The organism is Paenibacillus sp. 79R4, assembly GCF_013393165.1.
Lineage (GTDB): Bacteria > Bacillota > Bacilli > Paenibacillales > Paenibacillaceae > Fontibacillus.
Genome location: NZ_QJOT01000005.1, coordinates 230687 through 288357, shown reverse-complemented (window position 1 = coordinate 288357; position 57671 = coordinate 230687). Strand labels below are relative to the sequence as shown.

General features: G+C 48.1%; 42 protein-coding genes, 1 pseudogene and 1 other annotated feature (1 of these 44 cut by a window edge). Of the genes and pseudogenes, 36 read left to right on the top strand and 7 right to left on the bottom strand.

What is annotated here, in order from left to right:
• Nucleotides 1-73: 73 nt before the first annotated feature.
• Nucleotides 74-1054 (top strand): NAD-dependent epimerase/dehydratase family protein, encoded by a 981-nt coding sequence (locus DMN77_RS09175; protein WP_179014528.1) that lies wholly within the window; start codon nt 74-76, stop codon nt 1052-1054.
• Nucleotides 1055-1200: 146 nt separating this feature from the next.
• On the opposite strand, the gene DMN77_RS09170 is transcribed toward DMN77_RS09175, so the two are convergent.
• Nucleotides 1201-1335, bottom strand: coding sequence for a helix-turn-helix domain-containing protein (locus DMN77_RS09170; RefSeq protein WP_082790009.1), 135 nt, complete (start codon nt 1333-1335; stop codon nt 1201-1203).
• Between the two features lie 138 nt (nt 1336-1473).
• Here DMN77_RS09170 and DMN77_RS09165 point away from each other — a divergent pair, with 138 nt between their 5' ends.
• The 14 genes and pseudogenes from DMN77_RS09165 to DMN77_RS24135 form a co-directional block, all read left to right on the top strand.
• Nucleotides 1474-2520 carry a LacI family DNA-binding transcriptional regulator gene (locus DMN77_RS09165; protein WP_068779751.1) on the top strand — a complete coding sequence of 349 codons (1047 nt, stop codon included), beginning with the start codon at nt 1474-1476 and terminating at the stop codon, nt 2518-2520.
• A gap of 137 nt (nt 2521-2657) precedes the next feature.
• Nucleotides 2658-5819, top strand: coding sequence for an alpha-mannosidase (locus DMN77_RS09160; protein ID WP_179014527.1), 3162 nt, complete (start codon nt 2658-2660; stop codon nt 5817-5819).
• Nucleotides 5820-5878: 59 nt separating this feature from the next.
• Complete coding sequence (locus DMN77_RS09155) at nt 5879-6673, top strand: alpha/beta hydrolase (RefSeq protein ID WP_179014526.1); 795 nt, start codon at nt 5879-5881, stop codon at nt 6671-6673.
• 26 nt (nt 6674-6699) lie between these two features.
• Nucleotides 6700-7362 (top strand): SGNH/GDSL hydrolase family protein, encoded by a 663-nt coding sequence (locus tag DMN77_RS09150; protein WP_068779754.1) that lies wholly within the window; start codon nt 6700-6702, stop codon nt 7360-7362.
• 470 nt (nt 7363-7832) lie between these two features.
• Nucleotides 7833-9596, top strand: a complete 1764-nt coding sequence (locus DMN77_RS09145) for a glycoside hydrolase family 36 protein (RefSeq protein ID WP_068779755.1) — start codon at nt 7833-7835, stop codon at nt 9594-9596.
• Nucleotides 9597-9744: 148 nt separating this feature from the next.
• Complete coding sequence (locus DMN77_RS09140) at nt 9745-11370, top strand: extracellular solute-binding protein (protein WP_082790010.1); 1626 nt, start codon at nt 9745-9747, stop codon at nt 11368-11370.
• A 233-nt stretch (nt 11371-11603) separates the two neighbouring features.
• Nucleotides 11604-12566 carry an ABC transporter permease gene (locus tag DMN77_RS09135; protein WP_229520966.1) on the top strand — a complete coding sequence of 321 codons (963 nt, stop codon included), beginning with the start codon at nt 11604-11606 and terminating at the stop codon, nt 12564-12566.
• Nucleotides 12567-12581: 15 nt separating this feature from the next.
• Nucleotides 12582-13457 carry a carbohydrate ABC transporter permease gene (locus DMN77_RS09130; RefSeq protein WP_068779757.1) on the top strand — a complete coding sequence of 292 codons (876 nt, stop codon included), beginning with the start codon at nt 12582-12584 and terminating at the stop codon, nt 13455-13457.
• A gap of 25 nt (nt 13458-13482) precedes the next feature.
• Nucleotides 13483-15375 carry a sensor histidine kinase gene (locus tag DMN77_RS09125; RefSeq protein WP_179014525.1) on the top strand — a complete coding sequence of 631 codons (1893 nt, stop codon included), beginning with the start codon at nt 13483-13485 and terminating at the stop codon, nt 15373-15375.
• Nucleotides 15375-16181, top strand: a complete 807-nt coding sequence (locus DMN77_RS09120) for a response regulator transcription factor (RefSeq protein ID WP_068779759.1) — start codon at nt 15375-15377, stop codon at nt 16179-16181. Before DMN77_RS09125 ends, DMN77_RS09120 begins: the two co-directional genes overlap by 1 nt.
• Before the next feature lie 55 nt (nt 16182-16236).
• Nucleotides 16237-19284, top strand: a complete 3048-nt coding sequence (locus DMN77_RS09115; protein WP_306294244.1) for a glycoside hydrolase family 2 TIM barrel-domain containing protein — start codon at nt 16237-16239, stop codon at nt 19282-19284.
• A 215-nt stretch (nt 19285-19499) separates the two neighbouring features.
• Entirely contained in the window at nt 19500-20591 is a 1092-nt protein-coding gene (locus DMN77_RS24215; RefSeq protein ID WP_372775674.1) for an AraC family transcriptional regulator, read from the top strand.
• Nucleotides 20592-20649: 58 nt separating this feature from the next.
• The gene (locus tag DMN77_RS09105; protein ID WP_179014523.1) at nt 20650-21723 is read left to right on the top strand and encodes a cache domain-containing protein; all 1074 of its coding nucleotides are present in this window, start codon (nt 20650-20652) and stop codon (nt 21721-21723) included.
• A pseudogene (locus tag DMN77_RS24135) lies at nt 21620-21850 on the top strand (MFS transporter); the annotation flags it as partial. The gene DMN77_RS09105 and the pseudogene DMN77_RS24135, both read left to right, overlap by 104 nt.
• A 154-nt stretch (nt 21851-22004) precedes the next feature.
• Here DMN77_RS24135 and DMN77_RS09100 read toward each other — a convergent pair.
• From DMN77_RS09100 to DMN77_RS09085, 4 genes are all read right to left on the bottom strand, one after another.
• The gene (locus tag DMN77_RS09100; RefSeq protein WP_068779765.1) at nt 22005-23195 is read right to left on the bottom strand and encodes an MFS transporter; all 1191 of its coding nucleotides are present in this window, start codon (nt 23193-23195) and stop codon (nt 22005-22007) included.
• 76 nt (nt 23196-23271) lie between these two features.
• Nucleotides 23272-23721, bottom strand: coding sequence for a MarR family winged helix-turn-helix transcriptional regulator (locus DMN77_RS09095; protein WP_068779766.1), 450 nt, complete (start codon nt 23719-23721; stop codon nt 23272-23274).
• A 306-nt stretch (nt 23722-24027) separates the two neighbouring features.
• Nucleotides 24028-26187: an alpha-amylase family glycosyl hydrolase gene (locus DMN77_RS09090; RefSeq protein ID WP_179014522.1), complete on the bottom strand. Its 2160-nt coding sequence runs from the start codon at nt 26185-26187 to the stop codon at nt 24028-24030.
• 317 nt (nt 26188-26504) lie between these two features.
• On the bottom strand, nt 26505-28301 hold the full coding sequence (locus DMN77_RS09085; RefSeq protein ID WP_179014675.1) for a glycoside hydrolase family 13 protein: 1797 nt from the start codon (nt 28299-28301) through the stop codon (nt 26505-26507).
• Nucleotides 28302-28826: 525 nt separating this feature from the next.
• Here DMN77_RS09085 and DMN77_RS09080 point away from each other — a divergent pair.
• From DMN77_RS09080 to asd, 4 genes are all read left to right on the top strand, one after another.
• The gene (locus tag DMN77_RS09080; RefSeq protein WP_229520968.1) at nt 28827-30152 is read left to right on the top strand and encodes a sugar ABC transporter substrate-binding protein; all 1326 of its coding nucleotides are present in this window, start codon (nt 28827-28829) and stop codon (nt 30150-30152) included.
• Nucleotides 30153-30237: 85 nt separating this feature from the next.
• Nucleotides 30238-31548, top strand: coding sequence for a carbohydrate ABC transporter permease (locus DMN77_RS09075; protein WP_068779768.1), 1311 nt, complete (start codon nt 30238-30240; stop codon nt 31546-31548).
• Nucleotides 31545-32378 (top strand): sugar ABC transporter permease, encoded by an 834-nt coding sequence (locus DMN77_RS09070; RefSeq protein WP_068779769.1) that lies wholly within the window; start codon nt 31545-31547, stop codon nt 32376-32378. The genes DMN77_RS09075 and DMN77_RS09070 overlap by 4 nt, the downstream gene beginning before the upstream one ends.
• Before the next feature lie 93 nt (nt 32379-32471).
• Nucleotides 32472-32735: a binding site (T-box leader), on the top strand.
• Between the two features lie 206 nt (nt 32736-32941).
• Entirely contained in the window at nt 32942-34027 is a 1086-nt protein-coding gene (asd, locus tag DMN77_RS09065; RefSeq protein WP_082790012.1) for an aspartate-semialdehyde dehydrogenase, read from the top strand.
• 279 nt (nt 34028-34306) lie between these two features.
• Here asd and DMN77_RS09060 read toward each other — a convergent pair whose 3' ends face one another.
• The gene (locus tag DMN77_RS09060; RefSeq protein WP_179014521.1) at nt 34307-35176 is read right to left on the bottom strand and encodes a helix-turn-helix domain-containing protein; all 870 of its coding nucleotides are present in this window, start codon (nt 35174-35176) and stop codon (nt 34307-34309) included.
• A gap of 223 nt (nt 35177-35399) precedes the next feature.
• On the opposite strand from DMN77_RS09060, the gene DMN77_RS09055 reads away from it, so the two are divergent.
• The 6 genes from DMN77_RS09055 (at nt 35400) to DMN77_RS09030 (ending at nt 45283) form a co-directional block, all read left to right on the top strand.
• On the top strand, nt 35400-36356 hold the full coding sequence (locus DMN77_RS09055) for a DUF1861 family protein (RefSeq protein WP_179014520.1): 957 nt from the start codon (nt 35400-35402) through the stop codon (nt 36354-36356).
• A gap of 160 nt (nt 36357-36516) precedes the next feature.
• Nucleotides 36517-38805 carry a helix-turn-helix domain-containing protein gene (locus DMN77_RS09050; RefSeq protein WP_179014518.1) on the top strand — a complete coding sequence of 763 codons (2289 nt, stop codon included), beginning with the start codon at nt 36517-36519 and terminating at the stop codon, nt 38803-38805.
• A gap of 244 nt (nt 38806-39049) precedes the next feature.
• Nucleotides 39050-39979, top strand: coding sequence for an ABC transporter permease (locus DMN77_RS09045; protein WP_179014517.1), 930 nt, complete (start codon nt 39050-39052; stop codon nt 39977-39979).
• Nucleotides 39980-40008: 29 nt separating this feature from the next.
• Nucleotides 40009-40893 (top strand): carbohydrate ABC transporter permease, encoded by an 885-nt coding sequence (locus DMN77_RS09040; protein WP_068779774.1) that lies wholly within the window; start codon nt 40009-40011, stop codon nt 40891-40893.
• Between the two features lie 87 nt (nt 40894-40980).
• Nucleotides 40981-42504, top strand: coding sequence for an extracellular solute-binding protein (locus DMN77_RS09035; protein WP_179014515.1), 1524 nt, complete (start codon nt 40981-40983; stop codon nt 42502-42504).
• A 67-nt stretch (nt 42505-42571) separates the two neighbouring features.
• Complete coding sequence (locus DMN77_RS09030; RefSeq protein ID WP_179014514.1) at nt 42572-45283, top strand: hypothetical protein; 2712 nt, start codon at nt 42572-42574, stop codon at nt 45281-45283.
• Nucleotides 45284-45427: 144 nt separating this feature from the next.
• On the opposite strand, the gene DMN77_RS09025 is transcribed toward DMN77_RS09030, so the two are convergent.
• Nucleotides 45428-46219 carry a helix-turn-helix domain-containing protein gene (locus DMN77_RS09025; protein WP_179014512.1) on the bottom strand — a complete coding sequence of 264 codons (792 nt, stop codon included), beginning with the start codon at nt 46217-46219 and terminating at the stop codon, nt 45428-45430.
• Nucleotides 46220-46344: 125 nt separating this feature from the next.
• On the opposite strand from DMN77_RS09025, the gene DMN77_RS09020 reads away from it, so the two are divergent.
• From DMN77_RS09020 to DMN77_RS08970, 11 genes are all read left to right on the top strand, one after another.
• A complete protein-coding gene (locus DMN77_RS09020; RefSeq protein ID WP_179014510.1) occupies nt 46345-48594 on the top strand; it encodes an FAD-dependent oxidoreductase in 2250 nt (749 codons plus the stop codon).
• A 301-nt stretch (nt 48595-48895) separates the two neighbouring features.
• Entirely contained in the window at nt 48896-49762 is an 867-nt protein-coding gene (gene erm / locus DMN77_RS09015) for a 23S ribosomal RNA methyltransferase Erm (protein ID WP_372775629.1), read from the top strand.
• Nucleotides 49763-49875: 113 nt separating this feature from the next.
• Nucleotides 49876-50247 carry a MerR family DNA-binding transcriptional regulator gene (locus DMN77_RS09010; RefSeq protein WP_068779780.1) on the top strand — a complete coding sequence of 124 codons (372 nt, stop codon included), beginning with the start codon at nt 49876-49878 and terminating at the stop codon, nt 50245-50247.
• A gap of 2 nt (nt 50248-50249) precedes the next feature.
• On the top strand, nt 50250-50570 hold the full coding sequence (locus DMN77_RS09005; RefSeq protein ID WP_179014507.1) for a thioredoxin family protein: 321 nt from the start codon (nt 50250-50252) through the stop codon (nt 50568-50570).
• Nucleotides 50571-50711: 141 nt separating this feature from the next.
• The gene (locus DMN77_RS09000; RefSeq protein ID WP_179014506.1) at nt 50712-51389 is read left to right on the top strand and encodes a CPBP family intramembrane glutamic endopeptidase; all 678 of its coding nucleotides are present in this window, start codon (nt 50712-50714) and stop codon (nt 51387-51389) included.
• 255 nt (nt 51390-51644) lie between these two features.
• Entirely contained in the window at nt 51645-53444 is a 1800-nt protein-coding gene (locus tag DMN77_RS08995) for a sensor histidine kinase (RefSeq protein ID WP_068779783.1), read from the top strand.
• Complete coding sequence (locus tag DMN77_RS08990; RefSeq protein WP_068779784.1) at nt 53416-54852, top strand: helix-turn-helix domain-containing protein; 1437 nt, start codon at nt 53416-53418, stop codon at nt 54850-54852. The genes DMN77_RS08995 and DMN77_RS08990 overlap by 29 nt, the downstream gene beginning before the upstream one ends.
• Nucleotides 54853-54956: 104 nt before the next feature.
• The gene (locus DMN77_RS08985) at nt 54957-55859 is read left to right on the top strand and encodes an ABC transporter substrate-binding protein (RefSeq protein ID WP_179014504.1); all 903 of its coding nucleotides are present in this window, start codon (nt 54957-54959) and stop codon (nt 55857-55859) included.
• A 68-nt stretch (nt 55860-55927) separates the two neighbouring features.
• Nucleotides 55928-56290: a type 2 periplasmic-binding domain-containing protein gene (locus DMN77_RS08980; RefSeq protein WP_372775625.1), complete on the top strand. Its 363-nt coding sequence runs from the start codon at nt 55928-55930 to the stop codon at nt 56288-56290.
• Nucleotides 56291-56397: 107 nt separating this feature from the next.
• On the top strand, nt 56398-57267 hold the full coding sequence (locus DMN77_RS08975; RefSeq protein WP_306294246.1) for a carbohydrate ABC transporter permease: 870 nt from the start codon (nt 56398-56400) through the stop codon (nt 57265-57267).
• Between the two features lie 18 nt (nt 57268-57285).
• Nucleotides 57286-57671: the start of a carbohydrate ABC transporter permease gene (locus DMN77_RS08970; protein ID WP_229520970.1), read on the top strand. It continues 463 nt past the right edge of the window; 386 of the gene's 849 nt are visible here — the first part of the coding sequence; it begins with the start codon at nt 57286-57288; the stop codon falls past the right edge of the window.

Genomic DNA, 57671 nt, shown 5'->3' with positions numbered 1-57671 from the left:
CAGAAATCCTGGTGCAAATCCGTGAGGGTGCCATACGGTCCATCCTAAATCCTGAACAGAAAGGACGAACACAATGAAAATTCTTGTCACGGGAGGTACTGGTCTGGTAGGTGGTCGCCTAATCCCGAAGCTCATAGAGGACGGTCACGAGATTTTCGCACTTACGCGCTCCATATCATCTCACGCCAAACTCAAGTCCATGGGTGCTACGCCAGTCGATGCCGATCTCGAAAGCAGCACGCCACTCATATTACCGGTGATTGATGCGGTTGTACACGCGGCCGCCCTGTTCCGCTTTTCGGGATCTCGCGAACCCTTCTTCCGCACCAACGTTGATGGAACCATAGCCTTGTTGAAGGCAGCCGAGTCCGCCGGTGCGAAGACATTCGTCTACATCAGCGCAGCGGGAATTCTCATGGATAATGGCGGTACGCCAATCTGCAACGTTGATGAAAGCACGCCGATTTTCCCGAACCACTTCTCCGCCTACCTGGCGAGCAAGGCACGGGCCGAATCAATGGTTCTGGCAGCTAACAAACCGGGCTTTCGCACCATCGCGCTTCGCCCTCCGGCTATTTGGGGACCTGGTGATCCGTTTAGTCAAGGGCTTCCCGAAGCAGTCAGATCTGGACAGTTCGCCTTCATCAACCGCGGTGACTACGCTTTTTCAACCTGCCACGTGGACAATGTGGTAGAAGCCATACAATGCACTCTCAAACGCGGAGAAGGCGGTCATGCCTTCTTCATCAAAGACCAGGAAGGGCAGACTTTCCGTGAGTTCGTCACCTCGCTCGCAAACTTACAGGGCCTGTCCATCGATAAGCTGCGTTCGATGCCCTACTGGCTTGCCTCTGCCATTGGCCGGCTGCTCGACACGATCTGGGCCGTCACGCGGAAAGACGGAGATCCGCCGATCTCACGCTCGATGATACGCATGATCGGGCGTGAGTTCACAGTCAACGATGCCGCTGCACGTCGAGAGTTGGGCTATGTCGGAAGAACTTTGCGCGACGCGGGCTTGCAAAGCTATGAGGAACCATCTACTCGACGATAGTGCTTTGGAGGGCGAACGCCGGCAAGCGCCGGTTATTCGTTCTCTGGACTTCCCCCTCGAATATTTCTCTAAAAATAATTTGGAATACAGTATGTAAAAACAAAGACAAGCCATGTGAAGCAAACTCCACATGGCTTGTCTTTGTATTATCTGTAACGACTAAGATCAAAACGACGAATTGCCAGGATAAAGGCAATTGCCAACTGTTGTTTGCAATCTGTATCAATGGTTCCATTTCGTTTAGCGTATTTATTAATAACTCGTTTTGTAGCTTCAAACATTTGCGCATAGTATGGACGGGAGACGTTTTTGCTTAGCGAAAGCTAGTTAACTTGAGCAAGCTAACGAAGGGAAGGCTATCATAAAAAACGTCTATACATCTTTTATAACACGTGTTATACTCTTGCCGAGGTGCTAATATGGGAAGAAAAAGAATTACCAGCCACGATGTGGCCCGGCTGGCCGGCGTATCTCGCAGCGTAGTATCCGCGGTGTTGAATGCGACGCCCGGGATCGGGGTCAGTGCGGAGACACGGGAGAAAGTGCTGGCTGCAATCCGCGAGCTGGACTATCATGTGGACGCCCAGGCGCGCAGCATGAAGACGGGACGCAGCATGACGCTGGCAGCCTTTGGCGACACCCGGCATCCGCTGTTCATCCGCCTGTTGGAGGGCATGCAGCGGGAATCCGAGGCCAGGGGATACCATATTCTGCTGTGTTCTCCAGGATACAGACAATCAGGAGAAGCGAGGAATGAGCTGCTGGATCTCTATCATCAGCGGAAGATCGACGGAATCGTTACGCTGGACAGCACAAGCTATCGGAGCAAGGAATGGGCTGCGAAAGTCCAAGCTGCAGGTGTACCCTACGTATCGGTTGAAGGTTATGCGGAGACATCCGGCGTATCTTCGGTGCTGGCTGATTACAAAGGCAGTGTAACGATGGCGCTGGACTATCTGTTGAAGCGCAACCCTGATATGAAAGGGGCTCCGTTATATGCAGAGGTCTATGGAGCACCTGCAGGTCGGGTAATCTGGGCGGAGAAGATGCGCAAAGCTGCTTATATGGAATGGTGCCGCAAGTATAACCTGAGTCCGAAGGTCTCCCGTCATGAAGAGAAGGAGGGCCAGGTCAATTGGTTGGAATGGCTGGAGGGTGTAGCCCAAGCGGGAGCCGGAGAAACGCTGCCTCCTGTGCTTGTCAATTGGTCCAATGCGGTTCCCGATCTTTACCGGGCGGCACACAGCCTGGGTTTGCCCATCGGGGAAGAACTGAAGATCATGGCTGCGGACAATATGATTCAGGGCCATCGTCTAAGCCTTCCTGCACTAAGCTGCGTAGAGATTCCCTATGTGAGCATGGGGGAGGAAGCAGTGCGCTGTGTACTGGGACAGATAGAGCTGGAGCGGGAGCTGCCGGAAAAGGTATGGCTGCCGGCCATTCTGAGACCGGGTGAAAGCGCGTAACAGGTAGTGCTGGTAAAGAAGAGGTCGAATGCCCACTAGTTCTTTTTTCACCAGGTGTAAAATGCGGTCCCACTTTGTGGGTAACCGCTTATTTCATAGCATATAACACGTGTTATAAACTAAAGGAGGAGAAGTGTATGTTTTGGACGGAAGAGAAGCTGGAAGCGCGTATTAAGGAGTTGGAGACCTATCGTTACCGAGAAGCTATGCAGTTGGTGGAGTGGAAGATACAGGAGGATGAGGAGGGAGCCAATGGAAAATATCCTTCACAGCCTGCCGGACAATCCGTTATCCGTTTGGGGGAGCACTGGACCGGCCGAGACCGTTATTTGTGGATGTACAAGCGGGTGGACGTGCCGACGGACTGGAAAGGCCGGCGTATTGTAGGCCGCTTTGATTTTGGACGGACAGGCGGAGGCAACAATAGCGGATTTGAAGCTCTGCTGTTTCTGAACGGGAAGCCGTATCAGGGCGTAGATTCCAATCACCAGGAGGTGTTTCTCGAGGAAGATGCTGCGGGGAGTACGCTCGATTTTGCCTTTCGTCTGTGGTCTGGTCTTGAAGGCGGCGGGAAGCCAACGCCACAGGAGCATCGCATTAAGCTGGCAGAGCTGGCTTGCTTGGATGAAGCGGCGGATAACCTATACTTCACCGGTCGGGCTGTACTTGCCGTCAGCAGGCAGCTGGCGGATAGCCAGCCGGAGAAGCAGGAGCTGATCACGGCGCTGAATCGTGCGTTTGCAGAACTGGATTGGTCGCGGCCCGGCAGCGAGGCTTTCTATGCCTCCGTCGCTGCGGGCAATGCCCTGCTGCAGACGAAGCTGGCGGCGATGCAGCGAGAGCATCCGGTTACGGTTACGGCAGTGGGCCATACCCATATCGATGTCGCCTGGCTGTGGCGGCTGACTCATACGCGGGAGAAAGCGGCGCGTTCCTTCTCCACCGTTCTGAGGTTGATGAAGCAGTATCCCGAGTATATCTTCCTGCAGACCCAGCCGCAGCTGTACGACTATATCAAGCAGGACTACCCGGAGATTTACGCCGAAATTGCCGATCGTATCAAGGAAGGACGTTGGGAGGCTGGCGGGGCGATGTGGCTGGAGGCGGACTGTAACCTGACGAGCGGAGAATCGCTGGTTCGTCAGATTCTGTACGGTACGAAGTTCTTCCGCGAGGAATTCGGCGCGGAATGCAAATATCTCTGGCTGCCAGATGTTTTTGGCTACAGCTGGGCGCTGCCGCAGATTTTACGCAAATCAGGCATCGACACCTTTATGACGACCAAAATCAGTTGGAGTCAATACAATCGTATGCCGCATGATACGTTCCGTTGGAGAGGCATGGACGGTACCGAGGTGCTGGCCCATTTCATTACGACACCGGAAGGGCCCGAGTCCAGCGCTTGGTATTATACATACAACGGGTTGATCGAGCCGTTCTCCGTGCAGGGCATCTGGGACCAGTACAGGGACAAGAATCTGAACAGGGAGCTGTTATTGTCTTACGGGTATGGCGATGGCGGCGGCGGAGTTAACCGTGAGATGCTGGAAATGCGCCGCAGACTGGATGAGATTCCAGGGGTTCCAAATGTGAAGACGGGGCGGGCTGATACGTATTTTGAACGGTTGCAGACAACGATTGAGAGCACGGATGAGTATGTCCACACATGGGATGGAGAGCTGTATCTGGAATTCCATAGAGGCACATATACGAGCCAGGCCTATAACAAACGGATGAACCGGAAGCTGGAGCTGCTGTATCGGGAATCCGAATGGCTGCAAGCGATACTGGCTGCGGAGACAGGGGATTTCTCCAGGTATCCGGCTCAGCAGCTATATGAGGGCTGGAAAATCATTTTGCGCAATCAGTTCCATGATATCATTCCTGGCTCTTCCATCCGCGAGGTATATGAGGATTCCCGGGCGGAGTATGCGGAAGCGCTTCGGATTGGTGAGGAAGCCGCCGCATCGGCCAAAGAGGGTCTAATGGCCTTAAACAGCGGAAGAGATGAAATAGAATATACAGTGTTTAATGGTGCCTTCTATAAGCGCAGCGATCTTGTCATTTTAACGGATGCGGAGGGCCAAGACAGGGAATGGAGAGACGGAAGCGGGCGCGTGCTGCGTTCACAAAGACAGGGGGACAAATGGCTGATCGAGGTTCCTGATCTTCCTATGATGGGAACTGCAATCCTTAAAGCCCGCCCGGCTGAACCAATCCAGCAGGATGTGCCATTCCACTGGGAAGCTTCCCGGCTGACCACTCCATTTTATGTTCTTGAGTGGAACGAGGCGGGGCAATTAACCCGCATTTACGATCGGGAAGCGGAGCGGGAAGTCCTCGCTGCGGGAGAGTGCGGCAATGTACTGCAGGTGTTCGAGGATAAGCCAAAAATGTATGAGGCATGGGATATTGATCTGTTCTATCAGGAGAAAATGCGGGAGATTACGGATTTGCAGTCCATGTCCTTGATTGAGAGCGGACCGTTAGCCGCTGTACTGGAATTGAAATGGAATTATATGGACTCAACCCTTACCCAGAAAGTTAAGGTGTACTCGGGAAGTCGGCGGATCGACTTTGAGACGCTGGTCGATTGGCACGAACGGCAGCAGTTATTGAAGGTTGCGTTCCCGGTTGCGGTAAGATCGACAGAAGCCACTTACGACATTCAATTTGGCAATGTGAAGCGGCCGACCCACTGGAATACGAGCTGGGATTATGCGCGTTTCGAAAGTGTGGGGCATCAATGGGCTGATTTGTCGGAGCGAGGGTATGGCGTGAGCTTGCTCAATGATTGCAAATATGGGTACGACATCAAGGATCATGTGATGAGGCTGTCATTGATTAAGTCGGCCACCGAGCCGGATTGGCAGGCAGACCAAGGCGAGCATCTCTTCACTTACGCTTTGCTGCCGCATCTGGGAGATTGGGCTGTCGGAAGAACGGTGGAGGAGGCATGGTCGCTGAATAACCTGCTGCAGGCGGTACAGGGAGGATATGCCGCCGGAGCCGGCAGGTCGCTGATCCGAACGGATGCCGACGGCATCGCGATTGATGCGGTGAAGCTGTCAGAGCAAGGCGACGGTCTGATCGTCCGACTACATGAATATCTGGGGGGACGTAGCGAGGTCACATTATCCAGCGATTACCCGGTTTACTCCTGGCAGGTGTGCGATCTGATGGAACGCCCTCTATCGGAAGCAGTGAACGGTCTCGAGATCCGCCATAGCTTCAAGCCTTATGAGATTAATACTTTTCTAGTGAAATTCTCTGGCCTATCCGGAGAAGGCCGCAAGTAGAACGATAGGCAATTGGAGCCTTGAAGCAGCAAAACTGTATTTTGGGAGAGAACTCAAATATGAAAATGGAACTATGGCCGGAAGGGGCCCCTTTGGCGTTCGGCAGTCAAGTAGAAGATCGTCCTGCCATAACCGCTTATCTCGCAGAGAATAAGGGGAATTTGCAATCGGCTGTTATTGTGCTCCCGGGAGGAGGCTACGAATCATTAGCTCATCATGAAGGTGAACCTATAGCCAGATGGCTAAATGGAATAGGGATTACTGCTTTTGTGCTTGAATACAGGGTAGCGCCATATAAGCATCCGGCTCAACTGCTGGATATTCAACGGGCGATCCGCTATGTCAGAGCGCACGCTGAATCATGGCAAATCGATCCGGCCAGATTAGGGCTGATAGGGTTCTCGGCAGGAGGCCATTTGGCCGCTACTGCGGGAACCCACTATGACGAAGGTGACCCTGCATCTCTCGATCCAATCGAACATTTTAGTTGCCGTCCTGACTTTTTAATGCTATGTTATCCGGTTATAAGCATGGGCGAATTTGGCCATGGGGGATCTCGCATTCACCTGCTGGGTGAACATCCATCGGCCGGAGAGCTTGAATATTTGTCAAATGAACTTAGAGTAACGGCTGATACGCCACCGACTTTCCTGTGGCATACTGCTGATGATCCAGTAGTTCCGGTTGAAAACACTTTGCTGTTCGCTCGGGCGCTAAGTCGCTGTAAAGTGCCGTTCGAGATACATTTGTATCAAAGCGGCAAACATGGCTTAGGTTTGGCAGAGGATCATCCGGAAGCCCGAACTTGGCCTGATCTGTGCGCACGCTGGTTGAGGCGTATCGGAATTTTGTAATAGATTTGACGAAAGGAGAGACAGCGATGTTAGTAGGCTATAACGAGAAGCTGATCATGATTGGCGACTCTGTGACAGATTGTGAGAGGGCTCGTCCTTATGGAGAAGGTCTATTTGGAGGAATTGGAAAAGGGTATGTCATGATGGCAGACGCTCTGATCCAGTCGGTATATCCTGAGCGGGGTATTCGTATCACGAATATGGGCGCGAGCGGCAATACGATTCGGGATTTGCAGCAGCGGTGGACAACAGACGTAATGGACTTGAAGCCAGATTGGCTGTCTATTATGATTGGGATCAATGATGTATGGAGACAATTTGATACTCCGCACATCACAGAGGGGCATGTATATCTTGGGGAATATGAGCTGACGCTTAGAAATTTGGTAGAATCGACGCTTCCCTCTTTGAAAGGACTTATCCTTATGACTCCCTATTATCTGGAGCCTAACCCTCATGATCTGATGAGAGCAGACATGGATCGGTATGGATCTGTCGTGAAGCGCGTTGCCGATGATTACGGCTGCTTGTTCGTTGATACCCAGCAAGCATTTGCCTCTGTGCTTGAGTCTATTTACCCGGCGACGATAGCATGGGATCGGGTTCATCCGAATGCTGCCGGTCATATGGTATTGGCCAAAGCCTTTCTAAATGTCATTGGCTTCGATTGGAGCAAAGCCTCGCATTAAGCGGGGCTTTTTTTTATTTGTGCGACATAGAATGAGGATTTCCCCCGGTAAAATCATTCTTCTCCCCGGTTTTCGCTTATATGGGATTGCGATATGTTTAGGGGGCAGTATGCTTCAAGTGCGTGTTCAAAAAGGCCGGTTTTCAGCAGCGAGAAGGTCGGATGAAGCCAGGAAAGAAAGGGGCGGAGCGTAGACAAAACCAACGTGAGCACCTGAGATGTTTTTGTAAGCATTGGCTTAGACCCGGCTGAACTCAAGGATTCGATGTCGAGTTACTTCTTGATTCACTTCGTGCTAGATATCGATTTTAATCCTTTATCAGCCAGGCTGATGAAATTCTATATTGCCAGAAAACCTTCATTCGGATCATGGTCGCGCATTCTGAATAACCTTGATCGGTTTTCTGATCGAAAGCGGACTTTTTGAACAACATCTTTGAAAGTATGTAAGCGAGTACAGGAGGGTTATACATGTCGATGAGGCAACACCACTTTCATTGGACTGACGGAGGCGATGGCGTTCAGTGGGAGATTACAACGGAGACTCCTGAAGCAGGAATAGAGCTGGTTCATATTCGAATCAGTCTGGAAAACCCAGACATACCACCGTGCATCCAATTGACTTGGGAGCATCCGGCAGCTGATATTCAAGGGGTCTGGCATCCGAACTGCGGAAGGAACCGGGGATTTGTGCCGGATTGGGGGGCTGGTTATACCAGCCGACTGACCAACTCTTCTCCCGTGGTATGTCTCTTTAGCGGAACTGGCCGAAACAAGCTGACATTTGCTTTCTCGGATGCGTTGAACCCGATTGTGATGAAGGCCGGTGTTCATGAGGAGACCGCGGAGTATCATTGTGCGGTGACTCTGTTTGACGAGCCGGTGGCACCGCTAAGCCATTATGAGGCGACGCTTAGGGTGGATTGCCGGGACTTATTTTATTACGAGGCATTGAATGAAGTTCAGAACTGGTGGAGCGGGTTGCCTGGTCTGACTCCTGCCCCGGTTCCGGACTCTGCCCGCGAGCCGATGTACTCAACCTGGTACAGCTATCACCAGCAACTGGTGCCGGAAGAGATTGAGGAACAATGCCGCCTGGCCAAGAAACTGGGTTGTGAATCCGTGATTGTGGACGACGGGTGGCAAACAGCGGACAATCTGCGCGGATATGCATACTGCGGCGATTGGAACGTGTGCCCGGACAAAATACCTAATATGAAAGAGCATGTAGAGCGGGTTCATCGCTTGGGAATGAAATATTTGCTCTGGTATTCCGTTCCTTTTGTTGGCATGCATAGCCGGGCCTGGAACCAATTTCAGGATAAAATGCTGTATACGATTGAAGAGCGAGGCTGGGGAATCGTAGATCCAAGGTATCCCGAGGTACGCGAATATTTAATCTTGATCTATGAAAAGGCGCTGATAGAATGGGACCTGGACGGTTTCAAGCTGGATTTTATGGATAGCTTCCTACCTCCAGGGGGAAGGAAGCCGGAGTACGGCAACGGGCGCGATTATGTGTCGGTATCGGAGGCAGTGGACCGGCTGATGACCGACATTATGCAGCGTCTGCGCAGGATTAAACCGAAGGTGATGATTGAGTTCCGTCAATCTTATATTGGGCCGCATATGCGCAAGTACGGCAATATGTTCCGAGCCTCGGATTGCCCCAATGATTCTATCGAGAATCGGGTGCGCACTTTGGATATTCGGCTTCTATGCGGCAATACGGCTGCACATGCTGATCCGATCATGTGGAGCATGGAAGAACCGGCAGAATCGGCAGCACTTCAGCTCATCAATGCATTGTTTGCCGTGCCGCAAATTTCGGTTAGATTGGATCAGCTCCCTGAACGACATCAAGATATGGCAGCGTTTTGGCTGAGCTTCTGGAGGGAACATCGGCAGGTTTTGCTGGATGGACCGCTTGAGCCTTATCATCCGGAGCTGCTGTATCCTGTAGTCATCGCTGCAGCAAAAGATATCCTAATCGCCGCTGCTTATGAGCGGACGGTAGTGCCCCTTAATCGCGAGCTGCCAAAGACCGTCGTGCTGATTAATGGCACGCGAGAAAATGGAATGATTGTGGAGTGGGCAGCCAACGCTGGTTCCAGAGCAGTTACGGTACAAGATACTACCGGGCGCGTAATGCAGGAGTACAACCTGGGTATAGAAGGGGTACAGCAAATTTCTGTTCCGCCCGCAGGTCTTGTTACACTTATAGCAGGCAAATAAGACTTTTATCCGGTATTATCGTCCTTTTCCCCGGTTTTCAGGGAAGGTATTTTTTATTAATTTTGACATGTGAACGCTTTCTTTTTAGTTTTAGGTCAGGTCGTTTTTAAGGGGAAACAGAGTACAAATTGAGGAGGTCTTTTCGTACATGGCAAAACTAAGAAACAGGTTGACTAGTAGTATGCTGGCTGTTGTTCTGGCAGGTACAGTAGCATTAACGGGATGTGGCAGCTCCGGAGAACCGTCCGCCTCGCCGTCTTCTTCACCGTCTGAAGGAAAGGAGACGAACGCTGCGGATCAGCCTTATAAGCTGAATTGGTTGAAAGGTCAGGATATATCGAAGCCGTATGATTATTCCAAGGATGTCGTGAAGCAGGCGATTGAGAAAAAGCTGAACATTGAGATTATTCCGGAAATGGTGGATGTCCAGCAGTACAAGACGAAGCTGAATCTGAAGATGACCAGCGGGGATATTCCCGATGTGGTTCGAATTGATTTCGCCGATGACTTTCAAAAGTATGCGCAGCAGGGCGCTTTTGTCGACCTGACCGATCTGATCAATGAGACAGACACACCAAACATTGTTAAGGAAGTGCCTGCGGATGTGTTCGAACAGGCTATGGTTAACGGTAAACTGTATGGAATCCCTTATCAGGGCGGTCCGGGAGCCGGCTACCGTTGGGATTTGGTAATGCGTACAGATCTTCTGGGCAGCACGCCGGCGCCAACGACGCTTGATGACTATTATAATCTGCTCAAGAAGATCAAGGCAGAGCATCCCGATGTCATTCCCCTCGGAGGTTATAACGCAGAGGTCGGTCAACAAAAATATGCCAACAATTCCTTTGATCATATTTTTGGCGCATTTGGGGTGACGCCAGGCTTCTTCACGGAAGCGGATGGCAAATTCAGCAATTATGATATCGATCCGAAAATGAGAGAGGCGCTTCTTTACCTGCAAAAGATGTATTCAGAAGGACTTATTGATAAGGAATTCGCCACGATCAAGGAAGAGCAGCTGCGGACCAAGCTGTATAGCGGCAAGCTGTTCTCCTGGATGGGCTGGTGGTCTACGGCTAACGATTATGATACACAAATCGAGACAAACCTGTTGAAGCAAAGCGGAGAGCTGGCATCGGATGGCAGTTTGCCTGACCAATCCAATTTGCCTTTCAAATATTTAACGTTGACGGGTTCCCTTGTCGGAGCCGATGGTACGGCAGTGGCTCCGGCAGGTGCCCCATTCAATCAAATGACGGCGATTAGCGTCAAGACGAAAGATCCTGCACGGGTATTGCAAATTATCGAGGATTCCTTGTCGCCTGAAAATCAAATGCTTACGGTGTGGGGAATCGAAGGCGAAGACTACAAGATTGAGAACGGTAAAATGTCGGTAGTAACGGATTTGGTAGATCCTAAAACGATGCAAGACAAGGACGGTAATTTCCGCAGTATCCAAAGCTATTTGTTTGCTCCCGGGCTGAAAGGCTGGCCGCGATATCTAGAATCGTTACCGCTTCGGCATTCCCAGGCGCTTGATGTAGCTATTACGAATAAATATCAAATCACAGATGCCTCCAACTTCTTGGATTCTCCAACCAAAATTGCCAAGCTGGTAGAGCTTAATACGATGCGCGACTCTGTATTTACTCAGATTATCATGGGCGGGGATATTAAGAAATTTGATGAATTCGTGGAAAAATGGAAGTCCCAAGGCGGATCGCAAATTTTAAGCGAGTTGGAAGCATCGTTCAAGAAAAAACAAGGCAAATAATCCCCTTTTAGGGTAAGGGAACTCATGAATGATTGAATGTACAATCAAGAACGGGAAAGGGGTCGCTCCATGGAGCAGCCTCTTCCCGTCTTTTTTTCTTCCTAACTTAAAACTCGACTTTTCCCCTGTAATACTTCGCTTCTGTCCGGTTTTCGGTTCAGGAGGGATTAGATATATTATTTATGAAAGCCCTTTCGAAACGGTTGTATATGGAACAAGGAGGCATAAAAAGAATGGGGAGCGAGTTGAAATCGGCGCAAATGATCGTAGGAACTGTGCCTGAATCAGGATGGAAGAAAGCGCTGGATCGGATCTGGAAGTATAAACTGTTGTATCTTCTTTTACTTCCGGGATTTTTGTGGGTATTCATTTTTGATTATCTCCCGGTTTTCGGGATCAGCGTAGCCTTTATGGATTACAATTTTATTCGCGGAATCAGTGGTAGTGAATGGGCAGGACTAAAATACTTTCATGCATTGTTTGAGTCTGACATGTTCTGGACGGCCTTTAAGAATACGCTGATCATTAATTTGTACAAGATGATAAGCGGCTTTATCTGTCCAATTCTATTAGCCCTTGCCTTAAATGAAATTCGCATCAAATGGTTCAAAAAGACGCTGCAAACGGCCGTGTACCTGCCAAGATTCGTCTCCTGGGTCGTATACGGGGGAATTATTACTCTACTGCTGTCTCCGGAAACCGGGATTGTTAATAAGGTGGTTGAGCTGCTGGGCGGAAGTCCTGCTTATTTGCTTGCCGATCATCATTACTTCCGCACGATCTTGGTGGTGACCGACGCGATGAAGGAGATGGGATGGGCAGCGATAATATATATCGCAGCCATCGCCGGCCTGAACCCGGAGGTTAATGAAGCGGCTGTTGTGGATGGAGCCACCCGCTTCCAGCGCATCATTTATATGACGCTGCCGGGGATATCGGGTACGATCGTAGTCATGTTTATTTTACGGGTCGGCTTCATAATGAGCGCGGGCCTTGATCAGGTGATCAATCTGTACAACCCTATGGTTCTGCAGGTTGGCGATATTTTGGATACGTATATTTACCGCGTTGGGGTGGAGCAATTCAATATTAGCGTGGCTGCTGCGGCAGATGTGATCAAAGGGATTATCGGATTAGCGATGGTGCTGACAGCCAATCATTTTGCCAAACGAATCAATGATTCGGGCATTTTCTAGAGAGGAGACCGAATCATGAAGCTTACCGCTACAGAAAAGTTATTTGTCGTCTCTAACTATATTCTTTTGTCACTTATGACAGTTGTTATTATTTTGCCCTTCTGGTATGTCATTACTGTATCCGTTACTCCTTATCATATATTCAGTGCCAAAAATGGCATGGTCTTGTTTCCAACTTCGTTTAGCCTGGAGTATTACAAGTATTTGCTGGAGAAGGGTTCACTGATCTATCAATCCTATGGGAATACGCTGAAGAACACAGCCGGGGGTGTAATCCTTGCTCTGATTCTGACCTCTGGCGCCGCTTATGCATTAGCTGAGAAAAAGCTGCCCGGACGTAGAATTCTGATTTTGTTTTTTGTATTTACGATGTTATTTAGGGGGGGAATGATCCCTACCTATATTACGATCAAGCAACTAGGGTTGCTGAACACTTCGTATGTTTTGATCCTGGTTATGGCGTTCAGCGCGTTCTATATGATCATTATGAAAACCTTCTTTGAGGGCATCCCGGAAAGCTTGAAGGAATCCGCTGCTATCGATGGAGCCTCGGAATTCCGCATCTTATGGCAAATTGTCTTGCCGCTGTCCATGCCGGTTTTAGCTTCTATCGGTTTAATGTATTTAGTAGTCTACTGGAATGATTTCTTTAATGCTATGCTATATGTGACGGATTGGAGTAAGGCGCCGGTGCAATTAGTGCTTCGAACCATTATAGCCAGTTCCAGCTTGCCTCCTGAGCTGTTAGAGGCGGCCGGAACTACACCTCCGCCAACGATCGGCATCCAAATGTCAGCCATCGTGATCGTGGCTTTGCCGATGCTGATTATCTATCCTTTCGTTCAAAAATATTTTGATCAGGGGATGATGGTAGGCTCAGTCAAGGGGTGATATTCCATGTGCAGGGGATGAGAAGATGGGACAGAATGCATCGCGTAAAACCTCACGCTTGTTCAACAAATTGAGCTTGCCGCTCTTGGGTTTGATTGTGGTATTTATCGTCCTGTCCACGACGGCCTCCAGCTATATTCTGATTCAGGTTCAGAACAACCATACGCTGAAAATGGCGGAGCAGTCGATGGAGTTCGTACATCGGAATGTCTGGTATCAGTTTGATACTATGAAAAATGTAAGTGCGTTCGTGCGATCCAATCAGTTTATTGATAACCTCATTGATCGTCAATATAAGCAGGATTATGAGTCGATCGGTGACTTTTTTGAGCTGGAGAAAAATTTGCAAAATCTATCTCTCTTGTCTCTGCTCCATAATGTCGCTTCAAATAATGCAGTTCAGACAACGTATAGCGTATCTATGTTATTGGAGCCCACCAGCAGTCTTTATAGCGTTTCACCCGCCCATTTTTTCGGGGGAACCGGAATCTATCAGGCTAATGACCTGATCGATGCGGAATGGTATCAACGCTTGAATCGTAATGAGAGCGAAGGCGTGTGGTGGGCTCAGCCTTTTGGAACGGGCAATGTCGTGTATTTGGCGAGTCGCAAGCTCAGCTATAAGGATGGACGGAATATAGGCACGGTGATGGTTGGTGCCGATACCCGAAGCATCCAGGGTGTGATTGGCAACGCACCTATTGATAAAGGTTACTATCTGCTGCTGGATGAGAAGAACCAGGTAATATATAGCGCCCGGCATTCATTTATGGATAATTTGAGCGGAACGCCCTATGTTCAATCGCTTCATGGCGCCAAAGGGACAGTTAAAGCCACTGTAGATAACGAATCATACAGAATTATGTACGATTCGTTCGATAATGGCTGGAAGCTGGTGGCCCTGGTTCCAGAGAGTCATTTTAGCCGCTATACCTTTATGATCTCGATGATCTGCGCAGTGATTGGCATTGTTGCGCTACTGGTATCCGGATTCTGGATGCATTCGATTGTTACCCGGGTGACAGTTCCCATATCCCGGTTAGTCTCGGCCATGCAGCGAAAGGATGTGCTGCAGCTGGAGCAGCCCCTGCCAAGCGATATTTCGGAAATTTATGAGATTAACGAGTTGAACCAACAGTTCTCAGCCATGCTGGTTATGATTCGGCAGCTGATTGAGAAGAGCTTCACTGAAGAAATCGAGCGGCGCCAACTGCAGTTGGAATTGTTACAGGCTCAAATCAATCCTCATTTTTTGTATAATACCTTGGATTTGATCAACTGTCGGGCATTGATATCCGGGGATATGGAGACCAGCATGATCGTTCGTTCGCTTGCCAATGTGTTCCGTTATGGGTTAAATAAAGGCAAGACCTGGATTCCTCTGAAGGATGAGGCTTGTCAGGTAGAAGCTTATTTAGACATTCAGAAGCAAATGCTGGATGACTTGACGATTGGCATAGATATTCCGGAGGAGTTGGCCGCGGTACAGGTGATCCACTTAATCTTGCAGCCGCTCGCGGAAAATTGCATTGTACATGGATTTGCCAATCAGACGAGCAATTGTCGAATCGCGATTTCAGCCAGAAGAGAACCTGAAAGCGTTATCCTTCGGGTGGAAGACAATGGAAGCGGAGTGGATTCGAACATGATGAACCAGCGTTTGGCCCGAGAGAGCAGCAAGGAGAAGAGCTCGGAAGGGGGCTATGGAACTTTAAATGTACATCGCCGAATTGTGCTGAACTGTAAGGAACGGAAGGGAGAATATGGGCTGCGGTATATCAGGGTTCCCAACGGAACCTGTGTCGAAGCGGTTATGCCATTTATCGCTGAGGCGGATGAAGCAATTAAGAATGAAGGCGGACTTAGTCCCAGCTTGTTCGGAAATCCTGCATCGGAAGAAAGAATGGAGGATGAATAATGTATAAGCTGCTGGTAGCTGAAGATGTAAGGACGGTTCGGGAAGCCATTGTTCGCTCCATAGATTGGCGTGCCCTAGATGTAGAGATCGTCGGAGCACTAAGTAACGGTGAGGAGGTTCTGGAACAGCTGGATGTCCTTGCTCCCCAAATTCTATTAACGGATATTAGTATGCCAAAGGTGAATGGCATCGAGTTGATCACAGGTGTGCTGCAGCGGTATCCGGACATGAAATGCATTATTCTCTCAGGTTTGAATGAATTTGAGTATGCCCGCAAGGCGATCTCATTACAAGTGCTGGATTACGTTCTGAAGCCGGTAGATCCGGAGCAGATTCAACGAGTGGTGGGACTTGCCGTTGCCCAGCTTCGCAAGGAAGAAGAGGAACGCAATGGGCTGGCCATGGCGGAGCAGTTGGTGAGAGAGCAGCTTCCCAATCTATCGGGTCAAATGCCGCTAAACAGCATAGGCGGAAATGTGAAAAAGAAAAAGCTGGTGGAGCAAGCTCTTGAATATGTTTTGGCTCATTACATGAAGCGAAGCTTGACCTTAAACGATATTGCTTCCCATGTTGGATTAAGTGAAAAATATTTGAACCAGGTGTTCAAAGAGGTAACCGGGACGACCTTAAACCATGCTATTATCCAGGTGCGGATGGAAGCGGCGGTTCAGCTCCTTAAGGACCCGACGATCAAAATTTATGAGATTTGCGATCAGATTGGCTATACGGATCAGGATCATTTCCGGGACAGCTTCAAAAGACATTATGGATTAACTCCAACCGATTATCGAAACAAGTTTCTTTAGTTCATTTCGTCAAAGGGCTTGCTGTTGTTATCTTAAGATTCGGAGGAAAGGATGAATGTTCATGAAGAACCTGCCTAAATTGTGGGAAAATCCAGGGAAACTGCACGAAAATCGAGAGCCGGCACGCGCTCATTATATTCCTTATGCGACGATGGAGCAGGCCAAGTCTCGGAAGCGGGGGCGTTCGCCATTTTATCAAACCTTGAATGGGAAATGGAAATTTCAATATTTCGCAAGTGTTGTTAATGCGCCTGATGGATTCTATACCGAAGAAAATGATGTGAGCAGTTGGGATGATCTCATCGTTCCATCTTGCTGGCAGGTCAACGGATTTGATCAGCTTCATTACACGAATGTAAGATATCCGTTTCCCGTAGATCCGCCTTATGTGCCTGATGATAATCCTGCAGGATTATATGTGCGCGATTTTCAGGTGCCGGTTGATTGGGCTGCAAAGGAGAAATATGTCATATTTGAAGGGGTGAACTCCTGCTTCTATCTTTGGGTTAATGGACAATACGTCGGCTACAGTCAAGGCAGCCGCAATCCGGCAGAATTTATGATAACCCCTTATCTCAAGGCGGGAGTCAACCGGATAGCTGTGCTGGTGCTCAAGTGGTGCGATGGTACCTATTTGGAGGATCAGGATTGCTGGCGGTATTCGGGGATTTTCCGCGATGTCTATCTTTTGGCCCGCGACAAGGAGCATATTCGCGACGTGTTTGCCCATCAGGAATTTGAGGCTGATTACGAAAAAGCCACATTGCAGGTTGAGGTGGATACAACGGGGCCGCTGCAGGTGCAGGTTGAGCTCCGGGATGCACAAGCATTGCTCGCAGGTTCGGCTGAAGGGTTCATCGACCATTCCTCCACGCTGGCTATTCAGGTGGAGCGTCCTGTGCTCTGGAATGCGGAGCAGCCGTATTTATATGATCTGTATGTACGAGCTGGGGAAGAGAGCTTAGCTATTCAAGTGGGATTCCGCCATGTGGAAGTAGTGGACGGTGTATTTAAGCTGAATGGTCAGGCCTTGAAGTTGAAGGGCGTTAATCGGCATGATTCACATCCACTGCTGGGACAGACGGTGCCGTTGAATCATATGAAGCATGATCTGCTGCTGATGAAGCAGCATAATATCAACACGGTGCGGACTTCCCATTACCCGAACGATCCTCGCTTCCTGGAGCTTTGCAACGAGCTGGGCTTCTATCTGGTCGATGAAGCGGATCTGGAATGCCATGGAATGAGCGTGGGGACCCCATGGACCTCTGCTCAGACGGATGTTCTTAGTGAGGACCCGGACTGGCGGGATGCTTATCTTGATCGTGCCAAGCGTTTGGTAGAACGGGATAAGAACCACCCTTCTGTACTGATCTGGTCGCTTGGCAATGAGTCAGGCTTTGGGGATAATCATATCGCTATGGCTGAATGGATCAAGCAGCGGGACCCCTCCCGTCTGGTCCATTACGAAGGGGCGCCTGGCTCCCAGTCTGAGCCTGAGCGTACCCGCAGCCTCGACGTTGATAGCTGGATGTATGGCTCTGTAGAGAGCTGCGCCGAATACGGACGCGACGAACAGAACAGGAAGCCGCTCTTTTTATGTGAATACAGTCATGCCATGGGCAATGGTCCGGGCGATCTGCGGGATTATTGGGAAGTGTTCGAGGCCTACCCCAAGCTGATGGGGGGATGTGTGTGGGAATGGGTGGATCATGGGATTCTGACCCATACAGAGGAGGGAACCCCTTATTATGCATATGGCGGAGACTTTGGAGATCAGCCGAATGACGGCAATTTCTGCATAGACGGACTGGTCTCCCCAGATCGTGTGCCTCATGCCGGACTGTTGGAGCTAAAGCAAGTGCTTGCACCGGTCCGGGTGGAGACGGTAGATCTTGCTGCCGGCCGGGTGCGAATCGGCAACCGCTATGATTTTACGGATCTTTCCCATATCGCCGCCTATTGGAGACTCCTGGAGGATAACGTGCTTATTGATCAAGGCAAATTACAGGAATTAAATGCGACCCCGCAGGAATGGGAGACCGTGATTCTGCCCTATACACTCCCTCCTAATCCCGGACGCCTGGTGCTCCAGCTCTCCTTCCGGCTTGATCGGGATATGGAGTGGGCGGAGCCGGGTTATGAATTGACATTTGCCGAATTGGAATTTCCTATCGAACAGGCGGGAGCCGCAAGGGAAGTCAGCGCAAGCCGGACATCGCCAGTTAAAGGGAGGCTTAGCGCTTTAGAAGCTGACGGCAAGCTGTTGCTGAACGGATTTGATTTCCGATATGAGTTTGATCTGCATCGAGGGGCTCTCACCAAGCTGGAACGGGATGGACTTGAGCGGCTGGCAGCCCCTGCAACGCTGAGCATCTGGCGTGCGCCTACAGATAATGATCGTAATATCCGGCAGGCATGGGAGCAGTTAGGCTATGACAAGGCGAAAATGAAGGTATATCGGTCTGAGTGGGAGGTAGACTCGAACGGGGGGATCCGCATAGGAATTGAATACTCGCTTGGAGCTTATATTCATGCGCCGTTTCTACGCGGACGGATGGAGTGGAAGGTGGCTCCGTCCGGAGAATTGACCTTGAAGACGACCGCGGCAGTGGGGGAGAAGCTGCCTTGGCTGCCGCGCTTTGGACTTGAGCTTGTATTAGCGCCTGGCAATGAGGAAGTGGAATACTCCGGGCTTGGGCCACACGAGAGCTATATCGACAAGCGCCTGAGCGTACGGCAAGGGGTCTATTTGACCAGCGTAGATCAAATGTTTGTCCCTTACATTGTGCCGCAGGAATTTGGCTCGCGATATGATACGAACTGGGCTATTGTTTCGAATGAGCAGGGAATGGGACTGCGTATTGATGCGCCACAGCCGTTCTCATTCCAGGCTGCCCATTATAAGGCGCAGGATCTCACCGAGGCCACTCATCTTCACCAGCTGAAGAGACGGCCCGAGGCCTATGTGCATCTGGATTATCGGATGAGCGGGGTCGGTTCGAATTCTTGCGGGCCGGAATTGGCCGAAAGGTATCGGATTGAAGAGAAACAGATTAACTTTGAGTTGACCCTGAAGCCGGTTAATAAGGAAGATGAATAATCATGACAGGCCGCTGCTTATCAGTTTAGGGGAATGTTGCCAAACATTCCCCTTTACGGGAGGGAGGCGAAAGATTACTGTTGGACTGCCCGCGCAAGCCCATTCAAATGATTTGCCCCCAAAGCTCTATTTTTCCTCGTAAGACTTCGGATGACTCCTGGCGGAAGAAGAGGCCCGTTTCTTTTGACGGGATCATTACGTGAGAATTAAGTCACATATACGGTTTTGCTTTATCTGTTATACATGAGTTATTCATTCTAAAAACAGATGCGCAAAGGGGAGAAGCTAAAATTTATCACGTTGTTGTAGCAGAGGACGAAATGTGGATTCGCAGCGCATTAGTCAAAATGATTGAAGGCTTGGGCAGCGGATTCAAGGTCGTAGGCGAGGCGTCAAGCGGGGAGGAAGCCTGGTATATGATACAGGAGCTCTGGCCGTCCATTCTGGTAACAGATATTATGATGCCGACCATGAACGGGCTGGATTTGGCCAAACATATTCATGCCTACAAGCTGCCGATCGTAACCGTTGTTATAAGCGGTTATGATGAATTTGAATATGCCCGTCAGGCTATACGCTATGATGTGTCCGATTATTTGTTGAAGCCCGTCAGCGGGGAGCAGGTGCAACAAGCGCTGCTGAACAGCAAGGAGCGCTTGTATTCGTTGCAGGATGAGCAAGCTTATATGTTTAAGGTTCGGGAATTTTTGGATCAGCTCTTCCTTGGCGATGGTGTTCAGCTGCTTAAGATGGTTACAGTACTCATCTCCTCGATTCTCAGGATGAAAGGGGCCCGGCCAGGTGTACGTCTCGGTTTTTTGCGTATTATAGCCGGACGATTGAACGAACTTATCGCAAGTCTGGATGAACGGTTTAGTGCTCCCCCCATGCCGGAGAATACAGAAGACAAAGTGATTATTCGGTATTTTGAAATGCTAGTTATTGCTTGGCTCGAACGCCGTCCGCTTTATGCCGGCGGGGAAGCGTCACATACGATTAAACAAGTGTATGCCTATCTGGAGAAGAACTATATGAATCATCTGACCTTATCAGCAGCAGCAGATCATGTTCATTTAAGCCCCAGTTATTTCAGTACCTTGTTTAAACAATATACCGGGGAAACATTCGTCAACTATTTAAATGGAATAAGGATTGCAAAAGCGAAGATATTGCTGGTGGATTTTGATATAAAAATTTATGAGGTTGCCGAGCTGGTAGGCTTTGCTTCTCTGCCTTATTTTAACCGGGTTTTTAAACAAGTTACTCAAATGACGCCAAAAGAATTCAGAAATCGGTTGATGTCATGATTGATTTTTTTACTTGGAAGAGACGGTTATCTGCTCAGAACCTGTCCATTAAATAAAAATGATCGCCGTTTTTTTGTCTATTAATATAGTAATAGTATCGGTTGTCATTATCACTGTTATATCCCAGTTATATTATACAAAGGAAGTAGAAAAAAACTTTTTTGCATTATCTTACGATGCGGTTTTCAGCAAAAAGCATCAGCTTGATTTATATTTTAAACAGGTCATTCAGTCTACTTCTTCCCTGCTTAATGATGATCTGGTACAGCGTTATTTGACTAATCCGGACAAGGTGAGCGCGGACGATATTAACGATCTTAGAAGAGCATTGAGCAGGTATGTAGCGCTTAATTACTCCGAGATAATTGACATGTTTTTAGTTCCCCGTCAAATGGAAAGTGTTGTTTCACTGAACGGCCCGGATTTAACAACAGAGCCATATAAGAACGAGCCCTGGTTTAACTGCCCTCCTCTATTAAAGCCGGCCATTCTGGCTACCCATCGTATCTCTTACGCTAACGGCGCAGGAACTTATGCGGTCTCCCTCGTCATGCCTATATTTAGTACAGATACAACGGAACATATTGGATATCTCGTTGTGGATCTATCCTTATCGCAAATTCAGGAAATGTTCGAAATGGACTCGGCGGAAGGAGAAGCTCCTGGTGTCTTCCTTGTAGTTGCAGCGGATGATACGGTTGTCTATCATCCAGAACGAAAATGGATGGGAGCGGCAAGAAAAAACACGGACTTGGTACAATTAAATATTAATTATGACAAGGCTTCATTGCGGCAATGGCAGGGAGAAAAGTGGCTGATCGCCTTAGAGCATTCAGAGCTTACTCAATGGACCATTGTTCTTGCATTGCCCTTTAGAGAAATGGCAGGGGGGCTCCAGGCTATACAGAGGGCGATTTTCATATCTTTTATTATTGTGACCTTATTGATTATGATCGTAATTCCCCTGCTTGCAAACAGCTTTATGAACCCCTTGTTGAAGCTTGCTAAGCTGATGAGGATTGTAGCAAAAAAGGGAAGGCATCTATACAGCTGTCAGCAGCTTTATTGTTCGGTCAAGTGGTTTGATTTCTTCAGTTTCATTTTTTGTAGTGTGCGTTATCTTCGGGTATGAAAGCGGTGATAATCCGGGACCCGATCCGGAGTCCACCTTTCGTTATTTGATCAGCGTTGTTCCGCTGATTCTGTTATCCATTTCCATCATTATTTCTTTTTTTGTGAAAATAGAGGACAGAATGTAATCATCCAGATCGAATCCACATCATCAAAAAGAGAAACCTTGGGTTTGAAAAGTCCAGGTTTCTCTATATTTGCGTCGTATTAAATGATATCGTGGCGCGATATCATTCTTTCACTAAGAACGAACAGGCATCAAGGTTTATCCGAATAAGACAATTACTGCGTCTTGATCGCTTTGCCTTTCCATATCATAAACATAACAAAAGCAGCGGACAGTACAACGGCGGCAAACATATATGGAAGATTGAGATTTACATCGAACAGGATACCGCCGATGGCAGGCCCGACAATAATGCCAAGGCTTGTATAGGTGGAATTCATCCCGGCGACAAAACCTTGATGCTCCCCTGCCATTTTAGATAGCAGTGTTGTTACGGCAGGACGAAGCAAATCACAAGCAAAAAATACAATACTTGTTACAGCCATAATGCTCCAATAGCTGTTCATGAAGATCGTAGCGAGAATAAACAGGGCGGCGATGAGCAGCATGGCATGAATCAATTTTTTCTCGCCAAATATGTTCACCAGCTTTTCGAAAAGTGCGATTTGAGCAACTACACCGAGAATGGAGCCGACGGTGATGATCACGGCAATATCTTTAGCCGTAAAACCGAACTTGGCATCCATAAAAAGGCTGAACATCATTTCATAGACGGCTAATCCAAAGGATAGCACGAAAACGATCAGAAACGGCGCGAAATAGGCGGAATGGACCGACTTTTTCAGTTCTCCAATAAGGTTGGCCTTCTTTTTTTCGCTCCGGTGCTTCATCAGTTGTTCCTTAGACATCGTTTCTTCTAACATAAATAATGAAAAGACAGCTGCGATGAAAGCGAATCCTGCGGCGAAAAAGAACGGGGCACGTATTCCGATTTCAGCGATAAAGCCGCCCAGTCCGGGACCGATGATGAAGCCGCCGCTGATTGCCGCCGCTTGGTAACCTAATACTTTGGCCCGGTTTTTCAATGAAGTTCGGTCTGCGATATACGTGATGACGGCCGGCATAATGAACGCATCGCTGACTCCCCCTAAGATTCTCGATAGAAACAGGACCCAGACCTGATTCCCGAACCCGAATAATAGCTCCGAGAACGAAAATAGAAACAGTCCGAGGACAATCATTCTCTTTCTACCGAGGGTATCGACCCAAACGCCGGTAATTGGTGACATGAGCAACTGAGCAAAAGCAAATGCGGAAATCAAGTATCCTACGGTCCCGCCGCTTAAATGCAATTCATGTGCAAATGACGGCATGACCGGGACTACAAGGCCAATCCCTACGTAGGCAATAAATAGATTGAATAAGACTAAACCTAAAGATATCTTTTCTTTGTTAAACTTACTCATGGAATAATCCTCACTAGATCTTAATATTCTAATTTTTTTGAATTTAGTTGCACGATCGGGGCTTTCAAAAGGTTTATCAAGCTTTATTATTGGACTGCTTGATCACCCGATTGATTTTTTTCATGGTTAGAAGTACTTGCTTCAGATCCTCTACCTCAATATGGGAGAAATATTGCTTCACAAAAGCTGCATCCGCCTCGCTGATCAAATGGGCATATTTTTTTCCTTCTTCCCCAAGAAGGATCAAGGTTTCCCGACGGTCATCAGGGTTGCTTTTCCGGCGTATAAATTTTCTGTCCTCTAAATGGGTAAGTACCTGGCTGACTGCGCTTTTTGTGATTGAAAAATTCTCGGCAATCTCATTTACAGTAATTCCCTCATTCTGAACTACATAAAGCAAAATATTTTCTTGTTGGACAGAAAGGTGATATTCATCAAGTTTTTTTGCTCCCTTGTTGTAAAATACATAGTATTCGTTCAATACCTCATTTAATTCGTTAACTAATTTTTGATATTCTTCAAGCATGATGTTCCTCCTTGAGTATAGACAAAACTTGAACATAATATTGGTCGTTTGCCATAAAGAGAAAAAATGAGAGACAGGCAACCAAATTAGGTTAGTTCACTTAACTAATCTATATTAGCTTTCTTTTATTGTCAACCCATGAGATCAGATTTTTTGGGAAACAAAATAATGGGATTTCTTGTCCCAAGCCAGGATCACCGAGATCACTGATCCTGGCTTGGTTGATTTTACTAAATGTACTGAACACAAAAAGGTCCAGCCGATGGGGTGACCCCCGGCCGGACCTTTCGGTTATTGAGTTGAGGATTACGGCTGCCAGTCGACTACAATCGTACCGACACCGCTGGTTGGTGTTATATAACTGTGATTGGCACCACCTTCCCAGCTGGCCGCCGTACCGTTCTTTTTAATGAATTTGAACTGCAGCTCTGTTCCCGCAGGCACGCTGACATCATAGTACCAGGACGGATAGGCAGCGATAATCTGATTAAATAAAGGGCCGATCGCCTTGTTCGGGTCCCAGTTGCCGAGCTCGGCAACATTGCCTGTCAGGTAGACATTTTCGCCGTACACGGTGCTGGCCTGGTTCACAATGAAGCGGACCGATACCTGCTGCCCTGTCAGCAGATTGAAGCTGGTGTAGCTATTGCTGTCCACAGAGCTGCCGCTGCGAACCGTCACGTCATGCTTGCCGGGGGCAGCTGCCGGAACGATGACCTGAATCTGCGAATCCTCCCATTGAAGGATCTGGCTGCCGGTGACCGCGGTTGTGCCAAAGAAGACGGTGCCCTTGGCAGCGCCAAAGCCGCGTCCGTCAATCGTCAGCGTTGAGCCGGCTGTCCCCAGGTCCGGTCCGATATTGCCAATAATCGGCGAAGTCTCGTCGGCAGCAAATTGCCATACGGCGGCAGCTCCAGCCGGCAGGCTAAAGGCAGCAACGGCGCCCGTGGCGTTAACCGTTATACTGCTGCCATCCAGCAGTCCTCCCAGCTCATCCGCATAGTTGCCGGCGGGAAGCGATGTTTGCAAACCGGTAATTGCTGCAGTGCCAGTCTCGCTGCGGTTAATGGCAATCAGTGCCGTGCTGCTGCCGAATTTCCGTTCGTATATATAAACATCATTATTGATCCAGCGTTCCTGCGTACTGCCGTAAGCAATGGCCGGATTGGACTTGCGAAGCGGCGCCAGCTTGCTAATGATTTGATAGGCGGTGCCCGCCGTTGAGAAGCTGTTCATGAAGGAGCGGTTTGCCGGATCTCCATTGCCGGCCATGTACTGCTCCGTACCGTAGTAGATAGCCGGAACGCCGCGCGAGGTAAGTGTAAAGGCCAGCGCTTGTTCCAGGCGGCGGTTATTATTTCCAAGCTTAAAACGATCCATGTCATGGTTGTCAATAAATGTAACCTGATCATGGATATGTGTATAATCGGCGGCGGTTTCGCTCAGCATGCTGTTCAAGCCGTACATATTATCGGTGTTGTCGCGAAATACGTCACGAACCTTCTGCCCGAAACGAAAATCGAGCAGACTCATGCCCGATTCATTGGCGAAGCGGGTGTTTTGCGGATCATTTTCCCCAACTCCAAGAAACCACTCGCCGAAAGTGAACACCGGCTTATATTCCGAGAGATAAGCCATCCAATTCTTCTGCCAGCCCTGCGGCATATGCTTCACCGCATCAACCCGGATGCCGTCGATCCCCATATCCAGCCAGAGCTTGATCGCTTCTTTGAAGTAGGCGTCCGTCTTATCGTTGTGGTGATTGATATCGGCCAGATCATACAGATTGCGATAAATACCATCCTCCAGCGATGAAAAATCAGTCCCCAGGTTATGATGGAAAATACCGTTCGTATCTCCGGAGTAGCCGGCGATCAGGCTGCCGTTATCGTATAGCCGTCCATTTTCTGCGAAGGAGGGTTCCGTCTCGGAAGCCGGCGAAGTATGATTCGGGGCAAAATCTATAATTATTTTGATGTTATGGGCATGAGCGGTGTTAACCAGCTCCTGAAAATCGGCCATGCTGCCAAACGCCGGGTTGGTCCGCTTGAAATCGCGGGCCCAATAACCGTGGTAGGCTGTGTTATTGACGCCGGAGTAGTTGATAATGCTGTATATATTCTCTACAGGCTGGGAGATCCACAGCGCGCTGATGCCCATTCCCGTAAAATAGCCATCGGTGATTTTATCGATGATTCCCTGCCAGTCTCCGCCGCAGTAAAGCTTAAGATTGGTGCATCCTGAAGAGAATGCCGCACCGGACGGGTTGTTGGAAGCATCCCCGTCTGCAAAGCGGTCGGTTACAATCTGATAGATAACATCGGTGGAGAACCCTTGCTTGTTCAGAACCGATGTATCAGGAGCGGCGCTTGCCGAAGGAACGGCAATAGTGGGAGCGAGCCATGCTGCAAAGAGAAAGGTGGTAGCAAGAAGTGTGATTATTGATTTTTTAATCATCCGTTTCATTAATCAAGCCGCCTTTCAAATTTTTAGTAAGGTTTCTGAATGTGTTTCCTTCCTTGTATACCAAGCCAAGCGCTGAATGAAGGCAGAATTCCTCCTTTCGCGCTGCTTACGCCAAATAACCCCGCAATCTTCGCAAGAAGATTACGGGGTTGTTCCTGGTTCGGATCATGATCAGGAAAGCAGCGCCCTCAAATTGTAAACCGGCATCCTTGCCCGGCAGTTACAAAATAAAAAACAAGAATGCGCTTTCATTCTAAACGAAGGCTCCATTTTTGTCAAATGATAACAATATAAGACGCACACTATAGGTCAGCCGCTTATGATACGGTTAGCTGGATGGCTTTGGTGAGGTGATCTGGAGAAGCTTGCAGGATGGCGTAGCCAAAGCCAGGGAGTGCGACTTCTATCGTACTCTCGGCTATCCCGATTGCAGCGTCGCTGCCTACATCCTGCCACAGCCCGTTCAGCCCGCTGCTTCGCACGGCAACTGTACATGCGGATTCGTCATTGTTCAGCAGCAGCAAGAAGCGGTCCCTCTCATCGTACCGTTCGTAGACGAGCAGCTGCGGAAGCCCGGGGATCGTTAGAAAGCGCAGGCCGCTGCCACGTAATGCCGGTTGCGCTTTGCGCAGGGCAATCAGGTGGCGGAAAAATGCCAGCAGCTCCCGATCCTGCTTCGCGGGGTCCCATTCCATGCATTTGCGATTATAGGGATCATGCTCTCCGTCGAGGCCGATCTCATCCCCGTAGTAGATGCAGGGGGCCCCTTGAAAGGTCAGCTGAAATATCACGGCCAGCTGCATCAGCCGTTTATTGCCGCCGCACAGCGTCAGCAGCCTGACGGTATCATGGCTGTCCAGCAGGTTGAATGCGGCTTCGGTGACCTGCTGCGGGAAGCTGGCTAACTGGGTGTTGATGCTCTGGGCAAACCGAGTGGCATCAATGTGTCTTCTGGCGAAGAAATCAAGCACGATGTTGGTAAACGGGTAATTCATCACCGCATCGAACTGGTCGCCCTGAAGCCACAACATCGCATCATGCATAATTTCCCCGAGCAGGTAGGCGTCCGGATTGGCTTTCTTGATCTCGCGCCGGAACTCGCGCCAGAATGCATGGTCCACCTCGTTGGCTACATCCAGCCGCCATCCATCCAGCCCCAGCTCGCTGATCCAATACCGGCCGACTTCCAGCAGATAGGCCTTGACCTCCTCGTTGCCCGTGTTAAGCTTTGGCATAATCGGCTCAAAGCCGAAGGTGGCATAGCTTGGAGTACCGTTCTCCACCTTGAGCGGCCACTCCTTAATATGGAACCAGTTGGCATAGCGGGAGGCGGGACCGTTCTGTTGTACATCAAGAAAGGGCGGAAACAGGTGTCCGCAATGATTGAATACACCGTCCAGCAGCACCCGAATTCCCCGGGCGTGACAGGCGTTGACCAGTTCCTTCAGCTTTTCGTTCGTGCCGAATTGCGGATCAACGAACATATAATCGCTTGTGTCATATTTGTGATTGGTTGTCGCAGCGAACAAGGGGTTGAAATAGACCGCATTGATCCCCAGCTCTACGAGATGGTCGAGGTGGTCAAGCACACCTTGCAGGTCGCCGCCAAAAAAATGGGTTGGACTCGGTTCGCCGCCCCATTCCAGCGCCCCCTCGGGATCGAGAGACGGGTCGCCCTTGGCAAAGCGCTCGGGGAAGATTTGATAGAAGACAGCTTCCTTCACCCACTCTGGCGGGGTGTGAACATCTTTAGGGTTCAGATAGGGGAAATCGAACAGCCCTTCATACAGAATCTTCGGTGTTGCATCAAAGAAGCCCTTTTCCAGAAAATAGACGGTCTCGCCAGCTTCTTCATACAGCGCAAAATAATAAACGACCCGCTGAAACCGCGGTGAGACGGCAGCTTGCCAGTAATCGAATAAGCCGTCTGCAGCAAACTGTTCCATGGCCATGGATTCGTTGTATTTATCCCAGTTGTATTTGTCGCCGCATACCAGCTGCACTTGTGCCACATTGCCGCGCTTGGTACGCAGGCGGATGTGGACGGTCGATTCGTTATAGGCATAGGACCAATTCAGTCCGATGCGATGGTATACCGCTTCCAGGATGATCATAATAATGGCCTCCTTCAGGCATGAGAAACGCAAAAAAGGTCCAACCTCTGAATAGACCGAGGTTGAACCCGAAAGTTTCATTGCCTTTAAATTTCCCCAATCTTAACACAGGTTTTCCAGGTTAGCAACCGCTTTTGATGAACCCGCTCGGGCGGACAAATATTTCCGGAAATAATAATTGAATTAGAAAGCAAAAACGAGATATTAGACCAAAACATATAAAAAGTTAAGGATTTTAATCTATTTCTTCGTTATTTATCCGAATTTCCGTAATTATCCTATTTGCAAACGTTTTCTTGTAAAGTTTATGATGGAGGTGTCTTAAGAGTTCTAGTGGAAATAACGACCGCTTGAAACAATTTAAAGGCGCTGCTACCCAAGGGTACAACCTCGACAATCGTGAGATTTGTAGAGAGTTGTACCCTTTTTTTTATAGTTAAAGGGAGCCTGGGGGTAGAGTCATTTTCCGCAAAAGGTGTAACGTTTGCACAAAAAATATGAAGTTAAGAAAGGGTGGACAACAAAGTGAAGTTGAAACAAAAAGCGAGTTTAAGACAATGGGTTATCGGTCTCGTTAGTGTAATGCTGGTTCTAAGTCTGGCGGCATGTGGGGGCGGCAACGGGGGAAACTCCAGCACAAACAGTTCCCAGCCACCTAACACATCCGAGGCACCCCCGGCTTCTTCTGAAAATAGTAACGAAGAGGAGTATTTACCGGAACCTGGAGCGAAGTTAACGGTATGGGAATCACAGGAGCAAATGGAGTATATGGAGAAAATTGCGGCCGAATTTGAGAAGCAGTATGGCGTGCCGGTTAAGCTGGAAGTTGTAGCCGGCGGGGATCAGGGCACCCGTCTGGCGACTGACGGACCATCGAAGCTTGCAGCGGATGTCCTGACCATGCCTCATGATCAGATCGCTCAAGCGGTTAAAGCGGGACTTCTGCTGCCTAACGATTTGTTCGAGGATGAGACTCGCGCTGTCATGGAAGAGTCCGCCATCAAAGCGGTAACTTATGATGGAGTTCTGTACGGCTATCCCAAATCGGTCGAGACCTATGCCATGTATTATAACAAAGACCTCTTCCCCGAAGCTCCGAAAACTTGGGATGAAATTAAGAGCTTCGCAGAGTCGTACACGGACACCAAGCAAAATAAATACGCCATTATGTGGGAGTTCGTCGGGTATTATACTTATCCATTCGTCAGCACGCTTGGAGGTTACTTCTTCGGTAAGGATAATACCGATCCGACGGATATCGGCTTGAATAACGAGGGGGCAGTCCAGGGGTTTGAACTGCTGAAGAGCCTGAAGGGAATTCTGCCTATGAACGCGGGAGACGTATCCTATGATGTGAAGACGCAATTGTTCCAGGAAGGCAAGCTGGCCTTGAATATCGACGGGCCATGGTCAATAGCGGCATTCAAAGATAAGGTCAACTTCGGTGTTGCTCCATTGCCGGCGATGTCCAACGGCGAAGTATCGCACTCGTTCTCTGGCGTGAAAGCTTATTTTGTTAACTCATACAGCGAATATCCGATTGCTGCTCGCCTTTTCTCCAACTTTGCGGCTAATAAGGAGAACCAATTGTTGAACTACCAGATGACGGGGGCCATTCCAGCGAATAAGGAAGCGGGAGAGGATCCAACAATTAAAAATGATCCGATTATCAGCGGGTTCTTCGAGCAGTTCTCTCATTCCACGCCGATGCCAACGATCGGGGAGATTAACGCGGTATGGGATCCGCTTCAAGCGGCGTTTAGAACCATTTGGGACGATCCAAAGGCGGATGTCAAGACCACGCTCGATACGATGGTCGATACAATCAAGACAAGTATTTCATCCAATTAGTTGCATCTTTCAGAGGGACTTCACCCGATCGTTCCGGCGGTCGGGTAAAGTCGGTCAAATCGCAAGAAAAGAGGTTGTTTAACACATGCAAAGAAAGACGATAAGTACCACCCTGTCGGTTCTTTTTATGGGTCTTGGACAATTGTACAACCGGCAATGGATGAAAGGGCTTTTGTTCTTGGCGACAGGCCTGGCAGCGATCTATCTATCTTCGGTGGTTGGACTTTCTTCTTACCTGAAGGGGCTTATTACATTGGGAGAGCAACCTAGCGGATTGGTGAAGATAGGTAAAATTACGAAGATGGTCGAAGGTGACCACTCGATATTTCTGATGATCAAAGGGTTAATGGCAGCCTTATCTTTAGTTCTCGTTGGCGTGTTATACACCCTGAATATCAGGGACGCCTACAAAGTGGGGAAGGAAAGGGATGCGGGCATTGCACCCAATAACTTCCGACAGTCGCTGCGGCTTATCAATCAGAATAACTTTGCTTATCTCGTATTAGCGCTGCCCACCGTCACGGTTCTATTTTTGACGATTCTTCCCTTGATATTCTCTATTTTGCTGGCCTTTACCAATTACGCCGATCCGATCCTCCCGCCCGCCAATCTGATTGATTGGGTTGGCTTCAGCAATTTTGTCAAGCTGGTCAGCCTGAAGGTGTGGAGCAATACGTTTTTCGGCGTCCTGCTATGGACGGTTATCTGGGCCATCCTGGCTACGGCGACGACGTATATTGGCGGCATTCTGATCGCAGTGCTGATTCAACAGCCCCGCATTCGCTTCAAAATGTTCTGGCGCACGGTTATGATCATCCCATTTGCGATTCCAAGCATGATCTCTTTGCTCGTGATGCGGAATATGTTTAACAATAAATTTGGTCCGATTAATGAAATCTTGCGCTGGATCGGTTTAGACGGAATACCATGGCTTACAGATCCGATCTGGGCCAGGGTCACACTCGTTCTTGTTAATATGTGGATCGGTATTCCGGTAACGATGATACTGGCTATTGGGGTGTTAACGACGATTCCGAGGGATCTGTACGAAGCGGCTGATGTGGATGGAGCGAACTCATTCCAGAAATTCCGCTCTATTACGATGCCGATGGTATTGTTCTCGACGGCGCCGATTCTGATCATGCAATTTGCTGGCAATATAAATAATTTCAACGTCGTCTATCTCATGACGGACGGCAACCCGGTCAATTCAAATTATCAATACGCCGGGCATACGGATTTGCTGGTGACCTGGCTCTATAAGCTGGCTTTAAATCAATCGCAATACAGCTTCGCGTCGGTGATCGGTATCATTATCTTCCTAATCATCGCTTCCTTATCAATTATTAGCTACCGCCGCACCAGATCCTATAAAGAGGAGGATATGATAGCATGAACAGCCGGTCCGCTCGGGTCAAGCTTGGGGTCAGCTATGTGCTGCTTATCCTTTTATCCTGCGCAAGCTTGTTTCCCGCCCTATGGATTATCATGTCTTCCCTCAAGGAAGGCAACAGTCTTTACAGCGATACATTAATTCCGCGCAGCTTTACGTTGGAGCATTATCGGGATCTGTTCGAGAAGACCAAATATCCGCTGTGGTTCTTGAATACGCTGAAGGTCGCAGTACTGTCGACCCTTTTCGGTACGTTCCTGCTGCTGCTGACTTCATACGCAATTTCAAGATTCCGCTTCGCGGGCCGTAAATTCGCACTGAACACTTTGCTTGTGCTTCAGATGTTTCCCGGGTTTATGGCCATGATCGCTATCTACGTTCTGCTGAATACGATGGGATTGCTCAATTCCCATTGGGCGCTGATTCTCGTTTACAGTTCGGGCGCGATTATCTCGAATGTATTCGTAGCCAAAGGTTTTTTTGATACGATCCCCAAAAGCCTGGAAGATGCGGCAAGAATCGATGGAGCCAGCCACCTGAAAGTGTTCTTTTCCATCATTATCCCGCTCGCCAAGCCGATGCTGACCTATGCGAGTCTTATGATCTTCAACGGCGCCTTCCTCGACTTCATCTTCGCCGATCTGGTGTTAAGGACGGAAGATCAGCGAACGTTGGCAGTTGGTCTGTACAGAATGGTGAGCCAGCGCAATTCGACCGAATTTACGATGTTCGCTGCCGGAGCCGTGATCGTTGCATTACCCATAACGATGTTATTCCTGCTGCTTCAGCGCAATCTGGTCGACGGACTGACTGCCGGAGCCTCCAAAGGTTAGAGGCAGCAAGAACATTGATGAATCAGGGATTAAATAAAAGAAAGAGAAAATGGTTTACCTCCGGCCGATTTTTTTATATTATAAACAGTAATACTAAATGCGATGAAGAGAAGAGTAGGTAAACCGGTTCTTTTCCAGAGAGCTCCACTACGCTGAAAAGGAGCAAAGAATCGCTTATTCGAAAAAAGACTCTGAGCAGCACTCCGAAACCTGAGAAAATCAGGGGATGGTGTGCCAGGAGCTCCTGTTACAGAGCTAAAGTATATGCGCCTTTTGCTGTACTTGAAGAGGCTGATATGGCGACATATCGGTAAATTTAGGGTGGTACCGCGAGAGAATTCAAATCTCGTCCCTGAGACTGCAGTCTTGGGGGTGAGATTTTTTTGTATAATAAAGCTGTGGTACCTGTTGCAAAGGATTCGCATAAGTATCTATTAATAGTACGTGTCTAAAAAGTCAGGCTTATTAAGCAATTGCTAAAGTGATGTGATTTACCGTTTGGAATAGGCCGGCGGATGTAATAATCAAAATATTGAGCTAATAAGGAAAGGAATGGAGATATCATGGCAGAAAGGCTTAAAGTAGGGATTATCGGAGGAACGGGCATGGTTGGGCAGCGTTTTGTGCAGCTGCTGGATGGTCATCCATGGTTTGAGGTGGTTAGTATTGCAGCTAGCGGCAGATCAGCGGGCAAAACTTACGAAGAGTCTGTTCAGGATCGGTGGAAGATGGCCGGACCCATTCCGGAACAAGTGAAAAATATTATCGTACAGGATGCGGCAAAGGTAGAGGAAGTTGCGGCGGACGTGGATTTTGTATTTTGTGCCGTAGATATGAAAAAAGATGAGATTCTTGCTTTGGAAGAAGCGTATGCCAAGACCGGCACGCCTGTCATCTCCAACAACTCAGCGCATCGCTGGACGCCGGACGTTCCGATGGTAATTCCGGAAATTAACCCGGAGCATATCGAGGTCATTGCTGCTCAAAGAAAGCGCCTTGGCACAAAAACCGGCTTTATCGCCGTGAAGCCGAACTGCTCGATCCAAAGCTATGTCCCTGCGTTAAATGCTCTGCTTGATTTTAAGCCAACCCAAGTGGTTGCCTCCACCTATCAAGCTATCTCGGGAGCAGGTAAGAACTTCACAGACTGGCCGGATATGCTGGATAATGTGATCCCGTATATCGGTGGAGAGGAAGAGAAGAGCGAGCAGGAGCCGCTGCGAATTTGGGGGCATGTCTCCGGCGGAGAAATCGTTAAGGCCAGTTCGCCGCTTATTACAACGCAATGCATTCGCGTTCCTGTAACAGATGGCCACCTGGCTGCGGTGTTTGTCTCGTTTGAGAATAAACCTGCGAAGGAAGAGATCATTAAGCGCTGGAGCCAATTTGCCGGACGTCCGCAGGAGCTTGGTCTGCCAAGTGCGCCGAAGCAGTTCATTACGTACTTTGAAGAAGAGAACAGACCGCAGACGAAGCTGGATCGTGATATTGAGCGTGGTATGGGCGTATCGGTAGGCCGTTTGCGCGAGGATTCGTTATACGATTTTAAATTCGTCGGCTTGTCGCACAACACCCTGCGCGGTGCCGCTGGCGGTGCCGTCCTGATTGCGGAGCTGCTGAAAGCGGAAGGATATATCCAGCCTAAATAAAGCGGGGAATCGCATATATCATGGTTAAGTCCGTTTCTACTCTAATGAATTAGAGAGAGACGGGCTTTTTTTATGGGAGAGGGAAGTCCCAAATAAATATGAACGAATCAAAAAAGATACGTCGTTGTTGGGGGTATAGATCGATTCTATAATTTGAGGTGTACAACACAACAGAAGTGATTGCGGGGGGAATTTCAATGAAAAGATCTTGGTGGCCAGAAGTATCTGCCGGAGTCGTCGGACAGGACGATGCAATTTTTTTGGAGTGCCTTGTATAACTCATATCAATGGAGTGAGCTTGGTATGGTGCATTTTTCGGTGGGCTTGAGGCGTTCTTCCAAACAGCTTCTTAAACGATTTATAGAAATGTCCCAGATTTCCGTATCCGGCCTCTAACGAGATGTCCAGTATGCTCCAGTCGGAATGGAGCAATAAATTTTCCGCATATTGCAATTTAATCCGGTTCAAATATTGCAGAGGCGTCTCATGCTCCCATTCCTTGAACATACGGCACAGGTGGGCATGAGATTTGCCGGATAACCGAATCATCGCCGGAACACCTTCAATAAAGTGCTCCGGCTTTTTCATTTCTTTGCAAAGATCGAGAAACCATGCGGGTTTTTCGCTAACTCCCGGAATAACGGAATGCATCAAGTAATGACAGTAGACTTCCGCTAAAAGAGCTCGAAGCTCGGCCCGATACCACTGCTTCTCATGCTGGGGAATCCGGTAGAGCTTTTCCATGCGATGCTGTAGCAGCCGCTTTTCTTGTTGGGATAGCTGGATGACGATGGGAAAAGCCGCACTAAGGAACGATTCCTTGGGAAATCCCGGCCCGAGATAGGCAAGCAAATCCAGCTGTGTCTTTTCATAAAATGACAGGTTAATCAGCCGACAATCGGTGCCGGGCAATGGTTCATAATAGTGGACATCCTGTGGACGCATGAACACAAGTGCGCCTTCATTCAGCAGTTCTCTTTTACCATTAATGCAATGATAGGCCGCTCCTTCAATGATGACGAAAAACTCGAAAAAATCATGGGTGTGGGGGCCTGATGTATTTTCAATCCCCGTTATATCCCTGTAATGTCCCTCTGACTCGGCGTCAATTCCGCCCTCCGCGGTCAGCCTCTGAATCTGATTGTTCATCCTTCGGCTCCCTCCTTATCTAACATCAAAATAGCATATTCTAATTAATAATGTATAGATTATTTGGATTATATAAAGCTTGAATTGTTGGTGCATTATTCAAAAGATGCCTGAGTGAATGTGAAAATAGCGTAGTCTGTGGCTAAATATAAGTAAGATTCCGGTGCTGGTCCATGATAAACTAATCGACAAGTCACGAAGACAAACGGAGGGATAATGGTCAATGAATTTGATAGAGCGGCGAGAGCATTTTGAGATGAATAAGTCTATTTATGAAAGGGAAAAGCTCACATTTTATGGAGTAGAGGGCTACGATGTATATAATGTTTCTATTCCGTTCCAGTGGAAAGGGCGGGAATATATTTTTGGGCGAATAGAAAGACGCAGCGAATGGGCCCGTTCCTGGGTACGGCTGTTTGAAAAGACTGGCAAGGACCAATGGACACTGGTTCCTGATTCTATGATCTATCCGTTGGAAGATCCGTATATCAGCCTGATCGGCGATACCCTGGTTATGGGCGGAACCCATGTGCGTTACCAGCAAAATAGCGTCGATACGTATTTCGGATATTTTTACAAAGGTACGGAAATCGACGATTTGCATTATTTCACCACGGGACCCGAGTATATGAAGGATATACGTTTGGTTGAAATGGATGGGGGGAGGATCGGGGTATTCTCCAGACCGCGGAGCGAGGAGATCCGCAGAACATTCGGCAGTGAATCGATGATCGGCTTCACCGTCATTAACAGTCTTGACGAGCTCACGATGGAGGTAGTCGAGAACGCGCCTTACATCTATGGCTTATTTGAGCAAAATGAGTGGGGGGGCTGTAACCAGGCCTATTATTTGGACAGCGGGAATATTGGCGTTATTGGTCATATCTGTTACAAGACTACTGGGGAAGACGGCGGGATGAAGCAGGTCTATATGAATTTTTCATTTGTTCTCGATGTGGATCGTCATGTTGCTATGGATCAGAAAATCATTGGCACCCGAACCTGCTATCCCGATGGTCCGGCCAAAAAGCCGGAATTGACGGACTGTGCTTTCTCATCAGGCATCGTGATGCGCGAGGACGGAAAATGCGACCTTTATAGCGGAATAGGGGACACAGAGGCAGGAAGAATTGTGATCGACTACCCTTTTGCCGGTTACGGAAACATCATTTCAAAGTAATTTTGCGGTATGAATTTAAATCGACCAGCTATCCGGGCCCGGATACGAATCAAGGGAAACATGGCATTTACAGGTGTGGTATAATTAACCTCATTAATTACCATCAATATGGAAGCGCTTTATATTGACTGTGGCAGGTAACAACACAAGGGGGACTGGGATGAGGTATATCAGAGAGAAAATCCGTTTGAGGTCGCTGTTTGTCAAGTTCTTTTTTTCTTTCGTTGTGCTGCTTGCCGCTGTTACTTTAACTATGACCGTCCTGCTGTATCATGCTTTCTCCAAGAGTTCGACGGAACAGATTAATGAAATCTCGCAAAAACGGCTGGAGCAAAGCTCAAGCATGTTCGAGTTCATTATCGATCAGGCCAGACTGATTACGCTGCAATTATCTGTGGATAATGACATTATAAGATCCATCAACGGCCGTGAAGCGGCGGGCGACTATTATTTGAACAATGCATCCTTGAGAAAAATCAATGACCTGATGCTGACCAATAAAAATATTTTTTCTATCACGTTATATAACGGACAAAGCCAAACACTGATCGGGACGGATCGCGATAAAGCGCATGCCGAAGCCGCAACGATCGAGTGGCTGAGAGAGGCTCCCGTCCAGAGTCTGGGCCGCGCGGTTCCCCGCAAACTGTCTATCGGGGGAGCGACGCGATCTGTTCAGAATGTATATACTATTTTCTACTATGATAAAAATCTGGAAACCAATGATATTACCAGTGCTATTATAGTCAATTTGACCATAGACAGCTTTGTTAATCATCAAGAGGATGAGACGAAAAGCAAAGATGGTCTTATGATCCTGGATCAGGAAGGTCATATCGTGTTTGGCTTCGAGGAGAGCGGGTTCCTTGCTGATATTTCCCAGCGGAATTATGTACAGCGTATTATAAAAACAAATCAAAATGAAAGCTTTACAGATAAGACAGATCAGACCCTGTCCATGGTGTCTTCTCTTTATTCGGAGCAGCTTGGATGGTATTTTGTCTCTGTCATTCCATACGATACGGCTACGGCGCAGATCTCGGCCATTCGACAGGTGGCGATTATAACCTGCCTGGTGCTGCTTGTTCTGGCTATGGGTGTGTCAGCGCTTCTCAGCGGGCTGCTGTCTTCACCGCTATCCAGGCTTGCCCGCAATACGCTTCGTTTCCAGGCCTATACGGGGGAGCTGCCGGAAGGAAAACTTAGCGAAATGGAGATATTGACCCGGTTTTATTCCAATATTGCTACACAATTTGAACAATTGGAAGCTTCTAGCCGAAAATCGCGAGTATCATTAAAGGCCGAATACCTTAAGGAGCTGCTGCATGGGGTACGGAATCCGGAGCCGGAGGATATAGAGGAGTATAAGCTGCGTGTCGATCTACTGAAAAACGCCGCTTTGTATGTGGCTGTTCTGAAGCTGGATAACATTCGTGAACTGGCCGAACGAAAGGAAGAGATTGACCATACCATCAGCACGGTCCTGTATAGCTTCACCGAGCAGTTTATGCTATCCCGCGTTCTCAGTGAAACGGTTAAGGTAGACCATGAAATCGTGCTTATATTCAGCGGAGAAGAAGCGGCTCTGCCTGATGCTGTGATGAACGCGATGCTGGAGCTTCAGCAGGAGGTTGCGCGGACTTATGGGATCACGGTAACCATCGGTATTGGACGCGCTGCTCTGAGCGCTCAAGAGATTAGCGACTCCTATTTAAGTGCGAAAGAAGCTTCCCTTTACCGAATTGTTCGCGGAGCGGGCAGCATGATTGCTTACGAAGATGCGATATCACGGCTGAATAACGATTTTGACTATCCAAATGCCAAACAGAAAACACTTCTTGAGATCATCAAGGCAGGCCGGGAAGATAAGGTTGAAGCGGCTATAGCAGATATTTTTGCTTCCTTGCGGCTCGCGCCATACCATAAGATACGGCTTTCGGTGCATCATTTGTTATTTTCCGTGATTACAGCTACCTCTGCTAATCCCTCGGTTTCGACAACCTCCTCCAATTTTATTGAGATGCTGGGGAGCCTGGAGCGAAAGGAATCTTTGCAGCAAATCGAGGATTGGTTTGTGGAGTTTATTAGGACGGCCATTTGCCGCTCAAAGGAAAACAAAAAGCAGCAGAAGTCGGATTTAGCGGAGAAGATTGCCGCTTTTCTTGAGGAGCAGTATGGTAATCCCGAGCTATCTATTGAAATGGTTGCCGAACGCTTCCACTACAACGGCATTTATTTCGGCAGGTTGTTCAAGGAATTGTTTAACTGTCTGTTTCTCGAGTATGTTACGGAGCTGCGAATACGGAAGGCGAATCAATATTTGGAGGACTCTAAGCTAACGGTCAAGGAAATTGGGGAAAAAGTAGGGTTCCTGAATTCCTCCTATTTTGTAACCTGGTATAAAAAGCATACGGGTTTGGCTCCAACCGAATACCGGAAAAAACACTAGCTTATGAGTTTGAGACGTTCCCCAGGAACGTCTTTTTATATGGCAATTTTCTGGAAGATACTGAGAATACTTACACAGATTGAGGTTTGAAATACATAGATCGGCCTTAGGTATGTTTTTTACCGGGTCCAACCTACATTATTCAAAGGAATATTTAGTTTTTAAACTTGTGATTCAATATTGAAAGCGCTATATTTTGGCCCTGAGGCAAGAGAATCGACATAGAGAAAATGAGGTGTACAAAATGAGGAGAGTCCTGCATGTAAGGTTTACCGATTTAGTCAAGAACAGATTTCTATATTTGTTGGTATTACCCGGATTAATCTACTTCCTATTATTCAGTTATTTGCCCATGGCTGGTATTGTCATAGCTTTTAAGGAATACCGCATGGATCTGGGGATTTTCGGAAGTCCGTTTAATGGACTGAACAATTTTAAATTTCTAAGCGTAGATACGATTTCCGTATTGAGGGTTGTTTTCAACACTCTATTCCTGAATGTTTTATTTATTGGTATAGGTACTGCATTAGCCGTAACGACCGCAGTTCTGATTAATGAGATCCGCCTGGTCTGGTTCAAGAAAATCTCCCAATCGCTCGTAATCCTCCCCAATTTTATTTCATGGGTGATTGTTGCTGTATTTGCGTACAACTTCCTGAATACGGATTTCGGCATCGTGAACAATTGGTTAAAGAGCTTGGGCCTGGAAGGGATCAGTTGGTACAACCAGGCCGGGTATTGGCCGGCCATTCTCGTGCTGCTGTACTCCTGGAAATCGGTTGGCTTCAACAGCATTATTTACCTTGCCGCTATCACAGGAATTGATCAGGAGCAGTATGAATCTGCTGCGCTTGACGGTGCCAACAAGTTCCGGCAGATCTGGCATATTACCATACCCGGTATTTCCAAGACGATCATTATTTTGCTTCTGCTGGCTATAGGCCGGATCTTTTATGGCGACTTCGGCATGATCTATGGTTTGGTTGGCGATAACAGCCTGCTGTTTCCTACGACGGATGTTATTGATACTTATGTGTTCCGGGCGCTTCGAACCTTGAATGACGTAGGGATGTCCTCGGCCATCGGACTGCTGCAATCCGTGATTGGCTTCCTGTTTGTCTATACGGCCAATGCCGTAGTAAGAAAGTATGACAAGGATGCCGCGCTATTTTAAAAGATAAATCCAGATAGGTGTGATAATGAATGAAAACCAAGTCTGCCAGTGATAAGATCATTTCCGCTTTTGCCTATATTTATATGATTTTGTTTGTTATCGTCGCTATTATTCCATTCATGACCATTATTTCCACATCGATTACAGATGAGCAATATATTCGTGCGAACGGCTTCGATATATTCCCGCATAAAGTAACTTGGTCGGCATACAAATATGTGCTTGGAAGAGGCTCCACCATTCTGGACGCTTACCAAGTCACGACTTTTGTTACGGTGGTTGGAACGCTGTTCAGCATGCTGATTACCACCATGATGGCATTTGCCTTGTCGAGAAAAGAATGGAAGATGGCGGTGCCGATCTCGTTTCTTGTCTATTTCACCATGCTGTTTAATGGCGGTCTTGTTCCATGGTACATCATAACGACGAAGTATCTGGGCCTGCATGATAGTTTGCTTGCCTTGATTATTCCTTACACCATTAACGCTTTTAATCTGCTTGTACTGAGAAGCTTCATATCCGGCATTGACAATTCAATCTTTGAAGCCGCGAAAATAGATGGAGCAAATGAATTTCAGCTATTATTTCGGATTGCATTACCGCTGGCATTGCCCGGGCTGGCCACTATCTGCCTGTTTTATGCCATCAGCTATTGGAATGATTGGTGGCTCGGGCTTATGCTGATCAACGAAAGGGAGCTTTACCCGCTGCAACTGCTGATTCGGGCGATTACCTCCAATATTTCTTATGCGACCTCAAGCGGAGCCAATTCATCGATCGCCGCTGCATCTATTCCGGAGGAGGGCGTCAAGATGGCAACCACAGTTCTGACCATCGGGCCCATCATCTTGCTGTATCCGTTCTTGCAGCGCTATTTTGTCAAAGGTCTGACTATTGGAAGTGTAAAAGGCTGAATATGGGGTTAACCTGCGCATGTTTCTTTGTATACATCCCGAAAGGGTTTGTATAGATAGCACTCATCATAAACAGGAGGTCTGGTCATGAAGAAATTATTCGGTAAAACGTTTGGGGTTTTTCTGGCAAGTGTACTGCTGATAGCTGCTTTGGCCGCTTGCTCGTCCAATGGAGGAAATGGAGCGGCAACAAACGCTGGCAAAGAGAATGGATCAGCTCAGAGCAGCGGCACGGAGTCTTTGCCGAAAGTGACTCTGAACATCGTATATCCGGGCGATCCGCAGCCGGATCAGGATACGGTAACAGCGGCCTTGGAGAAGAAGCTGGCCGAGGACGGCATTAACGTGAAATTGAAGTATCAATACATTCCTTGGGGGGATTACTATCAAAAATTACCAATTATGCTGGCCACGGGAAATCAAGTAGATATTATGTGGACGGACCCGGGCCTACTGGGTACATTCGCCAAATCCAACTCGCTTGCCTCGCTGGATGAGCCTCTCTTCAAATATGGCCAAGCTATCATGGATGCGCTTGACAGCAAATACTGGCCTCCGGTGACGATTAACGGTCAGAAGTACGGCGTGCCGGCAGGGGCATTAGGTACGACCAAGGGCTACTATACGGCGACAATCCGCAAAGACTTGCGTGAAAAGTACGGCCTGCCTGAGATCAAGACCATGGATGATCTGTTAGCCTATGCCGAAGCGGTGAAGAAGAATAATCCGGAAATGATCGTATTTAACGAACCGCCTGCCCAATACCAGACAGGGGAAGTGTTGCAAAGCACAGTTTCTGACGGCATTTTATTTAACTTCAAGACGCTGAAAGCGGTAGCTAAATACGACCTTCCGGGCACTTTGGAGGATGCGAAATATTTGCGGATGCTTTATGAAAAAGGATTTATCGATAAGGACGTCATGGTTGGTCGTGACATCCGGGCAGATTTCAACTCAGGAAAAGCAGCGATAGGCGGCGGGGATGTATATGAATATAACAATTATTATCGGAATATTTCCGTACCTGGAGCCGAGGTCGAGTTCGTAAAAATATTGTTGACTGATGAGCCTTATATGCCAACGACCACTTGGAACTTCCAAAGCATTGCCGCAACCTCGAAAAATATCGATAGAGCCGTTATGTTTCTAAACTGGATTCAGGAGAACGAAGAAAATTACGATATGATGACCAATGGGTTGAAGGGCACTCACTTTGATATTAAGGACGGCAAGATTGTTACTCCTGATAGCGTAGATGTTTCGACGATTGGATATGCACCGCCGGAGTGGATGTGGCAAAATCCGAAGTTCCTGAAGCCAAAGGCTACCGATGCGCCGGACTTTATGGAGCAATTGCTGGACTTCGATAAGAATACCAAGCTGCTGAGTCCGATTATGGGCTTCAACTTCGATCAAACACCGGTTAAGACCGAACTGGCTGCTCTTAGTACGATAGAGAATAAATACAAATACGGAATTGCAGCGGGCGTATTGGAGCCGGAGAAGGCGATTGCCCAATACAGCGCTGAGCTCAAAAAGGCCGGACTGGACAAGGTAATTGCGGAATATCAGCAGCAGGTCGATGCCTTCCTGTCTGCCGCCAAAGAATAGATAGAGAAAAATAGAGTTATGAGGGAGAAACCGTGCTGATTCAATCCGAAAGGGAGGATTAGCTGATATGAGGAAAGGGAGAAAGCGAGGAAAAGCTCTGCTTGCAAACTCATTGATCCTTTTGATTTTATCCGCCTTCGTGCCTGCAGCTTACGCGAATGGCAATTTCAGCGCCCAGTATGTTCAAGAGAGCGCTTCGTCCATTACTGTACATCCAGGCGAGACGGGGGAGTTTTGGGTTGATCTCAAAAATAACGGCAGCGAGCCATGGTTATTCGGATGGCCAAGCAATGAAGTCGTCTTGGCCAATACGGACGCCAGTTATTCATATGAGACAAGCTCTATATTTACCGGCTACAATAATTGGCTTACGTTCAGCAGACCGGCTGCACCAGACTATTCCGGGATTGAAACCGGAGGTACAGGAAGGTTTATGTTCAGCTTTACAGGTCAGGAGGAGCTTGGGACAAGCAGAATCTACCTGCGTCCTATTAAGGCGGATGGCACCTTTTTGCCGGATCTGGGGATATGGTTTGATATTAATGTGGTTCCTTACCCTGAATTTCCCCTGTCTGCGGGTGCTCCCGCTTCCAGCCAAGCCACGATTAACTGGGTGAAGTATGAGGGGGACGATTTCGGGGCTTATAAAATCTATAAGTTCCCCAAGACATATCCGGGCCTTAGATATTACACGGGGGGAGATTGGAACAAAAACTTTCAATATCTGCCCCAAATGCATCCTTATTACCTTGATGCCACAATTACAGATGTAAATACGTTGTCCTACGTAAGTTCTCTTGAAGCAGAAAAAACATATGTCTACCTTGTTGATGTCTGCGATTCAAACGGGGACACCCTCGCGCGGTCGAATCAGGCGGAGGTCAGGAATGTAGCCAGCTATGCCGTCAAGCCTCAGGAGAGGGGGCAGAGAATTTATTATGATCCTCAATTAGGAGACTACAGAAATACGGAAACCAGAGGTTATATTGAGAGCAGTATGAGATGGAGTACGGATTCCTCCGAGATATTGCTGAGCTTGCAGACCTTGCCCGAAACCTATGCACAGGATACGGCGCAAAATCTGGTTGATTTCGTGAAGGAGAGCATGCCAAGAGGCCTGCCAACTCACAGATGGGCTGATTTCAGGTACGGACAGGGTCCAAGTGTGTTTGTGGATCCGCAGCTAAAGTTTGATAACGGTCTGTATTTTGTAACGGGGGATCTATCTGTTCCTCGATTAACGTTTGCGGAGAGTACTTATGGTTCCGGTCCGTTGGGAGCCCTTCGCTTTGCTTATGGCTATGATGGTTTGACTCCCGTGGAAATTGCCAATCCGACGACCCGATCGGTTGCCTTTGATGAAGATACCAATACAATGGTCGTGGAGTTCACTAAAGATGAAAACAATGTCCATGTGTATTTTAAGGTCCGCATTCATGGAGGTGTGGCCGAGATTGAGGGCTCCATTACGCCTACTGGCGGTTCAATAAGCAATCCGCGCTTGATTGTAAAAGCATTGAGCGACGACGGCATCGGGGACGCCGAATTTTTTGGCTCTGTCAAGCAGTGGGGAAGCGATGCCTGGCTGCTCTATGATGACGGAAAAGGCTTTGTGAGGGGAGAAGACCTTGCGAAGAACAATCCGGACCGATTCGAGGGGATTTTGCAGTCCAACGGCAGTTCTTACTTTAAATACAACGGAACGATTGCTGAGGGTGAGACCTGGAGCGAATATCTTGAAAAAATAAGATTTGGTTCTCATATGCTGGGAGGAACCGCTGACAGCTATGAACCGACAGCATATAATTCAACCAAGTATGATAATTACTTGTTTGGCAGGCTTATGAATTACGGCTACCCGATCATGGGCTTGGCCTCATGGTGCAGCAGCCATCCAGCGGATAACGATGCAAGGGAAGTATTAAATCAGGCGTTCGGTATTTATTATCGGAATTTAATGAATTACGGGGAACATAACTGGACGTCCTATGAAGACAAGTCGAACGGTTCGTTATATTGGGGCGAGCTGGGGCCGCTTCTTTATGGATTATCCGTTATGGCCGATCTGGACAATACAACAACTATAGAAGGAAAAACTTATGCGCAGATCGCTCAATATGTATATGACCTGCTGCCTGCGGAAGCTTCCGGATTGTTTGCTAATGACAATGATGGGCTGGGGAATGCGATTTTTGGCATAAGGAAATTCAAAGGAATGGACGATCCCAAAGCGGCGAACTATGAGTCTCATTTGCAGGACATAAATGCCAATAATAATAAGGGCTACTACACTACCAAAACTTATTTGGGATATAGCGACAAGCAGAGCCCAAACGCGCTAAGCGCCTTGAGTTATTTCTTGCAGCTTCCGCAATGGGATACAGAGGATGCGCTCGTTATCCGAAATGAGCTGGGTTATGCCGGTATGGGCGAATCCCAGGCTTGGGGGCAAATCCTGTTCAACCAGCTGGAGGAGAGTTATGGGGGAGTCTACCCGATTCTAATAGGAACGGACACCAGACATTCCTATCAGAATATTAACCTTAAGTCCATGCATTGGGACGCCGGCTCCAAGACACTTAATATGAGCTTTGATCATCCTTTTGAGGAATTGGACGTATACACGGGGCTCTCTGATTTATCGGATGTGAAGTTGAACGGAGTTTCTTTGATTCCGGGAGCGGACTATACTTTTGATACTACTACACATATATTAAGAATCATGAAGACGGGCACCGCAGGAAATAACTTTAATGTATCCGTCGTCACGGTTCTGTAGCGAGGAGAATCGCTATTGCCGATTGTTGATATGCCTTTAGAGCAACTGAAAACCGGTACAGAAATCAAATTAAGCATGGGCGCTTGTAGAGTTGAACCAACAACTCTACAAGCCTTTTTTATGGGGATCATGGTAGAGAAGCAGCTAGACACGAGGCATGCTGCGATATTGTGAGGGAGGCATTCCCCGTTTGCTCCGGAAGATGCGGCTCAAGTAGAAGCCGTTCTCATATCCGCAGAGCTGCGCGATTTTGTCGATGCTAAGCTCTGTTTCTAACAGTAATTTACTGGCTCTGTCCAGCCGGAGCCGGGTTGTATATTCAGAGGGAGTCATTCCGTAAGCTGCGCGAAAGCGTCTGGTCAACTGTACCGGGGTAAGCTGCAGCGAGAGCGCCAGACTCTTTAAATCGATCGGGCCAAATGCATTGTTGATGATAAATTGGGCAGCCGTTCGCATCTCCACATCTGCCAGCATGCCATTTAACCCTATTTCCCGTGGCATATTCGTCTCCAGTTCGTATAAACGCCATATATCGCTTACCAGATGCTGTTTTCGCTCCATAGCGGTTTTATCCTGTTCCAATGCCAGCATCCGCAGGTAGAGATAATTGGAACGCAGCCGCTCGATGTCGGTGATTTTCAGAGCACCGCTTAACGACTGTATTTCTTCCAGAGAGGGCTCTGTATTCCATGCGAAATGAATAAAGTGAAAGCTTAAGGGTTCAAGGGTTTTTCTATGAAACCAGGTGTTCGGAGGGCAGGCCACCAGGCTGCCAAGTCCGGCTTCGCCCTGCCGATCTCCTATGCGGTAAATAAACCTGCCGTCTTCCACCGCAAATATCGTCCAGTAAGAATAGATATCCCGTTCGAGAGCAAATGCTTCTTTTTTAATCCAATACAGATGCGTTACCAGGCGGATCGTAAAGTCACTTCTCATTTCATCACCATTCTATGTGAAATAAAGTATATATTTAATCGTAACATGATGCATGTATTTAAGGAAGTGTTCATTATAAGATGAAATCAAGGATATTGAATACGACCTTAAGGAGAGGTTCAATCATGAGAAAGGAAGTTATCAAGTCGGATATTACAGTGATTGGCGGCGGCCTGGCCGGAGTGAGCGCTGCTGTTGCCGCAGCCCGTTTGGGCAGGACGGTGTCATTGATTCAGAATCGTCCGGTACTAGGCGGAAATTCAAGCAGCGAGGTACGAGTCTGGGTGTGCGGAGCTACCGCTCACGGAACAAATCGTTATGCACGAGAGACCGGCATCATGGGCGAGCTGTTCCTTGAGAACCAATATCGGAATATCGATGGGAACCCGTATATTTGGGATATGATTGTGCTGGAAACGGTACGTGCGGAGCCTAATATCCGCTTATTTTTGAATACCGATGTCCATGAAGTGGAGGCCGAAGGTGATGCGGACAGCAGGATTATCCGTTCTGTAACCGGTTGGATGATGGGCTCTGAGCGTCGTATTCGTTTTGAAAGCGGTATGTTCCTGGATTGTACGGGCGATGGGCTGATCGGTTTCCTGGCCGGGGCCAAGTATCGCATTGGCTGTGAGGCGAAGGAGGAGTATAACGAGGCTTGGGCACCGCAGGTTGCAGATGACATCACGCTGGGAAGTACGATGTTCTTCTATACGAAGGATGCGGGACAACCGGTAAAGTTTATACCGCCAAGCTTTGCAAAGGATATCACGAAGACGACCATTCCATTGAAGCGTGTTATTCGCAGCGGCGATAACGGATGCGCTTATTGGTGGATCGAGTGGGGCGGGGAAATGGATACGGTTCACGATAATGAGCGGATTCGCGACGAATTGTGGGCGGTGATTTATGGCATCTGGGACTATATTAAAAATTCCGGCAAATTTGATGCCAACAATATGACGCTGGAGTGGGTAGGCTCGATTCCGGGCAAACGGGAGTACCGCCGTTTCCTTGGCGATTATGTGCTTAACCAAAACGATATTGTGGATCAGCGCCAGTTCGAAGATGGCGTTGCCTTCGGCGGATGGTCAATTGATTTGCATCCTCCGCAAGGGATGTATTCCACGGAAAGCGGCTCGAAGCATTTGCATGCGGATGGGGTCTATTCTATTCCGTTCCGTTCCCTGTACTCCGCCAATGTGAACAACTTGATGATGGCCGGACGTGACATCAGCGCATCGCATGTGGCGTTTGGGACGACCCGTGTCATGGCGACATGCGCCGTAATTGGTGAAGCCGCCGGCACCGGGGCAGCTTTATGTGCGGCTAAGGGAATCTTACCGCGCGAGCTCTACCAAACGCATATGCGGGAACTTCAGCAAACCCTGCTTCGCCAGGGGGCGTCCATCATCGGTTTCCGCAATGAGGATCCTGGCGATTTGGCACGGAACGCAAAAACAACGGCTTCCAGCACGTTGACGCAGCTAGCTGTGCAAAAGTCGGTTGAATCCTGTCGATTAGCTTCCGATATCGGCTTGCTCTTGCCTGTCGATCCAGAGCTGACGGGGCTTGAATTACTCATCGATGCGGCGGAGGACACAAGGCTGGAGGTGGAGCTATGGGATACCGGACGCGGTGAGAACTATGTCCCGCATACCCTGCGGACGGCGGCTTCGATTCCGATCAGCAAGGGAGTGGGGCAGTGGGCTAAGCTGCTTTTACAATGGAAGCCGGACGCTCCACAGAACGCTTTTCTTATCATTAAAGCAAATGAGCGGATTGCCTTGCATCTGTCTGATGAGCCGCAATCCGGGGTGCTTGTGTTCGAGAAAGGCCCGCAGCCTATCGTTTCTCCGGAATTTGGCGATCAACAGCCAGCTCAGCCCGTTGTGCAGTGGAATATGCGCCCGTTTGTCCGCAAGTCCATCTGCTTCCGTCTGCTCTCGCCGACACATGCTTTTGCGCCCGATAAGGTGATCGACGGTTATCATCGGCCCTATGCGGGGACGCATCTGTGGTCATCCGCCTCGCTGCGGGAAGACTCGCCGGAGTGGCTGGAGTTAAGCTGGCCAGCCTCGGTCAGCATTCGCACGGTACATCTTACCTTTAACGATGATGTGAATGAGGATCTGATCAATCTGCATCATCACCGCACACCGTTTGAGGCGATTCCGGAATTGGTCAAGGATTATCGATTGCAGAGCTATATAAATGGGGAGTGGGTCACCATCGCCGAAGGCCGAAATAACCGGAAGCGTAGAGCAGTGCATACACTGGATCGATCGCTTTCCTCGGAACGGCTCCGCTTGGTGGTGGATGCAACCAACGGTTGCCCCCGGGCAGAGATTATAGAGATACGGGTGTACGAATAGAGTCATTTAAGACTTATGAACAAACCTGTTGAGAGGTTTGTTCATAAGTCTGCTGCTGGTAAAGAATCGTTATATTGAAGATTCCCCATGCGATCAGCGGAGGGGCTATGCTATACTGTTGCTTGTAATAGGATCCGTTTCATATAAGGGAGGATTGTCCTTACATGTATTGCATCGCATTCATACGTATTCGTTAATGAAGGTACAGAACATCTAAATCCAGGCATTTTCTTATGAAATGCGCAGGATTATTTGTGCTGTGCCTTTTTCATTACTATACGAATGAATGAGGTGCTTTTTGGTGTCCAAAAATAATGAAAATTATTGTAGTAAGTGGAAGAAAGAATCCAACTTTTCCGCACAACATCTATTAATCAGCAAACGGCTGATTCATGATATGATCACATTGGCCCGGATTCGCCCTACCGATACCGTGCTTGATATCGGGGCGGGGACGGGAGCATTAACCTATCCGCTTGCAGAGAAAGCGGCACATGTACTCGCCATCGAGACAGATCCAGCGTTAATTGACAGACTCTTCAGCAAGATGCAGGATAGAAGCAACATTCGTATCAAGCAATCTGATTTTCTGAAGGTCTCTCTCCCAGGAAGTCCTTTTACTGTCGTCGCCAATATCCCTTATTCAATAACTACTCCGATTATGGGGAGGTTATTGGATCAACCCGCCGTTCCGCTGCAGCGAGCCGTACTGCTTGTGGAGAAGGGGGCAGCCCAACGATTTACAGCAATCCCTGTTACAGATCCGCGCATTTTGAGCTGGAGGATGCAATATGATATCCGACTTGTGCGGACGGTTTCGCCTCATCATTTTGCACCGCCCCCGCAAGTGGATTCCGCCATCCTGCTCATCGAGCGAAGGGAGGAGCCTATTGTTCTTACACAGCATCAGCCGAAGTTTACATCGTTGGCAGCATATGGACTGCGAGATCCGCGGTTACCGTTATTTGCCGCTCTATCAGGTGTGTTTACCCCTCCCCAGATTGCGAAGCTGGCCAGAGAATTGAGGGTGAGTCGGGAATATCCCATCGGTAGACTGAATGAAGAGCAGTGGGGAAGGGTGTTCCATACGATGCTTCAGCATGTGCCGCCGTATCGCTGGCCCCAATGGGGGAAAAGCCCAAAGGGAAGATCGCGGACAAGAAGATAACCATAATTTATTTCTAATAATAGAAATTTAAAATAGTCAAAATCCCCTTGACCTTGACACTACTGTCAGGGTTTACAATGAAATCGAATCGTTCATCTAGGAGGCCAGATAGCATGAAAATCGGAGAACTTGCAGCCCGTACCGGTGTCAGCGTCCGTTCACTGCGATATTATGAGCAGCAAGGATTGCTTAAGCCTGCTCGAGACGAGAGCGGCTACCGGGATTATTCCATATTCGCAGAAGAACAGGTGCGCACGATCCAGTTATATCTAAATCTTGGATTGACGACCGAGCAGATTGCAGGTTTCCTGCATTGCGTCATGAAAAATAAAGAGGCGTTTTGCACAGAGGTTTTTCCGATCTTCCGCCAAAAAATCGCAGAGATTGATGCGCGAATAAACCAACTGAATCATATCAAGATGAATCTGGAGGAGCGCATGCAATCGATTCTGGATGAACGACAACGGGATGAAATGGAGGAATGAAGATGAGTTTACAACGGATAGATGGAGCAAGCTTCCAAAATGCGATTAAACAGGATGGAGTCACGCTTGTTGAATTTGGAGCCAGCTGGTGTCCACCCTGCAAAGCACTGCTGCCCATTTTGGAGGAGCTAAGTCAAGAGGAAGCGGGGTACCTGGATATTTATCAGGTAGATTGTGACGAATCGCCGGAGCTTGCTGCTCAGTTTGGGATCATGTCCATGCCGACGGTGATCATGTTTCATAACGGTGAACCTATGGATAAACTGATTGGACTGCGGCCAAAGAGTACGTATCAAGCAGCGCTGGCCCGCTATGTATCATAAAGCTTATAAATAAAGAAATCGCTTCTGATGTTTTGATAACACAGGGGCGTTTTCTTTTTTTGCGAAGGTCATTAAGAGGCAAGTATAGAAGTCTAATATATCGAAATCGAATCGCAAAAGCTGCTTAAAGGAGATTCTTTTATGAAATCAAGCAGGAAAACAGTTTCACTTATTGCCATCATTATCCTAAGCTGTCTTGCCATGAGTTTGGTAGATGCTGTAATCCGTCCGGATTACGCAGTCAAATCAGTCATCAAAATCATCCTTTTTCTGACACTGCCGATTAGCTACGCCAGGATAGCTGGAGGGGTACCGTTCCGAAGGTTGTTCGCCTTTGAAAAAAAGGGGTTCCTGAAGTCTCTTTTACTGGGATTCGGCGTATTTACCTTTATACTCAGCGGATATTTTCTAGTGGGTCCTTTATTTGACTTCACCCACGTAACGGGGGCCTTGCAGAAGAATATGGGGGTGAATGCAAGTAATTTTGTGTTTGTAGCCCTGTACATATCGATCGTGAATTCACTGCTGGAGGAGTTTTTCTTTCGCGGCTTTGCCTTTTTCACGCTGAAGGAGCTGGCAGGACGGAGGTTTGCTTATCTGTTCAGTGCGGGAGCTTTTGCTGTATATCATATTGCAATTATGACAAGCTGGTTTTCGATGGGGCTGTTCCTTTTGTTAATTGTATCCCTGGTAATAGCGGGCTTATTGTTTAACTGGCTGAATGAGCGTAATGGCAACATTTATACCTCTTGGATGGTCCATATGTTTGCTAATCTTGCGATTAATACCATAGGATTTATACTGTTTGGAATCATCTGATTTTTCAAGCTGTCTCCGCTAAGAATTGTTATATAAAACAATAAGTTTTATTTCTATTAGCTTCGTTTTTATGCGTGATATAATCGGTTGAATAAAGAACCAAAGCTGTTATGCTTTAGGCAAAAAAACCTCTGTTCAAGAGGTTTTTTTGCCTACTCAAAGAACCGGCCAATTCTTTTGGATTGAACCGTATGTTTGCCTTCATTGTTTTTGTGCCTTAAGAACATTTAACCTACGTTTTGGGGGGGCTCCTGCATGATGCTTAACTGGCGTAATTTGCTTCCGAACACCTTGAAACACAGGCTTATCATGGCTTATATCGTCCTTCTAATGATTCCTTTGTGTATTGCCATTTATTATTTGTTCCAGCATTTTGAATCGATTCGTCAGAAGGATATGATGGATCGGATGTCTGAGCGTATGCAGCAGGTTCATATGTCGTTGAGTGATATGATGGCTTTTGCTTACAAGGCGAATATTATGCTGAGTCAAGATGAGAGTCTGGTTCAGATTATGCACGAGCCGGACAAGTATGATCCTCTTGAACGAAAAAAAGTGATCGAGAGCAAAATGTCCGGAATCAACAACAGCTTTTTCTTCCATCAGACGGAGCTGTATTTTCGATTCATCGATCTTAAGGGCAACGTATACACCTCATATGCTCCCAATAGTCAGTTGACTAATGATTTGGACGATTTGCAGAGTTGGCAGAGTATGCTGCAAACCAGCACTCATCCCTACCGCTGGGTGGCGGATGATTTGAACGATGTAAGGGGCAGCCAGGGAAGCAAGCTATTGAGTATTTACACTATTCTGGATGACCCATTGAGAGGAAACTTCGGGCTGGCCCGGATCAGCATAAACATACAGGAATGGTTTCGCAGCACCTTGAGAGACAGCCCGGTGAATCAGGATTTGACCATTTTTACCGGGCAAGGAGAGACCATTCTGCAAAGCGAAAAAACAGCTTTCAGTACGGATATGATGCATAGAATTATGTCTTTGCAAGCACAGGAAGGGCACTATGAGGATAAAACCTCCTTGTCCTTGGTCAATTACAGCTATCTGGAGGATCTGGATTGGTATGTGGTCAGCCAAATGCCGCTAAGCGAGGTGCAGCAGGAGATTCGGCAATTAAGATTTATTGTTTTTGTATTCTTGACCATACTGGTTTTCGCTTTCGTGTTGGTAACGATCATTTTGTCCGCCCGTATGACAGAGCCGCTAAATGTGCTGAAACGGAGTATGGAGGAAGCGTCGGACAAGAGGCTGAATGTTAAAATTTCCATCGGCAGGGGAGCAGCAGATGAGGTGCGCTTCCTTGGCGAAAGCTTCAACCGAATGATTGACGATGTCCTGGCGCTTATAAATAAGCTCAAGCTGGAGGAACGGCAGAAGCAGGCTGTTCGCTTCCAGATGCTACTCTCGCAAATGAACCCGCATTTTCTGTTGAATACCTTGAATACCGTCAAATGGATTGCCAGAAGGGAGCAGCAGGAAGCAATCGCAGGCATCTGTACGTCTTTAGGGTTAATACTGGAAGCAAGTCTCAACTCGGAAATCGAGCTGATCCCTCTGAATAAGGAAATAAAGCTGCTGCGTTCCTATGAATCTATTCAAGCCTTTCGCTTTCGGGACCACTTCACCATTTTATATGAAATGGATGAATCAGTTGAGCACGCTTTGGTTCCCAAGCTAAGCCTTCAGCCTCTAGTGGAGAATTCCATTGCTCATGGCTTTGATGGGGCCGGAGGTTGCGGCACGATCTGGGTAAGGGTTCGAGCAGAGCGAGATGATCTGGTTCTTGAGGTAGAGGATAATGGCATCGGCATGGAGGCAGCTGCGCTTAGGGCGGGAAGACGAAGCGACCACGGCATCGGTTTGAGCAATTTGAAAGAAAGGCTGCAATTGCTTTTTAAGCGGGAGGGTTCTATGGAATTTATAACTGGGGCGGAAGGGACCCTGGTTCGACTCCGGCTGCCTTTGCTGATTGCTACGCCTTATACACAGGAAGGAGGCAATGAGCATGTGGACGATTTTACTGGTGGAAGATGAGGTGTTTGTCCGCGAGGCGATTCGGGATATGGTGGACTGGGCACGCCATGGATTTAGCGTTGTAGGAGAGGCAGGGAACGGCAAGGAAGCCTTGGCGGCTATTCTGAAGCTTAAGCCTGATGTTGTGATTGCGGATATTGCTATGCCGGGGATGGACGGGATTGAATTATTGAAGGAAACGAGGAAGGCGGGAATTCGCAGCCGATTTATTATGCTGACGGCATTAAGCCACTTTGATTATGCCCGGGATGCCCTTCAATATGGAGCTTTCAACTATCTGTTGAAGTTGTCCTTAAATGATGATGTTCTGTTGGAGAATCTGGCGCGGATCAAGAGAGAATTGCTTGAGGAATTTACGATCGCTGGAGAGGCGCTGTATCCTTATTATCACCGCATCTGGTCAGGCATTTGTGGGACAGCTGCATCTGACGGCAATGATCAAGTGGGGGCGATTGCGGCAACGGAGAAATTCCGCAGTTTAACCCTGGATATTTTTACTGTGTTGAGCGGAGCAGCTCCAGCTAATGAGGATCTGGCTAGTATCCAGACAGAGGAGTATCTTCTGGTTCAATCCTTCTATGAGAGGGGGCAGACGACTTTCTTCTGCTGGCGCTCTCCGAAGAGGACAGAGCATGTAAGCAGAGAGGAGCAGAATTGCTCCATAGGGATGGTGACCGGCAGCAGCTTAACCGGGCTGTCCCAGGATTGGCGTTCAGCATTGAATCAATTGAATGCAGACTGGTACGGGGGGAAGACGGGTGCGGTAAAGGTACGGCACGAGCTGCCTGCTATTGCAGAGCTGGAAGCTGAGCTGATCCGCTGCTTTGAAGAACGCGACGCACACAAATGCGCCGAGGTTATAGCTCTGATGTGGGGCAGTATGGAAATCTCGGCTTTTTCTCATGTGGAAGTAAAAATGCTGGCTTCGCATCTCCTTCATATGCTTGCCATGCTGGCAGGACGGAAATCGGAGGACAGAGGGGAAGTCAACTCCGCCGCCAGCCATGATTCGCTGCTTATCTATATACAACAGGCAATACACAAGCAGATTCGCCAGATGAAGGAGGAAAAGATTAGTTATACAGACCATCCGGAGGTAAATCGGGTGATTCAATATATGCTGGAGCATTTCAGAGAGAATATCAAGGTCGCCGATTTAGCCAGGCTGGTATCCATAAACGTAGATTATTTGAGCACCGTGTTTGGCAAAAAGACCGGACTGACGCCAATCGCCTATCTGCAAAACATCCGAATTGAGCAGGCAAAGCGATTGCTGTTGCATTCCAAGCTAAATGTGGAGGAGATCGCCTATCAAACGGGATTTTCGGATAACGCCTATTTTATTAAGGTATTCAAGCGCGTGGTTGGGCAAACGCCCAGCTCCTTCAGGCGGGAGAATAACTTCTAAGTTTTGTACTATTCATCTGCAAGTTTCAACCCTTATGAGATCATGGGCAGCTTGGTATAGTTGGGGTGAATCAAACATCCGATTTAAGGGAGGTTGCAGGTAAGATGAGAAACAGAAGATGGATGATTGCTGGGCTGGCGCTGCTTGTAGCATTGCCGCTGGCACTTGCTGGCTGTGGTGGAAAAGGGGACAGCAATCAAAAGGAGGGAACGACTTCCCCTGGGGCAAGTACGGCTAATAGTGACCCGATTAAGCTTACTTTGTGGGGCGCGGTACCATCCGAGAATGGGCCTCAGGAGGTTGTAGACAACTGGAATAAGCAAAATCCGGACATTCAGGTAGAGTATGTGCGGTTTGTCAATGATGATGCGGGTAACCTGAAGCTGGATACGGCGCTCATCTCTAGCCAGCCGGTGGACATGTACGTGAACTATGACTACAGCCTTTATGAAAAGCGGATTAAAGCGGGCAATGCCCTTGATCTGAGCCAATTCTCCGACTATGACGTGGACGCAAAAATGGGGGAAGGCGCTGCGCTATGGAAGGTGGATGACAAGTATTACGGTCTGCCTACCCAGAAAGGCTTGTCTTTTGTATGGCTGAACAAGGATATGCTCGATGCCAAGGGGCTGTCGATTCCGACAGAGTGGGGGCTGGATGAGTTCAGAGATTATGCAGCCAAGCTCAAGTCTGACCATGTCTGGGGATTGGCGCAAAGTGATTATTACTTCAATGTGCCTATCAACGGCTCCCTGCAGAAGCAAAGCTTGCAGCTGACAAAGGCCGATGGAACTTCCGCTTTTGACAACCCGATGACGGTCAAGACGCTTCAGATTTATTCGGACATGATGTTTACCGATAAGAGCTTGATGCCTCATACGGAGCAGATCACATCAAAACCTGCTTTGGACCAAATGTTTGTAAAGGGAGAAGCGGCGATGCTATTCTCTACAAACCAAATCTTTCGGACGACGAATAATATTCAAGAATTTCCGCGGACAAAGTAGCGGCTGCCCCGGCTCCCAAAGTAAATAAGGATCAGGCGGACTATATTAACGCCGGTGGCTTGGGCGATGTGATTTCAATTAATCCTAGCACCAAGCATCAGGAAGCTGCCTGGAAATTTATTAAATGGTATGCGGATGAGGGCATGCTGCCGATGGCGGCAGGCGGAAGAGTACCATCCTCCAAGGACTTTCCTGTCGATGAGGCTGTTGCCCTTATGTTCAAGGGCGTGGAGGATACTTATGACCTGGACTCCATTAAGCGGGTCATGTTCGGGGATTTGCCGCTTGGCCTGAGTCGTCTTGACCGGAAGACAGGAACCGAGCAGCAGGCCATCTATGATAAGGTATTCACCCAGAAGCTGACGCCAGAGGAAGGTGCGAAGGAATTAGCACGGGTGCATAACGAGAATTTGAAAGCGCTATCTAAATAGCGCTGCCAGGATAGAGAGGGGTGGTAGATTTGATGCCGCACCTCTCTGTGGCCGCAAACTGCAAGATACATGAATAGAGAGAAAGGCGGTGACTGATCGTGAGCTGGATGAAGCGGCAGAGGCTAGTAGGCTATGTGTTTATCGCGCCTAATTTAATAGGAATGACGGTGTTTATGCTCGTTCCGGCCCTGTTCTCCTTTTATTTAATGTTTACGGATTGGATATTCGCTAGCGGGCAACCCCCGCGCTTTATTGGATTGGATAATTTCAGAATGATGGTGAGAGATGATTTGTTTGCTGTCTCGGTCAAGAACACCTTGCTGGTGTTAATCCCTGTACCGATTTCTATTATGCTTGGATTTTTGATTGCCGTCATGCTCAATAATCGCACCTATTTCCAGAAGACATTGCGGGCTTTCTTTTTTGCTCCGTATTTCACCAGCGGTATAGCTATTGCATTTGTCTGGATGGTGCTATTCCAGCCTACTAATGGTCCGGTCAATGCTTTCCTTCGATCCATTGGCATATCCGAGCCTCCGCTTTGGTTCGCTTCCCCGGATACGGCAATGTACGCGGTGTTGATCATGATGACTGCGGGCGGCATTGGCTACAATATGATCATTTATTTGGCCGCCCTGCAAGAATTATCATCCGAACAGCTGGAAGCTGCCAGGATGGATGGAGCAACATTTGGGCAACTGCTGCGCTTAATTATATTTCCATTGGTAAGTCCGACGACCTTTTTCTTGATGATCACCGGTTTTATCGGCTCCATCAAAAGTTTTGGCATGATCTATGCGATTACCCAAGGAGGACCAGGCAATAGTACAACGGTGTTCTCTATTTTCGCCTATAAAAAAGCCTTCAACTTTTATGAGATGGGCTATGCGTCGGCAGTCTCGTGGACCATGTTCCTGATCATCCTTTGTATTACGCTGATTCAGTGGGTTGGTCAGAAAAAATGGGTCCATTATTAACAGAGGAGAAGACGCGCTATGGATACGAGAAGTAAGAGAATGATCAGAGAACGGTTGCTTAAGAGCTTCAATACGATCATCATGGCATTGGCCAGTTTGCTGCTGCTATCGCCAATGATCTGGATGATCAGCACCTCGTTCAAGAAGCCAAAGGATGTCTTCACTTATCCAATTCAGTGGGTCCCGCTCGATCCTGTATGGACCAACCACTTCAAGGTATGGATGACCGGAGACGGATTTGCCCTTTTTTATTTCAATTCCCTGAAGATATCTTTGATTTTGCTAATTGGTGCACCTTTGCTGGCTGCTTTTGCAGCCTATGGCTTTAGCCGTATTCCGTTTAAGGGAAGGGACAGCATCTTTTTGCTCTATCTATGTTTGATGATGATACCGCCGCAAGTCCT

Bases quoted from the DNA above. Each gene is read 5' to 3' on its own strand.
- DMN77_RS09020 (WP_179014510.1), top strand. From the start codon at position 46,345: ATGAGAAAGGAAGTTATCAAGTCGGATATTACAGTGATTGGCGGCGGC.
- DMN77_RS09165 (WP_068779751.1), top strand. From the start codon at position 1,474: ATGGGAAGAAAAAGAATTACCAGCCACGATGTGGCCCGGCTGGCCGGC.
- DMN77_RS09085 (WP_179014675.1), bottom strand. From the start codon at position 28,301: ATGATCATCCTGGAAGCGGTATACCATCGCATCGGACTGAATTGGTCC.
- DMN77_RS09125 (WP_179014525.1), top strand. From the start codon at position 13,483: ATGGGACAGAATGCATCGCGTAAAACCTCACGCTTGTTCAACAAATTG.
- DMN77_RS09035 (WP_179014515.1), top strand. From the start codon at position 40,981: ATGAAGAAATTATTCGGTAAAACGTTTGGGGTTTTTCTGGCAAGTGTA.
- DMN77_RS09050 (WP_179014518.1), top strand. From the start codon at position 36,517: ATGAGGTATATCAGAGAGAAAATCCGTTTGAGGTCGCTGTTTGTCAAG.
- DMN77_RS09030 (WP_179014514.1), top strand. From the start codon at position 42,572: ATGAGGAAAGGGAGAAAGCGAGGAAAAGCTCTGCTTGCAAACTCATTG.
- DMN77_RS09060 (WP_179014521.1), bottom strand. From the start codon at position 35,176: ATGAACAATCAGATTCAGAGGCTGACCGCGGAGGGCGGAATTGACGCC.
- DMN77_RS09095 (WP_068779766.1), bottom strand. From the start codon at position 23,721: ATGCTTGAAGAATATCAAAAATTAGTTAACGAATTAAATGAGGTATTG.
- asd (WP_082790012.1), top strand. From the start codon at position 32,942: ATGGCAGAAAGGCTTAAAGTAGGGATTATCGGAGGAACGGGCATGGTT.
- DMN77_RS09000 (WP_179014506.1), top strand. From the start codon at position 50,712: ATGAAATCAAGCAGGAAAACAGTTTCACTTATTGCCATCATTATCCTA.
- DMN77_RS09010 (WP_068779780.1), top strand. From the start codon at position 49,876: ATGAAAATCGGAGAACTTGCAGCCCGTACCGGTGTCAGCGTCCGTTCA.
- DMN77_RS09170 (WP_082790009.1), bottom strand. From the start codon at position 1,335: ATGTTTGAAGCTACAAAACGAGTTATTAATAAATACGCTAAACGAAAT.
- DMN77_RS09055 (WP_179014520.1), top strand. From the start codon at position 35,400: ATGAATTTGATAGAGCGGCGAGAGCATTTTGAGATGAATAAGTCTATT.
- DMN77_RS08990 (WP_068779784.1), top strand. From the start codon at position 53,416: ATGTGGACGATTTTACTGGTGGAAGATGAGGTGTTTGTCCGCGAGGCG.
- DMN77_RS09140 (WP_082790010.1), top strand. From the start codon at position 9,745: ATGGCAAAACTAAGAAACAGGTTGACTAGTAGTATGCTGGCTGTTGTT.
- DMN77_RS09075 (WP_068779768.1), top strand. From the start codon at position 30,238: ATGCAAAGAAAGACGATAAGTACCACCCTGTCGGTTCTTTTTATGGGT.
- DMN77_RS09115 (WP_306294244.1), top strand. From the start codon at position 16,237: ATGTTCATGAAGAACCTGCCTAAATTGTGGGAAAATCCAGGGAAACTG.
- DMN77_RS09155 (WP_179014526.1), top strand. From the start codon at position 5,879: ATGAAAATGGAACTATGGCCGGAAGGGGCCCCTTTGGCGTTCGGCAGT.
- DMN77_RS09175 (WP_179014528.1), top strand. From the start codon at position 74: ATGAAAATTCTTGTCACGGGAGGTACTGGTCTGGTAGGTGGTCGCCTA.
- DMN77_RS09160 (WP_179014527.1), top strand. From the start codon at position 2,658: ATGTTTTGGACGGAAGAGAAGCTGGAAGCGCGTATTAAGGAGTTGGAG.
- DMN77_RS09105 (WP_179014523.1), top strand. From the start codon at position 20,650: ATGATCGCCGTTTTTTTGTCTATTAATATAGTAATAGTATCGGTTGTC.
- DMN77_RS09100 (WP_068779765.1), bottom strand. From the start codon at position 23,195: ATGAGTAAGTTTAACAAAGAAAAGATATCTTTAGGTTTAGTCTTATTC.
- DMN77_RS09145 (WP_068779755.1), top strand. From the start codon at position 7,833: ATGTCGATGAGGCAACACCACTTTCATTGGACTGACGGAGGCGATGGC.
- DMN77_RS09120 (WP_068779759.1), top strand. From the start codon at position 15,375: ATGTATAAGCTGCTGGTAGCTGAAGATGTAAGGACGGTTCGGGAAGCC.
- DMN77_RS09070 (WP_068779769.1), top strand. From the start codon at position 31,545: ATGAACAGCCGGTCCGCTCGGGTCAAGCTTGGGGTCAGCTATGTGCTG.
- DMN77_RS08975 (WP_306294246.1), top strand. From the start codon at position 56,398: ATGAAGCGGCAGAGGCTAGTAGGCTATGTGTTTATCGCGCCTAATTTA.
- DMN77_RS09130 (WP_068779757.1), top strand. From the start codon at position 12,582: ATGAAGCTTACCGCTACAGAAAAGTTATTTGTCGTCTCTAACTATATT.
- DMN77_RS09040 (WP_068779774.1), top strand. From the start codon at position 40,009: ATGAAAACCAAGTCTGCCAGTGATAAGATCATTTCCGCTTTTGCCTAT.
- DMN77_RS09090 (WP_179014522.1), bottom strand. From the start codon at position 26,187: ATGAAACGGATGATTAAAAAATCAATAATCACACTTCTTGCTACCACC.
- DMN77_RS08985 (WP_179014504.1), top strand. From the start codon at position 54,957: ATGAGAAACAGAAGATGGATGATTGCTGGGCTGGCGCTGCTTGTAGCA.
- DMN77_RS09005 (WP_179014507.1), top strand. From the start codon at position 50,250: ATGAGTTTACAACGGATAGATGGAGCAAGCTTCCAAAATGCGATTAAA.
- DMN77_RS09025 (WP_179014512.1), bottom strand. From the start codon at position 46,219: ATGAGAAGTGACTTTACGATCCGCCTGGTAACGCATCTGTATTGGATT.
- DMN77_RS09045 (WP_179014517.1), top strand. From the start codon at position 39,050: ATGAGGAGAGTCCTGCATGTAAGGTTTACCGATTTAGTCAAGAACAGA.
- DMN77_RS08995 (WP_068779783.1), top strand. From the start codon at position 51,645: ATGATGCTTAACTGGCGTAATTTGCTTCCGAACACCTTGAAACACAGG.
- DMN77_RS09150 (WP_068779754.1), top strand. From the start codon at position 6,700: ATGTTAGTAGGCTATAACGAGAAGCTGATCATGATTGGCGACTCTGTG.
- DMN77_RS09135 (WP_229520966.1), top strand. From the start codon at position 11,604: ATGGGGAGCGAGTTGAAATCGGCGCAAATGATCGTAGGAACTGTGCCT.